This is a genomic window from Kitasatospora sp. NPDC028961 (assembly GCF_055564815.1).
Genome location: NZ_JBVHVO010000002.1, coordinates 243254 through 299120, shown reverse-complemented (window position 1 = coordinate 299120; position 55867 = coordinate 243254). Strand labels below are relative to the sequence as shown.

General features: G+C 76.2%; 52 protein-coding genes (2 of these 52 cut by a window edge). 23 read left to right on the top strand and 29 right to left on the bottom strand.

The window, feature by feature from the left end:
- A protein-coding gene (locus ACZ4UX_RS05470; RefSeq protein ID WP_465705685.1) for a hypothetical protein crosses the window boundary here: on the bottom strand, positions 1–34 show its 5' portion. The gene continues 614 nt to the left of window position 1, outside the view; the window shows 34 of its 648 coding nt (coding positions 1–34); it begins with the start codon at positions 32–34; its stop codon lies off the left edge, out of view.
- 266 nt (positions 35–300) lie between these two features.
- Here ACZ4UX_RS05470 and ACZ4UX_RS05465 point away from each other — a divergent pair, with 266 nt between their 5' ends.
- From ACZ4UX_RS05465 to ACZ4UX_RS05455, 3 genes are read left to right on the top strand one after another with little or no spacing between them, the layout of a single operon-like run.
- Entirely contained in the window at positions 301–495 is a 195-nt protein-coding gene (locus tag ACZ4UX_RS05465; protein ID WP_329486113.1) for a hypothetical protein, read from the top strand.
- Positions 492–2780, top strand: a complete 2289-nt coding sequence (locus ACZ4UX_RS05460) for a heavy metal translocating P-type ATPase (RefSeq protein WP_465705684.1) — start codon at positions 492–494, stop codon at positions 2778–2780. Before ACZ4UX_RS05465 ends, ACZ4UX_RS05460 begins: the two co-directional genes overlap by 4 nt.
- Complete coding sequence (locus ACZ4UX_RS05455) at positions 2777–3283, top strand: copper chaperone PCu(A)C (RefSeq protein ID WP_329486115.1); 507 nt, start codon at positions 2777–2779, stop codon at positions 3281–3283. Before ACZ4UX_RS05460 ends, ACZ4UX_RS05455 begins: the two co-directional genes overlap by 4 nt.
- A gap of 135 nt (positions 3284–3418) precedes the next feature.
- On the opposite strand, the gene ACZ4UX_RS05450 is transcribed toward ACZ4UX_RS05455, so the two are convergent.
- Positions 3419–4282, bottom strand: coding sequence for a universal stress protein (locus tag ACZ4UX_RS05450; protein WP_465705683.1), 864 nt, complete (start codon positions 4280–4282; stop codon positions 3419–3421).
- 356 nt (positions 4283–4638) lie between these two features.
- On the opposite strand from ACZ4UX_RS05450, the gene ACZ4UX_RS05445 reads away from it, so the two are divergent.
- Positions 4639–6336: a sensor histidine kinase gene (locus ACZ4UX_RS05445; protein ID WP_465705682.1), complete on the top strand. Its 1698-nt coding sequence runs from the start codon at positions 4639–4641 to the stop codon at positions 6334–6336.
- A 34-nt stretch (positions 6337–6370) separates the two neighbouring features.
- On the opposite strand, the gene ACZ4UX_RS05440 is transcribed toward ACZ4UX_RS05445, so the two are convergent.
- The 6 genes from ACZ4UX_RS05440 to ACZ4UX_RS05415 all read right to left on the bottom strand — a co-directional run bounded on the left by ACZ4UX_RS05440 (position 6371) and on the right by ACZ4UX_RS05415 (position 12027).
- The gene (locus ACZ4UX_RS05440) at positions 6371–6832 is read right to left on the bottom strand and encodes a pyridoxamine 5'-phosphate oxidase family protein (protein WP_465705681.1); all 462 of its coding nucleotides are present in this window, start codon (positions 6830–6832) and stop codon (positions 6371–6373) included.
- A 79-nt stretch (positions 6833–6911) separates the two neighbouring features.
- The gene (locus ACZ4UX_RS05435) at positions 6912–7637 is read right to left on the bottom strand and encodes a response regulator (protein ID WP_465705680.1); all 726 of its coding nucleotides are present in this window, start codon (positions 7635–7637) and stop codon (positions 6912–6914) included.
- Positions 7638–7824: 187 nt separating this feature from the next.
- Positions 7825–8358: a hypothetical protein gene (locus ACZ4UX_RS05430; protein ID WP_465705679.1), complete on the bottom strand. Its 534-nt coding sequence runs from the start codon at positions 8356–8358 to the stop codon at positions 7825–7827.
- A gap of 187 nt (positions 8359–8545) precedes the next feature.
- Positions 8546–10369, bottom strand: coding sequence for an aa3-type cytochrome oxidase subunit I (gene ctaD, locus ACZ4UX_RS05425; RefSeq protein ID WP_465705678.1), 1824 nt, complete (start codon positions 10367–10369; stop codon positions 8546–8548).
- A 288-nt stretch (positions 10370–10657) separates the two neighbouring features.
- Entirely contained in the window at positions 10658–11143 is a 486-nt protein-coding gene (locus ACZ4UX_RS05420) for a pyridoxamine 5'-phosphate oxidase family protein (protein WP_465705965.1), read from the bottom strand.
- Between the two features lie 32 nt (positions 11144–11175).
- Complete coding sequence (locus tag ACZ4UX_RS05415; protein WP_380385913.1) at positions 11176–12027, bottom strand: sigma 54 modulation/S30EA ribosomal C-terminal domain-containing protein; 852 nt, start codon at positions 12025–12027, stop codon at positions 11176–11178.
- A 356-nt stretch (positions 12028–12383) separates the two neighbouring features.
- On the opposite strand from ACZ4UX_RS05415, the gene ACZ4UX_RS05410 reads away from it, so the two are divergent.
- The 3 genes from ACZ4UX_RS05410 to ACZ4UX_RS05400 all read left to right on the top strand — a co-directional run bounded on the left by ACZ4UX_RS05410 (position 12384) and on the right by ACZ4UX_RS05400 (position 19149).
- Positions 12384–15497, top strand: a complete 3114-nt coding sequence (locus tag ACZ4UX_RS05410) for a type 2 lanthipeptide synthetase LanM family protein (RefSeq protein ID WP_465705677.1) — start codon at positions 12384–12386, stop codon at positions 15495–15497.
- A gap of 113 nt (positions 15498–15610) precedes the next feature.
- Entirely contained in the window at positions 15611–15802 is a 192-nt protein-coding gene (locus tag ACZ4UX_RS05405) for a hypothetical protein (RefSeq protein WP_465705676.1), read from the top strand.
- 311 nt (positions 15803–16113) lie between these two features.
- A complete protein-coding gene (locus ACZ4UX_RS05400; protein ID WP_465705675.1) occupies positions 16114–19149 on the top strand; it encodes a helix-turn-helix transcriptional regulator in 3036 nt (1011 codons plus the stop codon).
- Positions 19150–19243: 94 nt separating this feature from the next.
- On the opposite strand, the gene ACZ4UX_RS05395 is transcribed toward ACZ4UX_RS05400, so the two are convergent.
- Complete coding sequence (locus ACZ4UX_RS05395) at positions 19244–20128, bottom strand: Vgb family protein (protein ID WP_465705674.1); 885 nt, start codon at positions 20126–20128, stop codon at positions 19244–19246.
- 90 nt (positions 20129–20218) lie between these two features.
- Here ACZ4UX_RS05395 and ACZ4UX_RS05390 point away from each other — a divergent pair, with 90 nt between their 5' ends.
- On the top strand, positions 20219–20791 hold the full coding sequence (locus ACZ4UX_RS05390) for a hypothetical protein (RefSeq protein WP_359836948.1): 573 nt from the start codon (positions 20219–20221) through the stop codon (positions 20789–20791).
- Here the strand turns inward: ACZ4UX_RS05390 and ACZ4UX_RS05385 are convergent.
- From ACZ4UX_RS05385 to ACZ4UX_RS05360, 6 genes are all read right to left on the bottom strand, one after another.
- Entirely contained in the window at positions 20782–21963 is a 1182-nt protein-coding gene (locus ACZ4UX_RS05385; protein WP_465705673.1) for an AI-2E family transporter, read from the bottom strand. The two genes, ACZ4UX_RS05390 and ACZ4UX_RS05385, sit on opposite strands and share 10 nt — an antisense overlap.
- Positions 21964–22220: 257 nt before the next feature.
- On the bottom strand, positions 22221–23327 hold the full coding sequence (locus tag ACZ4UX_RS05380) for a winged helix DNA-binding domain-containing protein (RefSeq protein ID WP_465705672.1): 1107 nt from the start codon (positions 23325–23327) through the stop codon (positions 22221–22223).
- Entirely contained in the window at positions 23324–24049 is a 726-nt protein-coding gene (locus ACZ4UX_RS05375) for a glycerophosphodiester phosphodiesterase (RefSeq protein ID WP_465705671.1), read from the bottom strand. Before ACZ4UX_RS05375 ends, ACZ4UX_RS05380 begins: the two co-directional genes overlap by 4 nt.
- An 8-nt stretch (positions 24050–24057) precedes the next feature.
- Positions 24058–24504: a hypothetical protein gene (locus ACZ4UX_RS05370; protein ID WP_465705670.1), complete on the bottom strand. Its 447-nt coding sequence runs from the start codon at positions 24502–24504 to the stop codon at positions 24058–24060.
- 67 nt (positions 24505–24571) lie between these two features.
- Entirely contained in the window at positions 24572–24988 is a 417-nt protein-coding gene (locus tag ACZ4UX_RS05365; RefSeq protein WP_352292316.1) for a TOBE domain-containing protein, read from the bottom strand.
- A gap of 195 nt (positions 24989–25183) precedes the next feature.
- A complete protein-coding gene (locus ACZ4UX_RS05360) occupies positions 25184–26377 on the bottom strand; it encodes an ROK family transcriptional regulator (RefSeq protein ID WP_465705669.1) in 1194 nt (397 codons plus the stop codon).
- A 157-nt stretch (positions 26378–26534) separates the two neighbouring features.
- On the opposite strand from ACZ4UX_RS05360, the gene ACZ4UX_RS05355 reads away from it, so the two are divergent.
- The 10 genes from ACZ4UX_RS05355 to ACZ4UX_RS05310 all read left to right on the top strand — a co-directional run bounded on the left by ACZ4UX_RS05355 (position 26535) and on the right by ACZ4UX_RS05310 (position 35085).
- The gene (locus ACZ4UX_RS05355) at positions 26535–27809 is read left to right on the top strand and encodes an MFS transporter (RefSeq protein WP_465705668.1); all 1275 of its coding nucleotides are present in this window, start codon (positions 26535–26537) and stop codon (positions 27807–27809) included.
- Between the two features lie 125 nt (positions 27810–27934).
- Positions 27935–28705: a dienelactone hydrolase family protein gene (locus ACZ4UX_RS05350; protein ID WP_465705667.1), complete on the top strand. Its 771-nt coding sequence runs from the start codon at positions 27935–27937 to the stop codon at positions 28703–28705.
- Positions 28706–28745: 40 nt separating this feature from the next.
- The gene (locus tag ACZ4UX_RS05345) at positions 28746–29294 is read left to right on the top strand and encodes an RICIN domain-containing protein (protein ID WP_465705666.1); all 549 of its coding nucleotides are present in this window, start codon (positions 28746–28748) and stop codon (positions 29292–29294) included.
- Positions 29295–29379: 85 nt separating this feature from the next.
- Positions 29380–29922: an RICIN domain-containing protein gene (locus tag ACZ4UX_RS05340; RefSeq protein WP_465705665.1), complete on the top strand. Its 543-nt coding sequence runs from the start codon at positions 29380–29382 to the stop codon at positions 29920–29922.
- A gap of 51 nt (positions 29923–29973) precedes the next feature.
- The gene (locus tag ACZ4UX_RS05335) at positions 29974–30543 is read left to right on the top strand and encodes an RICIN domain-containing protein (protein WP_465705664.1); all 570 of its coding nucleotides are present in this window, start codon (positions 29974–29976) and stop codon (positions 30541–30543) included.
- Between the two features lie 116 nt (positions 30544–30659).
- Positions 30660–31394 (top strand): TVP38/TMEM64 family protein, encoded by a 735-nt coding sequence (locus ACZ4UX_RS05330; protein ID WP_465705663.1) that lies wholly within the window; start codon positions 30660–30662, stop codon positions 31392–31394.
- Positions 31395–31495: 101 nt separating this feature from the next.
- Positions 31496–32026 carry a DinB family protein gene (locus ACZ4UX_RS05325; protein ID WP_465705662.1) on the top strand — a complete coding sequence of 177 codons (531 nt, stop codon included), beginning with the start codon at positions 31496–31498 and terminating at the stop codon, positions 32024–32026.
- A 268-nt stretch (positions 32027–32294) separates the two neighbouring features.
- Entirely contained in the window at positions 32295–32687 is a 393-nt protein-coding gene (locus ACZ4UX_RS05320) for a cell division protein SepF (RefSeq protein ID WP_329486140.1), read from the top strand.
- Positions 32688–32891: 204 nt separating this feature from the next.
- The gene (locus ACZ4UX_RS05315; protein ID WP_352292334.1) at positions 32892–33446 is read left to right on the top strand and encodes a TetR/AcrR family transcriptional regulator; all 555 of its coding nucleotides are present in this window, start codon (positions 32892–32894) and stop codon (positions 33444–33446) included.
- Positions 33447–33513: 67 nt separating this feature from the next.
- Positions 33514–35085, top strand: coding sequence for an MFS transporter (locus ACZ4UX_RS05310; RefSeq protein WP_465705661.1), 1572 nt, complete (start codon positions 33514–33516; stop codon positions 35083–35085).
- Positions 35086–35305: 220 nt separating this feature from the next.
- Here ACZ4UX_RS05310 and ACZ4UX_RS05305 read toward each other — a convergent pair whose 3' ends face one another.
- The 7 genes from ACZ4UX_RS05305 to ACZ4UX_RS05275 form a co-directional block, all read right to left on the bottom strand.
- Positions 35306–35800 carry a SitI3 family protein gene (locus ACZ4UX_RS05305; protein ID WP_465705660.1) on the bottom strand — a complete coding sequence of 165 codons (495 nt, stop codon included), beginning with the start codon at positions 35798–35800 and terminating at the stop codon, positions 35306–35308.
- A 23-nt stretch (positions 35801–35823) separates the two neighbouring features.
- Entirely contained in the window at positions 35824–37164 is a 1341-nt protein-coding gene (locus ACZ4UX_RS05300; RefSeq protein ID WP_465705659.1) for a putative T7SS-secreted protein, read from the bottom strand.
- The gene (locus ACZ4UX_RS05295; protein WP_329489166.1) at positions 37164–37490 is read right to left on the bottom strand and encodes a hypothetical protein; all 327 of its coding nucleotides are present in this window, start codon (positions 37488–37490) and stop codon (positions 37164–37166) included. Before ACZ4UX_RS05295 ends, ACZ4UX_RS05300 begins: the two co-directional genes overlap by 1 nt.
- A gap of 174 nt (positions 37491–37664) precedes the next feature.
- Complete coding sequence (locus ACZ4UX_RS05290; RefSeq protein WP_465705658.1) at positions 37665–38645, bottom strand: ABC transporter substrate-binding protein; 981 nt, start codon at positions 38643–38645, stop codon at positions 37665–37667.
- Between the two features lie 80 nt (positions 38646–38725).
- Entirely contained in the window at positions 38726–39547 is an 822-nt protein-coding gene (locus ACZ4UX_RS05285; protein WP_329489168.1) for an ABC transporter ATP-binding protein, read from the bottom strand.
- Positions 39547–40599 (bottom strand): FecCD family ABC transporter permease, encoded by a 1053-nt coding sequence (locus ACZ4UX_RS05280; protein ID WP_465705657.1) that lies wholly within the window; start codon positions 40597–40599, stop codon positions 39547–39549. The genes ACZ4UX_RS05285 and ACZ4UX_RS05280 overlap by 1 nt, the downstream gene beginning before the upstream one ends.
- Positions 40596–41654 (bottom strand): FecCD family ABC transporter permease, encoded by a 1059-nt coding sequence (locus ACZ4UX_RS05275; protein ID WP_465705656.1) that lies wholly within the window; start codon positions 41652–41654, stop codon positions 40596–40598. Before ACZ4UX_RS05275 ends, ACZ4UX_RS05280 begins: the two co-directional genes overlap by 4 nt.
- 135 nt (positions 41655–41789) lie before the next feature.
- Here ACZ4UX_RS05275 and ACZ4UX_RS05270 point away from each other — a divergent pair, with 135 nt between their 5' ends.
- The gene (locus ACZ4UX_RS05270; protein WP_329489171.1) at positions 41790–42428 is read left to right on the top strand and encodes an HAD family hydrolase; all 639 of its coding nucleotides are present in this window, start codon (positions 41790–41792) and stop codon (positions 42426–42428) included.
- Between the two features lie 12 nt (positions 42429–42440).
- Here the strand turns inward: ACZ4UX_RS05270 and ACZ4UX_RS05265 are convergent, their stop codons facing one another.
- Entirely contained in the window at positions 42441–42677 is a 237-nt protein-coding gene (locus ACZ4UX_RS05265) for a hypothetical protein (RefSeq protein WP_329489172.1), read from the bottom strand.
- A gap of 453 nt (positions 42678–43130) precedes the next feature.
- Between ACZ4UX_RS05265 and ACZ4UX_RS05260 the strand changes: the two genes are divergently transcribed.
- Positions 43131–43514, top strand: a complete 384-nt coding sequence (locus ACZ4UX_RS05260; RefSeq protein ID WP_329489173.1) for a cold-shock protein — start codon at positions 43131–43133, stop codon at positions 43512–43514.
- Positions 43515–43530: 16 nt separating this feature from the next.
- On the opposite strand, the gene ACZ4UX_RS05255 is transcribed toward ACZ4UX_RS05260, so the two are convergent.
- The 4 genes from ACZ4UX_RS05255 to ACZ4UX_RS05240 all read right to left on the bottom strand — a co-directional run bounded on the left by ACZ4UX_RS05255 (position 43531) and on the right by ACZ4UX_RS05240 (position 47178).
- A complete protein-coding gene (locus ACZ4UX_RS05255) occupies positions 43531–44376 on the bottom strand; it encodes a 1,4-dihydroxy-6-naphthoate synthase (RefSeq protein ID WP_329489174.1) in 846 nt (281 codons plus the stop codon).
- Entirely contained in the window at positions 44369–45163 is a 795-nt protein-coding gene (locus ACZ4UX_RS05250; RefSeq protein WP_465705655.1) for a futalosine hydrolase, read from the bottom strand. Before ACZ4UX_RS05250 ends, ACZ4UX_RS05255 begins: the two co-directional genes overlap by 8 nt.
- A gap of 11 nt (positions 45164–45174) precedes the next feature.
- Positions 45175–45708, bottom strand: a complete 534-nt coding sequence (locus ACZ4UX_RS05245) for a hypothetical protein (protein ID WP_329489176.1) — start codon at positions 45706–45708, stop codon at positions 45175–45177.
- A 105-nt stretch (positions 45709–45813) separates the two neighbouring features.
- Positions 45814–47178: an MFS transporter gene (locus tag ACZ4UX_RS05240; protein ID WP_465705964.1), complete on the bottom strand. Its 1365-nt coding sequence runs from the start codon at positions 47176–47178 to the stop codon at positions 45814–45816.
- Positions 47179–47732: 554 nt separating this feature from the next.
- Between ACZ4UX_RS05240 and ACZ4UX_RS05235 the strand changes: the two genes are divergently transcribed.
- Positions 47733–48611, top strand: a complete 879-nt coding sequence (locus ACZ4UX_RS05235) for a DUF3027 domain-containing protein (protein ID WP_329492206.1) — start codon at positions 47733–47735, stop codon at positions 48609–48611.
- Between the two features lie 220 nt (positions 48612–48831).
- Positions 48832–52137: a sacsin N-terminal ATP-binding-like domain-containing protein gene (locus tag ACZ4UX_RS05230; RefSeq protein ID WP_465705654.1), complete on the top strand. Its 3306-nt coding sequence runs from the start codon at positions 48832–48834 to the stop codon at positions 52135–52137.
- Between the two features lie 364 nt (positions 52138–52501).
- Here the strand turns inward: ACZ4UX_RS05230 and ACZ4UX_RS05225 are convergent, their stop codons facing one another.
- Both ACZ4UX_RS05225 and ACZ4UX_RS05220 read right to left on the bottom strand, forming a co-directional pair.
- Entirely contained in the window at positions 52502–54994 is a 2493-nt protein-coding gene (locus tag ACZ4UX_RS05225) for an HAD-IC family P-type ATPase (RefSeq protein ID WP_465705653.1), read from the bottom strand.
- Positions 54995–55046: 52 nt separating this feature from the next.
- Positions 55047–55349: a DUF2530 domain-containing protein gene (locus ACZ4UX_RS05220; RefSeq protein ID WP_465705652.1), complete on the bottom strand. Its 303-nt coding sequence runs from the start codon at positions 55347–55349 to the stop codon at positions 55047–55049.
- 314 nt (positions 55350–55663) lie between these two features.
- Between ACZ4UX_RS05220 and ACZ4UX_RS05215 the strand changes: the two genes are divergently transcribed.
- Positions 55664–55867: the beginning of an NCS2 family permease gene (locus tag ACZ4UX_RS05215; protein ID WP_359803806.1), read on the top strand. Its footprint extends 1257 nt past the window's final position; 204 of the gene's 1461 nt are visible here — the first part of the coding sequence; its start codon is at positions 55664–55666; its stop codon lies off the right edge, out of view.

The window sequence follows — 55867 nt, the reverse complement described above, 5'->3', positions numbered from 1 at the left end:
CAGGACGGTTCGGGAAGCTATGGAGTTCACGCACCGGAGTTCCCTCTTCTGATCGGCGTCCAGCGGCCGACGACCGCTACGTCCCCATGCTTCGCAACGACCGCCCCCGCCGCGAAACCTGCTCCCCCGTTCGGGTACCCCCGGCCTCACCGACACCGGCCTGGGCTGCGGCCGGCGCTCCTGTTTCCGGCTCGACACCCCGCTGACGGACGGCGGCCCCGGCACGTCCCCGGGCGTGGTGTTCCGGGGTGATGTGCGGGTGGTGGGAACCGGTGGGGGTGGCGGGCCGACTGGTGGGGGGTGAGTGAGATGACGCCGGGTGGCCGGCCGTGGAGTGTGGTGGCGGGGTTCGCCCTGCTGTTGGTGGTGGTGTTCGTGGCGGCGTTCGCGCTGGGGCGCGGGGCCGGGCCGGTGTCGCCGGGGCTGACGCCCGGGAGCGGCGGGGGCGGCGGCGCGCCGGGGATGAGCGGGCACGACATGGGGGCGGGCCGGTGAGCGCCGTCGCGGACGCGCCGGCCGGGGCGCCGGTCAGCACCGACCTGACGGTCGGCGGGATGACCTGCGCGGCCTGCGTCGGCCGGGTGGAACGGACGCTGGCGCGGATCGACGGGGTCACGGCCGGCGTCAATCTCGCCACCGGGCGGGCGCGGGTGCTGCACCCGGCCGGGGTGGCCGTCGGGGACTTGGTCGCCGCGGTCGAGCGGGCCGGGTTCACGGCCGCGCCGGCCGGGGCCGGGCAGCCGCCGGTGGACCGCGCCGAGGAGCCCGCGGAACGGTGGCGCCTGCTGGTAACCGCGCTGGCGGCGGTGCCGGTGGTGGTGCTGTCGATGGTGCCGGCGCTGCAGTTCCCGGCCTGGCAGTGGGTGTGCTTCGCGCTGGCCGTCCCGGTGGTGACGTGGGGGTCGGCCGGCTTCCACCGGCGGGCCCGGCAGGGGCTGCGGCACGGCACGGCGACCATGGACACGCTCGTCAGCCTCGGCGTGGTGGCATCCTTCGGCTGGTCCGCGTACGCGCTGGTGTTCGGCGGGGCGGGCGGCCTCGGCATGCGGATGCCGTTCTCGCTGACCGCCGACGGCGGGGGCGGCGCGCACGTCTATCTGGAGGCGGCCGTCGGGGTGCCGCTGTTCGTGCTGGCGGGCCGGCTGCTGGAGGGCAGGGTGCGGCGGCGCACCGGTTCGGCGCTGCGGGCGCTGGCCGAGCTGGGGGCCAAGGAGGTGTGCGTCCGGGATCCGCGGTCCGGGCAGGAGCGGCTGATCCCGATCGAACAGCTGCTGCCCGGCGGGGAGTTCGTGGTCCGGCCGGGCGAGCGGGTGGCCACCGACGGGGTGGTGGTGGAGGGCGGCTCGGCGCTGGACCTCAGTCTGCTCACCGGCGAGAGCGCGCCGGTGGAGGTCGGCCCCGGCGATGCCGTGGCGGGTGCCACGGTGAACGTCGGCGGCGCGCTGGTGGTCCGGGCCACGGCCGTCGGCGCGGACACCCAACTGGCCCGGATCACCGCCCTGGTGGCGGACGCGCAGGCCGGCAAGGCGCGGGCGCAGCGGCTCGCGGACGCGGTGGCCGGGGTGTTCGTGCCCTGCGTCCTGGCGGTGGCGGTCGCGGTGCTCGGCTTCTGGCTGGGGGCGGGCGCCGATCCGCAGGCGGCGGTGACGGCCGCGGTCGCGGTCCTGGTGGTGGCCTGTCCGTGCGCGCTGGGCCTGGCCACGCCGACCGCACTGCTGGCCGCGACCGGCCGGGGCGCGGAGCTGGGCGTCCTGGTGCGCGGGCCGGAGGTGCTGGAGAGCCTGCGCCGGATCGACACCGTGGTCCTGGACAAGACCGGGACGCTCACGACCGGGCGCACCGAGCTCGGTGAGCTCACCGTCGTGCCCGGGGTGGAGGCGGACGAGGTGCTGCGGCTCGCGGGCGCGGTCGAGCAACGCTCCGAGCACCCCGTGGGCCGGGCCGTCCTGTCGGCGGCCCGGGCGCGCTGCGGGTCGCTCCCGGCGGTGGCGGCCTTCGCGGCCACCGCCGGGGTCGGTGTCACGGGCAACGTCGAGGGGCGGGCCGTCCGGGTGGTCCGGCCGGAGGACTCCTCGGCGGAGCTGCCCGCCGTCCTGGCCGGGGCGCGGGACCGGGCCGGGGCGGCCGGCCGGACACCGGTCCTGGTGGAACTGGACGGCCGGGCGGTAGCCCTGCTCGCGGTCGGGGACACCCTGCGCTCCGGCAGCTGGCGGGCGCTGCACCGGCTGCGCGCGCTGGGGCTGGAGACCGTCCTGCTGACCGGCGACGGCCCCGGGGCAGCCCGGGCGGTGGCCGCCGAGCTGGGCATCGAGCGGGTGCACTGCTCGGCCTCTCCGGCGCGCAAGGCCGAGGTGGTCGCCGAGTTGCGGGCCGCCGGGCGGACCACGGCGGTGGTCGGCGACGGGGTCAACGACGCCGTCGCGCTGGCCTCGGCGGACCTCGGGGTGGCGCTCGCCTCGGGCAGTGACGCCGCGATCGGGGCGGCCGGGCTCACCCTGGTGCGGGGCGACATCGAGGCGGTGGTGGACGCCGTCCGGCTGGCCCGGCGGACGCTGGCCACCATCCGGGTCAATCTGCTCTGGGCGTTCGGCTACAACCTGGTGCTGATCCCGCTGGCGGCGGTCGGGCTGCTGAACCCGATGCTGGCGGCGGTGGCGATGTCGCTGAGTTCGCTGCTCGTGGTGGGCAACAGCCTGCGGCTGCGGACGTGGCAGCCGGGGCGCGGCGCGGGCCGTCCGGGCGGCGAGCCGCGCCGGGGCGCCGCGGGGGTGGCCGGGTGAGCGCCCGGTCCGGCGGCCGGAGGGCCGCACGGCTGCGGGTGGTCGGGCCGCCGGTGGCCGCGGCCGCGGTGGCGCTGGCCCTGCTCGCCGGCTGGACGGCGGTCGGCGGGGCCGGGCGCCAGCGGCCGGTGGAGGCGGGCCCGGGCTGGGTGCTGCTGCCGGCGACCAGCGGGGCGAGCGCCACGGCGGCGTTCTTCACCGTCCGCAACCCGGGCGACATACCCGACGAACTCACCGGTGCGAGCTGGGAGTTCGGCGGCCGGATCACGCTGAAGCGGCATCGGCACGAGGGCGCGGCGGGCCGCTGGGAGCCGGCCGCCGTGCTGCCCGTGCCGGAGCGCGGCGAGCTGGCGATGGCGCCGGAGGACGCCGACCTGATGATCGTCGACCCGCCGGAGCTGCGGGCCGGGCAGTGGGTGGAGTTCACCCTCAGCTTCCGCCACAGTCCGGACCTGCGGGTGCGGGCCGAGGTCGTACCGCCCGGCGGGCGGCGCGCGGGCTGAGCCCGGGCGGCGGACCGGGGCCGGGCCGGGGCCGGGCGGCGGGCCGGGGCCGGGCGGCGGGCCGGGGCCGGGCGGCGGGCTGAGAGCAGGCGGCGAAACGGGGCCGGGCGGCGGGTGGGCCGCACGGCCGGGCCGTCACGGATGCGGCACCACCGCGACGGGGGCGTCCGCGTACGGGAGGACGGCGCTCGTGACCGGGCCGAGCCGCCGGCCGAGGTCGTACGGGCGGTGGCGCCGGCCGACCACCACGAGGTCGGCCGCCCCGGAGGCCGCCACCAGGGTGCGGGCGGCGCCGAGCCCGACCTGCTCGACGAGTTCCGTGCCCGGGCGGCGCTCACGCCACTCGGCGAGGGCGAGCGAGAGCTCCTTCGCCTCCAGTGCTTCGAGCTCCGCGAGTTCGGGCTGGGACGGGACGAGGCCCACGGTCGCGAACGCGGCCGGCAGCTCCCAGCCGTGGACGGCCCGCACCCGGGCGCCGCGCAGCTCCGCCGCGTCGAACGCGAAGGCCAGCAGGGCTTCGTCCACCGCCCGGGTGTCGACGCCGACGACGACCTCGGGCACCTCGGGCGGCCCGCCGTTCGCGGCCGGCGGCCGGACCACGACCACCGGTGACGCGCTGCGGGCGACGGTCGCCGTGCTCACCGAGCCGAGCAGCAGCCCGGCGAAGCCGCCGAGTCCGCGCGAGCCGAGGACCAGCAGGCCCGCATCGGCGCTCTCGGCGACCAAGCCGTCCACCGCGCCGTCGAGCACCACGTCGGCGTGCACGGCCAGGCCGCGGTGGCGGCGGCGGATCGCCTCGGCGGCGCCCTGCACCACCTGCTGGGCGGCGGCGGGCGGCGCCTCGGCGGTGGCGAACCCGGCCCGGCCGTCGGTCAGCCAGGGCCAGGCGTGCACCAGGCGCAGCGGGACGCCCCGGCGCAGCGCCTCCTCGGCGGCCCAGTGGGCGGCGGCGGTGCTCGCGGGCGAGCCGTCGACTCCGGCCAGAACGGGTGGCGTCATCGGTCTTCCTTCCGTTGCGGATCACGGGCCACTGCGGCCGGGGGCGGTGCGTCCTGACCCGCCGTCGACTCCCCCACCCTCGTCCCGGGAGCGGCCCGGTGCCAGGGACCGGCGGGCCCCGGCACGGGGGCCGGAAGTCCCGCCGGGTGCGTACACGACGGACCCCGGCGTCCCGGGCGGGTGTGCACGGGCACTACCGTGAAATCCGACCATCCTCCCGGTCGCTCGACCGGGGACGGAACAGCTGGAACGGGACCCTGAGGAGGACGCCGGTGGGCGGCGCGGACGGTACGCGGACAGGCACCGGCCCTTCGGCGGACAGGTCGCCCGGCGGCGGCGCCGGCGCGGGCGCGCGGATGCCGCAACTGCGCCTGGACGAGCTGCTGGAGGAGCTCCAGTGGCGGATCGACGCGGCGCGCGGCACCCGGGACCGGGTGCACAGTCTGCTGGAGGCGGTGCTGGCGGTCGGCCGCGAACTCGACCTCTCCCAGGCCCTGCACCGGATCGTGGCGGCCGCCGCCGACCTGGTCGACGCCCGGTACGCCGCGCTCGGCGTGATCGGCGCCGACGGCCACACCCTCTCGCAGTTCCTCACGGTCGGCCTGACGGAGCAGGAGATCGCGGCGATCGGCCCGCTGCCGGCCGGCCACGGGATCCTCGGCGAGCTGATCCGCCACCCGGAGCCGCTGCGCTGCCCGGTGCTCTCCGAACACCCGGCCTCGGTCGGCTTCCCCGCCCACCACCCGCCGATGCACACCTTCCTCGGGGTACCGGTGCGGGTGCGCGGCGAGGTGTTCGGCAACCTGTACCTCACCGACAAGCGCGGCGGCGTGGACTTCGACGCCGACGACGAGGCGGTCATCTCCACCCTGGCGGTGGCCGCCGGGGTGGCCATCGACAACGCCCGGCTGTACGAGGAGGCGCAGCGCCAGCAGCGCTGGCTGCGGGCGAGCGCCGAGATCACCAGGAGCCTGCTGTCGGGCGCGCCCCGGCTCGCCGTGGTGGAGCTGATCGCGCGCCGGGCCCGGGAGATCGCCGGCGCGGAGCTGGCGGACGTCTCGGTCGCGCCGGCCGAGCCCGGCGAGCGGGCCGACGAACTCACCGTCGAGGTGGCGCTGGGCCGCGAGCCGGGCGCCCGGCTCGGGGTGACGGTCCCCGTCGACGGCACGCTCTCCGGCGCCGCGTACGCCTCCGGCTCGCCGGTGACCAGCGAGGAGCTGGCGGTCGACGCCCGGTTCGCGGCCGGGCCGCCCGGGCGCTTCGACGGCCTCGGCCCGGCGGTGGCGGTGCCGCTGGGCACCGGGCCCGGGTACGGCCGGGGCGTGCTGTTGCTGGCCCGGGAGTGCGGGCGGCCGCCGTTCACCGCCGAGGAGACCGGCCCGCTGCTGGGCTTCGCCGACCAGGCGGCGCTCGCCCTGGAGCTGGCCGAACGCCGCCGGGACGCCGAGCAGTTGACGCTGCTGGAGGACCGTGACCGGATCGCCCGGGACCTGCACGACCTGGCCATCCAGCGGCTCTTCGCCACCGGGATGACGCTGCAGAGCGCGGGCCGGCTGATCGAGAGCCCGGGCGCGGCCGACCGGGTCGGCCGCGCGGTCGCGGACCTGGACGAGACGATCAAGATCATCCGCTCGACGATCTTCGGACTGCGCGCCCACGGGGAACCCGACCGGAGCCTGCGGGCCCGCGCGACCCGGGCCGTCGGCGACGCGCGGACCACCCTGGGCTTCGCGCCGCGGCTCAGCATGGAGGGCCTGCTGGACACCGACGTGCCGCAGGAGCTGGCCGAGCACGTGCTGGCCGTCCTCGGCGAGTCGCTCAGCAACGCGGCCCGGCACGCCCGGGCGAGCCGGGTGGAGGTCGCGCTGCGGGCGCTCGGCGGGCGGGTGACGCTCACCGTCACGGACGACGGGGTGGGCGTACCGGCGGGCGGGCGGCGCAGCGGCCTGCGGAACCTGGCCGAGCGGGCGGAACGGGCCGGTGGGAGCTTCGCCCTGCGGGAGGCGGAGGGCGGTGGCACCCAAGTGGTCTGGGAGGCCCCGCTGGGGGTCTGACAGGCCGGTCCGCACCCCGCCGGGCGGCGGGGCCTCAGCCCTCGGTGGTCAGCCGCCGGCCCACCACCAGCTCCGGGCCGACCCGGATCAGCACCCGCTCCCGATCCGTGTGCCGGTCCGGTGCGTCGCCCGGGGCCGTCGCCGGTGCCGGGGCCGGGCGCACCTCCGCACGGCCGAGGACGGTGACGCACCAGCCGGTGCCGTCGGTGCCGTCCCACTCGTCGGCCTCGAAGGCGACCACCGCGCCGTCCACCGCCCGGGCCAGCTCGGAGCCGGCCCACGCGGACAGCAGCACGCCGCCGGCCGCGTCCAGCCGGAAGGACACCGGGAGCACGGCGGGCAGCGCGCCGACGGTGTAGACCACCCGGCCGACCGCCGCCCCGGCCAGCAGCTCCAGCGCCCCGGTCCGGTCGAGCTCCGGCGGGCCGGGCGGCCGCCGACCCTCCGGTTCCACCTGCACGGACGGCGCGGACGGCGCTTGAGGATCGGGGTTCATGCCAGCGATGGTCACCCGCCGGACCGGGCCCGGGCGAGGGCCGATGGTCCCGCCGCGGGTCCCCGTCCCGAAGCGCGGGCTATCCCCGCCCGCCGCCGAGGGTGCGCGGGTAGGCCGGCTGGGCGGCGGCGGACTGGCGCAGCTCGGTGGCGATCAGCGCGGCCTGGACGCGCCGCTCCACGCCGAGCTTGGCCAGCAGCCGGGAGACGTGGTTCTTCACCGTCTTCTCGGCGAGGTAGAGGCGCTCGCCGATCTGCCGGTTGGTCAGGCCCTCGCCGATCAGCGCCAGCACCTCCTGCTCGCGCCCGGTCAGCTCCGGCCCGGTGGCGGCGGGCGGCGGCGGGGCCGCGTCGTTGCGCAGCCGGTTGAGCAGCCGGGTGGCGGCGCCCGGGTCGAGCATCGACCGGCCGGAGGCGACCGTACGGACGGCGGTGACCAGGTCGGTGCCGCTGATCTGCTTCAGCACGTAGCCGGCCGCGCCCGCCATCACGGCGTCGAGGAGCGCCTCCTCGTCGTCGAAGGAGGTGAGCATCAGGCAGGCCAGGTCGGGCATCCGGGAGCGCAGTTCGCGGCAGACGGACACCCCGTCACCGTCGCCGAGGCGGACGTCCAGGACGGCGACGTCGGGGCGCAGGGCGGGGACGCGGACGAGGGCCTGCGCGGCGGTGGCGGCCTCGCCGACCACCTCCAGGTCGGGTTCGCCGTCCAGCAGGTCGTGGACGCCGCGGCGCACCACCTCGTGGTCGTCCAGCAGGAACACCCTGACCGGTGCCGGGGTGTCGGTACCGGCCGTCTCGCTCGCCATCTCGCGGCTCCACCTTCCTCGCGCCCGGCACACTGCCGCGGGCCCACCGCATCATCGCCGACCGGAGGGTGCCGGCCCAGGGCCCAACGACCCCATTCGGGCCGGCTGCCCCGAAGCGGCCCACCGACGGCACGGCCCACCCGGCGCCTCCCGGCCGAGGCCGGTGCGGCCCCGGCGCGGCGCCCGGTCAGGGCCGGTGGCGGCGGGCGTTGGCGAAACCGATCAGCAGGAACGCCGTCGAGACCACCCCCGCGCCGGCTGCCGCTCCGCCGAGCCGGGAGGCGAACGGCCCGCCGGCGGTGAGCAGCAGGGACAGCGCGCCGAGCGCGGCGACGGCGAGCCCGACGAGCAGCCAGCCCGCCAGGATCCGGGCCGCCGGGTGCGGGCCGCGTGGCACGGGGCCGGCGTCGAGCATCGCCCAGCGCTGCCCGGACTCACGCTGCTCATCACGCCGTTGGCGGTACGCGCGGACCCGCAGGACCGCCCCGGCGACCAGGCCCGTCAGGGCGGACCCGGCGGCGGGCCGCCAGTCGGCGACGGCCGGCAGCACTCCCCCGGCGAGCGCGAGCCCCGCCCAGCAGACCACACAGGCCGCAGCGGCGGTGCGGACGGACCGGGGGCGGTCCTCGCCCGCCCGGAGGTCGGCGACGGCGGGCAGGTACCAGACGCAGCCGGCCGCGGTGAGCGCGGCGGTACCGAGGGCCAGGACGGGGTGGGACATACCGGGTGCTCCTCGACCGGGCGGGCCTCCCCCGGGTCGCCGGGGGCCGCTCCGAAGCGGGTGGAAGGGAAGGGGTGGGACCGGCCCCGCCCGCCCGGGGGCAGCGGAACGGGCGGGACCGGCGTTCGGGGCGGCGCGGGCCGCGGCGGGCGCGGGCCGTCAGCAGGCGCGGGCCGTCAGCAGGCCGTCACCGGTCCGGCGACCCGTCGCCGCGCCGCACCGCCCGGCGGGCCCGCGGGGCGGGGACGTCGTACCGGGCCGGGGTGACGCCGGCCAGGTGCTTGGCCGGTTCGCCGTTGTTCTCCACGAAGTCCAGCGCCGCGATCCCGGGGTGGTGCAGGTCGAACGCCGGGGACTCCGAGCGGATCCGGGGCAGGGTGGCGAAGTTGTGCCGCGGCGGCGGGCAGGAGGTGGCCCACTCCAGCGAGCGTCCGTAGCCCCACGGGTCGTCGGTGGTGACGCGCTCGCCGTACTTGGCGGTCTTCCAGACGTTGTAGAGGAACGGCAGGATCGACAGGCCGAGCAGGAACGAGCCGAGGGTGGACACGGTGTTGAGGAGGGTGAAGCCGTCCGAGGCCAGGTAGTCGGCGTAGCGGCGCGGCATGCCCTCGGCGCCCAGCCAGTGCTGCACCAGGAAGGTGCTGTGGAAGCCGATGGTGAGGGTCCAGAAGCTGATCCGCCCGAGCCGCTCGTCCAGCATCTTCCCCGTCATCTTCGGCCACCAGAAGTGGAAGCCGGCCATCATGGCGTAGACGACCGTGCCGAACAGCGTGTAGTGGAAGTGGGCGACCACGAAGTACGAGTCGGAGACGTGGAAGTCGATCGGCGGCGCCGCCAGCAGCACCCCGGTCAGACCGCCGAACAGGAAGGTGACCAGGAACCCGACCGTCCAGAGCATCGGCGTCTCGAAGCTCAGCGAGCCCTTCCACATGGTGCCGACCCAGTTGAAGAACTTCACCCCGGTCGGCACCGCGATCAGGAAGGTCATGAAGGAGAAGAACGGCAGCAGCACCTGGCCGGTGACGTACATGTGGTGCGCCCAGACCGTCACCGAGAGACCCGCGATCGCCACGGTGGCGGCGATCAGACCCGCGTAGCCGAACATCGGCTTGCGGGAGAAGACCGGGATGACCTCGGAGACGATCCCGAAGAACGGCAGCGCCAGGATGTAGACCTCGGGGTGGCCGAAGAACCAGAACAGGTGCTGCCAGAGCATCGCCCCGCCGTTGGCCGGGTCGAAGACGTGCGAGCCGAACTTGCGGTCGCACTCCAGCGCCAGCAGCGCGGCGGCCAGCACCGGGAAGACCATCAGCACCAGGACGGAGGTGAGCAGCACGTTCCAGCAGAAGATGGACATCCGGAACATGGTCAGGCCCGGGGCGCGCATGCAGATGATGGTGGTGATGAAGTTGACCGCGCCCAGGATGCTGCCGAAGCCGGACAGCGTGACGCCCATGATCCACATGTCGGCGCCGACGCCCGGCGAGTGGATCGCGTCCGAGAGCGGCGCGTAGAGGAACCAGCCGAAGTCGGCCGCGCCCTGCGGGGTCGCGAAGCCGGCGGCGGCGATCAGCGAGCCGAACATGAACAGCCAGTAGGCCAGCATGTTCAGCCGGGGGAAGGCGACGTCCGGCGCGCCGATCTGCAGCGGCATGATCCAGTTGGCGAAGCCGGTGAACAGCGGCATCGCGAACAGCAGCAGCATCACCGAACCGTGCATGGTGAAGGCCTGGTTGAACTGTTCGTTGGAGAGGATCTGCGTCCCCGGCCGGGCGAGTTCGGCCCGCATCACCAGCGCCAGGACGCCGCCGATCAGGAAGAACCCGAACGCCGACACCAGGTACATCGAGCCGATCGTCTTGTGGTCGGTGGTCGTCAGCAGCCTGACCAGGGCCGAGCCGGGCCGGCGGGCCCGTACTCCGGCCGGCCGGGCGGCCGACGGCGACGGCGGCGACGGCGACGGCGACGGCGACGGCGGCGCGCTGTCGCCCGGTGCCTCGATGGCGCTCAAGGACGCACTCCTTCGAAGTTCTGCGAATGGATGGTGATCCATGATCAGAACTCGACGGCCCGGCGCCCCAGGGCCGTTGGGCCCGGTGGCCCCGGGCCGGTGGGCCTCCGTCCCGGGCCGGGGCCAGGGACCTCCGGCGGGCGTCCGGCGCCCGCCGGATCCCGCCGGGGCCCGGACCAGGACACACCGAGGCGCCGGTGCGGGCCGGGAGCCGGACATGCCGAAGCCCGGTGCGCCGTCGCGGGGCCCCGGGGGCCGCCGCGACACCGCACCGGCGGCGGACCGGCGCTACCGGCCGGCGGCCCCGGCCGGGGTCAGCCGGTAGCCCGTCACCAGCTCCGGCCGGATGGCCACGATGTGGTCCGTCCCGGCGTCCACCCAGGGCGTCAACAACGCCCGGTACCGGGCCAACAGGACGGGGTCGGTGACCGGGCGGGCGTAGCCGGTGACGACCACGCTCCAGCCGAGCCTGGTCCGCGGGTCGATGGCGTCGGCCTCGTAGGCGACCACCACGCCCGCCGCGTCGGCCCCGAGCGTGGCCGCGCCCAGCGCCGCCGCGTCGTCCGTCCGGATCACCACGGTGTCGTCGACCAGCAGGTGGTTGACCGGGCGGACGGCGGGCAGCGCCCGCAGTGTGAAGACGATCCGCCCGAACGGCGCGCTGCCGAGCAGCCGCAGCGCCTCGGTCCGGTCGATCGGCACCAGCCGGCGCGGCGGGGCCCCGGTGTGCGGCGGCCGACCGCCGCCGGGCGGCTGCCCCGCGAGGCGGCGCAGCGTCCGCAGCCGGTGGCGGACGGACCCTTCTCTCACGAGGTGGCCGCGATCAGGCCGAGCAGGCCGTCGAAGCGCCGGTAGAGCACCCGGCCGCGCCGCGTCCCGGGCTGGGCGAAGAACAGGAACGGCAGGTCGGCGGCGCAGAGCCGGTCGACGGCTCCGGCCTCCGTCAGTTCGGGTGCGCCGACCGGGCTGAGGGTGAACGGGACGGCCGGGCGGGTGGGCGGCCCGGCGGCGCCGGTGCGCGCGAGCCGGTAGCCGGTGGGGCCGGTCCGGTAGACGACGGCGTCGGTCTCGGTGGCCGGGTCGGTGAACAGGTGGATGTCGAAGTCCATCGCGTCCATGGTCCGGGCCGCCGCGTCGGGCGAGCACCACACCAGGTGGGCCTCCTTGCGTCGCGCGATGTGGCGCGGGCCGGCCGAGGACGCCGCCAGGGCGGGCCGGACACCGGCGCGCGGCAACCCGGTGCACGGGTGCGCGGCGAACGGCGCCGCCCCGGCGGCCACCGGCGCACGGCCGGCGCGCGACGGGCCGCCCTGCGCGGGAACGGCGGAGAGCAGACCGGCCCCGGGCGCCCGGCGCGGCCACGGCAGCGGCGTCCAGCCGGTGGTGACGGCCGTGATCCGGGCGCGCAGCCCGTCGGCCAGCCGGTCCAGGGCGGTGGCCCGGTCGGCGGCGGCCTCCTGGACGCGGATCCGCCGGCCGTCCACCTCGGCGTTGACCTGCGCCAGCACCGCCCGCGCGCCGACCGGCCGGATCCGTACCCGGACCGCCTCGACCAACGCGTCCGCCCCGCCCACCACCGCGGCGATCCGGGCCCTGGCGTCGATCGCGACCCCTCGCGCGAGCCCCTCGTCCACCTGTATCGCGACCAACTCGCCCACCTCAGGCCTCTCCTGTCCCGTCACGAAGTCCGCCGTCCCGTCACGTCTGCCCACCGGTAGGCCCCGCACACCCGTCAGGCGCTCACGATCCCGCCAGCGGTCGGCGCCGGAAAGGGCCGAAGGGCCCGGGCGCGCGCGCCGGCCGGCCCGGGCCGCGCCCGCGCGGGCCCCGGGGGGCCCGGGTCGTGCGCACCCCACCCGGCGGGCGGGCCGCCCGGCCCGGATCATGCGGGCGGAGCGCCACAAAGATGGGGGGCCGTCCCCCATGCCCCGGCGGCCGGGGCAGGGCAAGGATCAGCACGAGGGCGGCGGCTTCGACGGCGACGCGGCCCTCTCGCGGCATCGGAGGTGCGGTGGTGGCAGAGGTGGACGCCGTGCGCAGAGCGCACCCCGACGGGGGCGGCGTACCGGTTCAGGGCCCGGTCGCACCGGCGTCCGCCAAGGCCGCCACGACGCCGCACCCTCCGATGCCCGGCGACCCGCCGGCCCGGCTCCACGCACCCGCCCCGGCCCCGCAGCACGCCCCGGCGCCCCGGGTCCGGCGCGCCCGGGCGGACCGGGCCGTCTGGTGGGAGCGGGCGCTGACCCCCGGTCTGCCCCGGCCGCTGGCCCGCCCCGACTGGGCGGCGTTCACCGAGGCCGCCGTCGCCGCCGCCCCCGTGCGGCCGATCGTGCCGCGCGCCGCCTACCCGGGGCTGACCGGCTTCGCCCTGGTCCTGGCGCCGTTCGCCGAGCGCGCCCTCGTCCGGCTGCCGGCCGTGCTCGACCCCGCCGCCCACCGCCCCGGCCGGCCCGGGCGGCTGGACGTCCCCGCCCTGCGGGCCGGCTTCACCGCCCGCCTCGCCCGGCGCCTCGCCCGGATCGCCGCCCGCACCCTGGTCCTCGAACTGCACACCGCGCGGACCGGCGGGCGGCTCGCGGGCGCCACCCCGCAGGAACGGTTCCGCTCCTTCCTCGCCCTGACCGCGCGCCGCGACGGTCTCGCCGGGCTGCTCCGCAGGTACCCCGTCCTGGCCCGGCTGCTCGCGCAGACCTGCCTGGACGCCGCCGACGCGCACGCCGAACTGCTCACCCGTTTCGCCGCCGACCGGCCGCTGCTGGTCGCCGGCCTGCTGCACGGCACCGACCCCGGGGCGCTGGTGGCCGTCGACTCCGAGGCCGGCGACCGCCACCGGCGCGGCCGCGCCGTCAGCGTGCTGCACTTCGCCAACGGCTCCGCCGTCGTCCACCGCCCCCGCCCGCCCGCCGCCCACCGGCACTTCAACGCCCTGCTCGGCTGGTTCAACGCGCAGCCCGGCGTGCCCCGGCTGCGCGCGCTCGGGCTGCTGGACCGGGGCGACTACGGCTGGACGGAGTACGCCGACGCCCACCCCTGCCGCACCGGCTACGAGGTCGAGCGGTTCTACCGGCGCCAGGGCGCGCTGCTGGCGCTGCTGCACGCCCTGGACGGCACCGACCTGCACTACGAGAACCTCGTCGCGGCCGGGGACCAGCCCGTCCTGGTGGACGTCGAGACACTGTTCCACCCGCCGGCCCGGGCCTGCCCGGCACCGGACCCGGCGGCCCGGGCCCTGGAGGAGTCGGTCCACCGGGTCGGCCTGCTGCCGCAGTTGCTGCTCGGCGACGAGGGCGCCGTGGACGTCTCGGGCATCGGCGGCGGCCGACGGTCCACCTCCCCGGTGGAGGGCGTGGACTGGACGGGCGCCGGCACCGACGAGATGCGGCTGGTCCGGCGCGCCCGCCCGCTCGCCGAGGCCCGCAACCGGCCCCGGCTGGACGGCGCGCCCGCCGACCCGGCCGAGTACACCGACGCCCTGGTGACCGGCTTCCGCGCCGGCTACACCGCCATCACCGGCGGTCGCCACCAACTCGTCGGCGCTCACGGCCTGCTGCGCTCCTTCGCCGAGGACGAAGTCCGGGTGGTGCCCCGCGCCACCCGGGTGTACGCACGGCTGCTGGACGAGTCGACCCACCCGGACGTGCTGCGCGACGCCGCCGCCCGGGGCGCCGTCCTGGAACTGCTGCGCACCGACGCCGTCGCCGACCCCGGCCGCCCGGAACTCGCCGACCACGAGCTCGCCGACCTCCGCTCCGGCGACGTCCCGCTGTTCACCACCCGCCCCGGCAGCCGCGACCTGTGGACCTCCACCGGCCGCCGGCTCCCCGGCGAACTCGCCGAGACCGGGCTGGCCCGCGTCGAGGCCAAGCTGGCGGCCCTCGGCGAGGTCGACCGCAAGGACCAGGAGTGGATCGTCCGGGCCGCGATGGCCGGCGCCGCCCCGACCCCCGCGCACCGGCCCGGCCGGCCGGCGCCGGAGAACGTCTGGGCCACCGCGCCCGAGCCCGAGCAGCTCCTCGCCGCCGCCCGGGGCGTGGGCGACCAGCTGGTCGCGGCCGCCTACCAGGGGCGGTCCCGCACCAACTGGCTCGGCCTGGAGCTACTCGCCGACCGCTACTGGCGGGTCCGCCCGCTCGGCGCCGACCTGGCCGGCGGGTACACCGGCACCGCGCTGTTCCTCGCCCAACTGGCCGCCCTCACCGGCTCCGACCGCTACGCCGAGGTGGCCCGCCGGACCCTCGCACCCGTTCCCGGCCTGCTCGACACCCTCGGCGCGCACCCCGACCGGCCGGCCGCCGTCGGCTCGGGCGCCTTCGCCGGGCTCGGCGGCATCGCCTACGCGCTCACCGAGATCGGCCGCACCCTGGACGACCCGCTGATCCGGCAGTGGACCGGCCCGGCGGTCGCGCTCACCGCGGCCGCCGCCGCCCGCGAGACCGACCCCGGCGTGCACAGCGGCACCGCCGGCGGCCTGGCCGCGCTGCTCGCCGTGCACACCGCCACCGGCCGGCCCGAGGCGCTGGCCGCCGCGACGGACTGCGCCGACCGGCTCGCCGCCCTGCCGGTGCCCGCCGCCGCCGGCTTCGCCCACGGCTCGGCGGGCACCGGCTGGGCGCTGCTGCGGTACGCGGACACCGTCGGCGAACCCGCCGACGGACCGCACCACCGGGCGGGCCTGGCGGCCCTGCACGCCGCCACGGCCGCGCGCGCCCGGGAGTCCTCCTGGTGCCGAGGCCGCCCCGGGATCGCCCTCGCGGTGGCCGACAGCCCGTCCGCCCGCGCGGACCGGCGGCTCGCCGACTGGGTCCAGCGCGCCGTCCGCAACACCGCGCGGGCCGCCCCGACGGCCGATCAGAGCCTGTGCCACGGCGAGTCGGGCGTACTGGAGCTGCTCGGCCGAGGCAGCCCGGCCACCGGGCGGACGCCGTGGGTGCGCCGGGCGGCCTCGCTGCTGGCCGGCGTCGACCAGGACGGCCCGCGCTGCGGCACCCCCGGGTCCGTACCGCACCCGGGCCTGCTCACCGGCCTGGCCGGGATCGGCCACGGGCTGCTCCGGCTGGGCTTCCCCGAGCGGGTGCCGCCCGCCCTGCTGCTGCGCCCCCGCACCCCGGCCGAAAGGCCGGCCCCCTGACCGCACGCCGTGTACCGTCCACGACGACCGAAGCGGCGCGGCGGGCGAGCACCGCTCGCCCGGGCCGAACCCGGCCCCACGAGCTCCACCGACGAACGGGAGTACCGCACCGCATGAACGACACCGACCTGGCACAGACCTGGAACCAGCCGGACGCCCGGCCCGAGGAGGCGGTGGACCATCCCGCCGGGGACATCCGGCTGCGGGCCGGCGGCGGGCTGGGCCTGCGCTCGCAGCTCCTGTCCGCCGCCGCCGGCTCCGTCTCCCCGGCCTTCGAGTTCCCCACCATGACCGTCCCGATCTGACCGTCCCGATCCGACCGGACCGATCCGAGCGACCGGGGGCACCGGGCACCGCCCGTGACACCCCGGCAGCGCGCGCCACGTCCCGGCCGTGAACGGCCCGGCGAACGGGCCGCACGCCACCGACGCCGGACCGTGCGCCCCTGAGGGCGCGGCCGGCCGCCACCGGGGACCGGGCAGCGCCCCGGTGGCGGACCGGAGCGGCGTCCCGCCGATGTGGCCGTACGGTGACCGGCCCGTGCCGGACAGGTGTTCGCTTCGTGGCCGATTCACCACTCTACAGATCGGAGAGGCCGTCAAGTAGCCTGCGGGCCATGCGGACCACTTCGTCGATCACCGTCGGCCGGGCAGCCGAGCTCGGCCGGCTCGGCAGCGCGCTCGCCGCCGCCCGGCAGCGGTCCGGACGGGCGGTCTTCCTGCTCGGCGAGGCCGGGATCGGCAAGTCGCGGCTGGCCGGCGAGTGCGCCTACCAGGCCTACGGGCTGGGCCTGCCGGTCCTGCGCGGGCGCGGCAGCTCCACCGGGACGGTCACCCCGTTCCGGCCGCTGATCGAGGCGCTCTCCTCCCGCTTCCGGGCCGCCGGCCCGCCCACCGACCCCGAACTCGACCCGTACCGGCCCGCCCTGGCCCGGCTGGTGCCCGAATGGCGCGGGGCGGCGGCCTCGGCGGCCGGGGCCGGCGCGTACCCCGAGACGGTGGTCGAGCTCGCCGAGGCACTGCTGCGCCTGCTCGCCGTGCTCGGCCGGGACGCGGGCTGCGTGCTGCTCCTGGAGGACCTGCACGACACCGACGCGGAGACGGTCGCCGTCCTGGAGTACCTGGTCGACAACCTGGCCGGCCTGCCCGTCCTGCTGGTCGGCACCCTGCGGGCCGAGCCGGGCCCGGCGCTGGACCTGGTCCGGGCCGCCGAACGCCGCCGTGCCGCCGCCGTCACCGAACTGCGCCCGCTGCCGCCCGCCGAGGTCCGGGCGATGGCCGCCGCCGTCCTGGAGAGCGACGCCGCCGACGTCCCGGCGGCCGTCCTGGAGACGCTGGCCGACCGCGCCGACGGCTCGCCCTACCTGATCGAGGAACTGCTCGCGGACATGCTGGCCGGCGGCGCGCTGCACCGGGCCGGCGGCCGCTGGGAGGTGGCCGGGGGCCTGCGCACCGGCGTGCCGAGCACCATCGTCCGCAGCTGGGGCCGGCGGATCGACCAGCTGGACCCGCCCGTGCGCGACCTGCTGCTCACCGCCGCCACCCTGGGCAGCCGGTTCTCGGTGGCCACCGTCCAGCTGATCACCGGGTACGACGACCGGACGCTCTTCAGCCACCTGCGGTCGGCCTCCGAGGCCAACGTCATCGTGCCCGACGGCGCCGCCCCGGACCGCTACGCCTTCCGCCACACCCTCACCGCCGCCGCCGTCACCGCCGCCCTGGCCCCGGCCGAGCGGGCCGCCGTGGCCCGCCGGGCGGCCCGGGCGATCCTCCGCGCCGATCCGGAACTCGCCGACGAACGACGCCAGTTGGTCGCCTCCCTACTGCTGGCCGGCGGGGACCGGACGGGCGCCACCGTGCACTTCGCCGAGGCCGGCCGACGCGTGCTGGAGGCCGGCGCCGCCGGCTCGGCGGTGGTGCTGCTGGAGCGGGCGCACGAACTCGCCGGGGACGCCGAACGGGCCGCCGTGACCGAGCAGTTGCTGCCGGCCCTGGCCGAGGCGGGCCAGCTGGACCGGGCCTTCGAGCTGGTCCGCACGCTGCCCCCGGTCCGGCCGGAGCCGGCGGCGGCCTGCGCCGCGGCGGTCCGCGGCCCGGCCACCGACCGCCGGGTCGACCTGCACACCCGGCTCGCCTGGGCGGCCGTGATGGCCGAACGGGCCGCCGAGGCCGCCGCCCAGGTCGCCGCCGCCCGCGCCCTCTCGGGTGCGCACCCGCGCCCCGAGCAGGACGCCGCACTCGTCGTGGTCGAGGGCCACCTGGCGCTCCTGCCCGACCACGCGCCCGCCCTGCCCACCGCGCCCACCGCGCCCGAGGGCGGCGCGACCGCCGCCGGGGCCCCGGGCGACGAGCACCCCGGCCGGGCCCGGCTGGCCCGCACCGAGGCCCTGGCCCGCCGGGCCGCCGAGGTGGCCGAGCGCTGCGGACTGCCGGTGGTCGCCTGCCAGGCCTGGCAGTTGCTCGCCCTGCTGGCCCGCGAACGCGGCTTCGACGACGCCGACGCCTGCCTGGAGCGGATGCTCGCGGTGGCCGAGGCCCACGCCCTGCCCGTCTGGCGGGTGGAGGCGCTGCTGCGGCTGGGCGCCAACGCCTTCATGCGCACCGGCGACGGCGCCCGCCTCGAACGCGCCCGGGAGGCCGCCGCCGGCCTCGGCGCGATCGTGCTCACCCAGACCCTGGACGGCCTGCTCGCCATGAACGCCGTCCTGCGCGGCGAATGGCGGACCGCCCGCGAGATCGTCGACCGCTGCCTGGACGCCACCGCCCGGCTGAACAACGTCCCCGCGCACCGCTACCTGCTGCTCGGCTCGGCGACCCTGGCCGCCCATCGCGGCCGGGGCCGGGAGATGGAGCGCGAACTGGTCCGGTTCCGCCAGGCCGGCGGCGAGGAGTCCTTCCTGATGCCCCTGCGGCACGGCCTCTGCCGCGCCATCGGCGCGCTGCTCGCCGAGGACCGCGCCGGGGCCCGGGCCGAACTGGCGGCCGGCCTCGCCTGGGAGCAGGAGCACCCCAACGTCTTCTACCTGGCCGGCCGGCACGGGCTGCACCCGCTGCTGGAGGTCGCCGAGGGCCACTGGCAGCGCCCCGACCTGACCCGGGCCATGGCCGCACCCGCCACCGAACTCGCCTGGAACCGCCAGTTCCTGGGCTTCGCCGAGGCCGTGCTGCTCGGCCGCGAGGGCCGGCCGCGGGACGCCGCCCGAGCGGTCGACGAGGCCCGCGCGGCGGCGGCGCCCTTCCCGCTCGCCCACCACCTGGCGCTGCGGCTGACCGCCGAAGCCGCCCTCGCCGACGGCTGGGGCGACCCGGTGGGCTGGCTGCGCACCGCCGAGGAGTACTTCCACGAGGCAGGCGTCCAGCCGGTGGCGGCCGCCTGCCGGGCCCTGCTGCGGCGGGCGGGCGCCAGCGTCGCCCAGCACCGCGGCGGCCGCGACGCCGTCCCCGCCGGGCTGCGCAGCTGCGGGGTGACGCTGCGCGAGTACGAGGTCCTCGCCCTGCTCACCGACCGCCCCGGCAACCAGCAGTTGGCCCGGACGCTCTCCATCTCCCCCCGCACGGTGGAGAAGCACGTGGCCAACCTGCTCGCCAAGACCGGCCGCCCGGACCGCGCGGCCCTCTGCGACCTCGCCGCGGAGCTCTGCGCCGGACCGTGACGGTCCGGCCGCCCCGCCGGTCCCGCCCCGCGGACCGCGCGGCTCTCCACGGCCTCGCCGCCGGACCGCGACGGCTCCGGGACCGGCCCCCGGCTCAGGGGGTGAGCCGGACGATCTCGCCGAGTTCCAGGGCCGCGTACACCGCGCCGTCCGGAGCCACCGCGATGCCGTGCGGTTCGGCGGCCGGCACCGGCAGCTCGTACCCGGCGTAGTGGCCGTCGGCGGTGAGCGAGCCGAGCCGGTTGCCGGCCCACTCGGTGAACCAGAGCCGGCCGTCGGGGGCGGCCGCGACGGCGTGCGGCCGGGCGGCCCGGTCGGGCAGCGGATGCTCCGTCACCCGGCCGTCCACCGTGATCCGGCCGACCTGGCCGGCGCCGATCTCGGCGAACCAGAGCGCACCGTCGCCACCGGCGGCGATGCCGACGGGCGCGGCCCCCTCGGTCGGCAGCGGGTGGACGGTGATCTCGCCGTCGACGGTGATCCGGCCGACGGCCCCGGCCTGGTTGAGGGTGAACCAGAGCGCGCCGTCCGCCCCGGCCGTGATCATCGACGGGAAGGCGCCGGTCACCGGCAGCGGGTACTCCGTCACCCGGCCGTCCACGGTGATCCGCCCGATCCGGTCCGCGTTCAGCTCGGTGAACCAGAGCGCGCCGTCCGGGCCGGTCGCGATCCCGTACGGCCCGGCGGCCTCGGTCGGCAGCCCGAACGACCGCTCCCGGCCGTCGGTGCCGATCCGTCCGATCCGGTGGTCCCGCATCCGCGCGTACCAGAGCGCGCCGTCCGGCCCGGTCGTGATCACCGACGGTCCGGACCCCGCGGAGCCCGTCCCGAACCGCCGCACCGACCCGTCCGCCGCCAGCCGCCCGATCTCCCCGGCGTGCACCAGCGTGAACCAGACACCGCCGTCCGGCCCCACCGTGATGCCGTAGGGACCGGCCTTCCCGTCCGCCACCCGGAACCGCTCGAACTCCCCGCGCATCCCCGCTCCTCGACTGTCGCGACGTGATCGTCCCCATGCTGTCACGCCGTCATCAGCCGTTGTCGGTGGCGTCGTCTACCGTCCTGGGCCATGGGGATCTACCTGGTGAGCGTGGCCGCCGACGACTGGCGCGACGAGGAGGTGCTCGGGCCGGTGGCCGGGGCGGTCGACGCCGAGCTGGGCCGGCGCGGCCTGGCGCCGTTCGTCTGTCCGGAGCCCGTCCGGGCCGGGCGGCGCCCCGGCACCCGGTTCGAGGAGAAGCTCCACCGGCCGATCGGCAGCTTCGACCGGCTCTGCCGGGCGCGGTCCGACGACACCCACGAGGCGCTGCTCGGCTGGGAGGTGCTGCTGCCGGTCGACCTCGCCGACTCCGTGGTCCTGCCGGCGCGGTCGGAGGACGACGACCCGACGACGGTCGGCGGCGCCCGGCGCGCGCTCGCCGCCGCCCGGCGCCTCGCCGACCGGCTCGCGCTGCCCGCCGGGATACCCGAGCACTGCGACGGCCTCGACCTGGGCCGCTGGTTCGACGGCCCGGCGGCCGTCGCGGCCGCCACCGCCCCCGGCCCCTGGAGCGAGGACCTGGACGCCGCCTACTACACCGCGGTCTACCTGCGGGCGGCCGAGCACGCGCTCCGGCGCGGCTGCCCGGTGGCCTACTCCTGACCCGGGCCCCCGCCGGCGTCCCCGTCCTCGCGGTCGCCCCCGCCCGCACCGGCCGGAGCCGCCCCGCGCAGGCCGCGGCCGACGGGGTCCGCGGTGCCGCGCAGGACGGAGACCACGCCCACCCCGGCGGCGCAGATCGGGACGGCCAGCAGCGCCCCCAGGATGCCCGCGATTCCGGCACCCGCCACCACGGCGACCATGATGGTGGCCGGGTGCAGCTCGACGGTGCGGCTCTGGATCACGGGCTGGAGGATGTTCCCCTCGACGACCTGGACGGCGAGGACGATGCCGAGCGCCCAGAGCGCCGTCCCCAGCCCTCCGTCGGCCAGCGCGACCAGGACGGCGACCGTCCCGGAGAGGAAGGCCCCGACGAACGGGATGTACGCGCCCATGAACACCAGCGCGCCGAGCCCGGGCGCCCCGGGGATGTCGAGCACGAGCAGGCCGACGGTGATGAAGAAGGCGTCGATCAGGGCGATCAGGGTGGTGCCCCGCATGAAGCCGGCCATCGCCTCGAACGCCCGGTCCGCGCAGGCGACGACCGTCTCGGCGCCGCCGCCCGGGAGGTGCGCGCGGAGCGCCTCCGGGGTGCGGTGACCGTCGCGGAGGAAGAAGAAGACCAGGGCGAGCGCCAGCACGGCGCCGGTGAGGATCTGGGTGGCCAGGCCGAGGCCGGAGAGCACGCCGTTGGTCACCGTGGAGATCAGCGAGCTGGTCTCGCCCGAGGCGTTGTCCAGCGCGTGGCGGATCTTCTCGCCGACCGGTCCGAGCCAGTCGGCGAGCCGGTCGCCGGCCTCCTGGAGCGACTCGGCGATCTGCGGGGCGCTGTGCACCAGCGAGTTGACCAGCAGGGCGATCACCCCGCCGACGGCGGCGACCAGGAGGGCGCAGGTCAGCCCGGCGGCGGCGCCGCGGCCGAGCCCGCGGCGGACCAGCCACGGCATCACGGGGTAGAGCAGCGAGGTGCCGAGCAGCGCCAGGATGACCGGCACGGTCGCCGCGCGCAGTTCGACCAGGGCGAAGACGACCAGCGAGGCGACGGTGATCAGGAGGATGACCGCGACCGACCAGGCGGCCGCCGCCCGGACCGGGGGCGGCAGCATCAGATAGGGCCTGCGGTGGTCCGCCCACCGCTCGCCGGGAGCCCTGTCGGGCGGAAGCTCCCCCACCATGTCCACCTCCGCCTGGCTCGACCGGTCCAATTTCCCCATCTCAGCAGATGATCTGACCGATCGCCCGTTATGTCCGGCCCCTGGCGTGCCCGGCGCGACCGCGCGGCGGGATCGGCTTCCGGACGTCCACGCCCGTCGCCGACCACCGGCAGAACCGATTCAACCGGCCCCGCCCCGGCCGGGCCCGGAGGAATCGCGGAGCCTCACCCCATCGGGAACGGCACCTCGCACCCCTGTGGCCCGGTCGAACGCCGGACCTACCCGGCCTCCTCGAAGCGGACCGCCCCGCCCCCGCCGGCGAAGGCCAGCACCCGCTCGGCCTCCGCCTCCGCCGCCCGCCGGTCACCCCGGCCGAGCGCCGCGAACGGACGGACCGCCACCGCCCGCTCACCGGCCGGGCCCTCGGTCAGCTGCCAGCTCCCGGCGACCAGGCCGTCGACCAGCACCGCCCCGAGCACGATGCCGTTCTGCGTCATCACCCGCGGCCGGTACTCCTCGGGCAGCACCCGGGTGCGGTCGGCGTGCGAGAGCAGCAGGTTGTCGAAGGGCGCCAGCAACCGGACGGGCGCCGGCACGGCCGGGTCGGGCCGGGGCGCCCCCGGCAGGTCGTACAGCAGCCGGCCGTGCTCGTCGCGGAAGGTGACCAGCTCCGGCGCGAGCCGCTTCAGCACCGCGCCCAGCCGGCTGAGCCCACACCACTTCTGCAGGTCGGCGACGGTCGCCGGTCCGAAGGCGGCCAGGTAGCGCAGGGCCAGCGCGTCCAGCGAGGGCGCCCGGTCCAAGGGCCGGCCCAGCCAGGACTCGGCGGTGGTGTGCGCCGCCGCCCCGCTCCGGCCCCAGAGGCCGCGCGGCGGCACCTGGACGAGCGGTAGCAGGCAGCGCGCGGCCTGGGCCAGGGCGGCGGGGTCGCGGTCGGGCCGGCCGGCGGCGAGCGCCCCGCCGAGCTGCTGGAAGGTCAGCGGCCGCTCCTCCAGCAGCACCCGCGCCTCGTCGGCGAGTGCGGTGAGGTCCAGCCCGGCGAGCCGCTTGCCGTAGGCGGAGCGCAGGCCCTGGTCGAGCACCGGCTGGACGAGCGGGCGCAGCGTCCGGCAGTCGTCCGCCGTCACCAGGTGGATGGTGCCGCGGTGGAGCGCGATCCGGACCACCTCGCGCCGCTGGAACAGGTCGTCGAGCAGGTCGGGCGTGAAGCCCTCCAGCCGGCTGAGCAGCCCCAGGTAGGGCGGCTGCGGCACGGCCTGGGCCTGCAGCCCGCCGAGGTGGCCGACCATCGCGGCCGGCGTCATGGCGCTGCGAGCGAGCAGGTGCTGACGGGCCAGCAGGGCGCGGCCGAGCGCGCGGGTCCCGAGGACGGGCGGTCCGGTCACCGGCGGCCGTCCAGCACGTCGCGCAGCACGCCGATCCGGTTGCTGGTGATCGAGTCCACCCCGGCGGCGCGCAGCCGGCGCATGGTGCGGCGCAGGTCCGCGGTCCAGGTGGAGACGGCGAGGCCGGCGCCGTGGGCGGCGGCGGTGAACTCGGCGGTGGCCAGGCCGAACGGCGGGTTGAGGTAGCGCGGGCGCAGGTCGTCCAGCAGGGCGCGGGCGGGCAGTCGCGGCTGCTTCCAGGTCAGCGCGATCTCGGCGTCGGGGGCGAGCGCGCGGACGGCGAGCATCGCGGTGGCGGGCCCGCAGAAGCCGACCCGGTGCTCGGCGCCGAGTCCGGTGACGGCCTCCCAGGCGGCGGCGACGGGGTGCGGGTCGTCCAGGTCGATCAGCAGCCGGGCGGCCGGGGAGGCGGCCGCGGCCTTGAGCGCCTCGGCGAGCGTGGGCACGGCGAGGTCGCCGTCGCGCAGCTCGTCGAGCTGGTCGAGGGTGACCCGGCGGAGGGCGCGGGGATCGCCCCAGAGCCGTTCGAGGGTCGCGTCGTGCAGCAGGACGGGCACGCCGTCGCGGGTGAGCCGGACGTCGACCTCCACCGCGTCGGCGCCGGCGGCCAGCGCGGACTCGACGGAGGGCAGGGTGTTCTCGCGGTACCGGTACGGGTCGCCCCGGTGGGCGACGGCGAGCACCGGGCGACGGGCGGCGTTCGAGCCGGCGGTGGGGTTCATCGGGGCCCTCATCGGATCAGCCCCGCGAGCCACGGGGACAGGTACTGGTGGGTGACGGACTCGCGGTAGCTCGGCTCGCCCGGCACGGTGACGATCAGCGTGCAGGACGGCGGGAAGGTCCGCTGCTTCACGTGGACCAGCCCGCTCCAGACCGCGTCGAGGAAGGCGGGCACGCTGTCGCGCGGTACGTCGAAGGCGATGTCCTCGACGGTGACGACCGCCTCGTCGTGGACGAAGAGCCGGACGGTGAGCCCGGGGCAGCCGGTGATCTCCAGCAGGGCCTCGTGCGGGATCGCGTCGAGTCCTTCGGCGCGGTCGTGGCCGCCGACCAGTCCGGCGAAGGTCTGGTCGCGCCCGATGTCGTGGGAGGCGCGCACCTCGCGGCCGTGCCGGGCGGCCATCGCCTCGACCGCGAACACGGCGCTCTGGGTGGACGGCAGCGGCGGGTGGGGCATCGAGTGGCGGTCCTCTCGTCGGCGGGGTTCGGTTGTGCGCTCGCCCGGCTCTCCCCGGGCGGGTGGGTCAGCGCAGTTCGACCATCACATTGGTCGACTTGATGACCGCCGTCGCGGGCGCTCCGGGAACCAGCCGGAGCTCCTCCGCCGACTCCCGGCTGATCAGCGAGACCACCCGGAACGGCCCGGCCTGGATCTCGACCTGCGCGGCCACGTCACCGAGCACCACATCGGTGACGATGCCGGGGAACCGGTTGCGGGCCGAGGACGGCCGCCCCTCGGCCTCGGCGTTCTCGGGCCGGGCGAGCTCCCGGGCGAAGGCGGCCAACTGGGCGCCGGGGATGATCCGGTGGCCGTGCTCGTCCCGCTCGGCGGCGACCCGGCCGGCGTCCACCCAGCGCCGCATGGTGTCCGAGCTCACGCCGAGCATCGCTGCGGCCTCGCCGATCCGGTACGGGTGGACCGGCGCGTCGGACTGGCCCATGTGCGACTCCTGACGGTGGTTCGGTAGCACGTCCGGTGGCACGTGCGGTGTCACGGGTGACACCCCGTCCGGCTTCCCGGCGGGGCGGCGGCGCGGTCCGGCCGCCCCCGCCATCCTGCCGTACCGGCCGCCCGCCCGGCCAAGCGGAGCACCGTACGCCCGCCGGGGCCGCCCCCCGCGCCCGGTCCGGTGCGCCTAGGGCTCGCCGAAGAGGTCGCGCCGGACGGCGTCGCCGGCGGTGAGGACGGCGCCGGAGAGCACCGCGCCGCCGCCCGCCGTACCGGCCCGGACCTCGGTGCGCAGCGGGGAGAGCCCGGCCAGGCGGCGTTCGACCCGGCCGGCGAGTTCGGCCCCGCCGGCCCGGCCGACCTCGCCGCCGAGGACGACACAGCCCGGGTCGAGGACGACGCAGACCGCCGAGGCGCCGACCGCGATCCGCTCGGCCAGCTCGTCCAGGAACGGCCCGCCCGGCTCGCCCTCGCCGCACGCGCCGAGCGCTGTCCCGACGGCGGCCTCGGCGGCCGCGGCGTCGTCGGCCGGGCCGGCGGGCAGACCGTGGGCGCGGGCGAGGCCGCAGACCGCCGCGCTGCCGACCAGGCCGTGGAACCCGCCCTCGCACCCGGCGGCGCTGGGCAGGCCCGCGGTGCCGGGGACGGGCAGGAAGCAGATCTCGCCGGTGCCGCCGGAGGCGCCGCGGCGCAGCCTCCCGTCGAGGATCACCGCGGCACCGACGCTGTGGCCGAGCCAGATCAGGACGAAGGTCTGCTGCCCCCGGGCGACGCCGATCCGGTACTCGGCGCGGCCGGCCAGGTTGACCTCGTTCTCCAGGATCACCTCGGTGCCGGGCAGCGCCTCCAGGGCGGTGAGCAGTTCGGCGTGCCAGCTCGGCAGCGCACCGGTGCTGTAGAGCCGGCCGGTGGCGGGGGCGACCAGTCCGGGGGCACCGACGGCGACGGTGTGCAGCCGGTCCACGCCGGCCCGGCCCGCGGTCTCGCGCAGGGTGCGGACGATCCGTTCCGCCGTACCGGCGTCGCCCCGGCCCTCGACCGCCAGCTCGGCGGAGGCCAGGGTGTGCCCGGTCAGGTCGGCGACGACCAGGCTGACCCCGCCCGCCCGGACGTCGATCGCGGCGAGGTGGGCGCGCGAGGCGACCAGCGCGTACAGCCGGGCGTTGGGGCCGCGCCGCTGCTCGCCGCGCTCGCCGACCACGGCGACCAGGCCGGTCCGCTGCAGTCGTTCCAGCAGGTCGGCGACGGTGGGCCGGGAGAGCCCGGTGAGGTCGCGGAGCTCGGTGGCGGTCAGTGGCCCCTGATCGAGCAGCAGGTTGAGCGCCAGCCGGTCGTTGATCGCCCGGGCGGTGCTCGGCGTGGCCGTACGCACGGTGGTCATGGGCGTCATCCTTCCAGAGTGTTTCTATCAGGGTCCCTTCCTGATAATTTATCGGACGACGACACCCGCGCACGAACCACGCGATGGCGGGCATCACTCAACAGGAACCACCCACAGGGCACCGTCGCGCCACGGCGCGGCCGGGAGGGAACACCGGATGACCGACAGCCTGACCACAGGACCACCCCACGGCCGGCCGGCCGCCGGGCCCCTGGCGCACCCGCGCCGCGCCAGGGCGAGCATCGCGCTGGTCTTCGCCGTGCACGGCGCGGTCGGCGGCACCTTCGTCACCCGCATCCCCTGGCTCCAGGACCGGCTGGACCTCTCCCCCGGCCAGCTCGGGCTCGCCCTGGTGATGCCGGCCATCGGCTCCTCCCTCGCGATGCCGCTGGCCGGCCGGTTCGTCCACCGCTACGGGGGCCGGGCCGCGGTGCGCGGACTGCTGTCGATCTGGTGCCTGGCGCTCACCCTCCCCGCCCTCGCCCCCTCGCTGCCGCTGCTCTGCCTGTTCCTGCTCGCCTACGGTGCGACGGCGGGCATGGCGGACGTGGCGATGAACGCCCAGGGCGTGGAGGTCGAACAGCGGCTGGGCCGCTCGATCATGTCCGGACTGCACGGGATGTGGAGCGCGGGCGGGCTGGTGGCCTCGGCCTTCGGCATCCTCGCCGCCCACCAGGACCTCGACGCCCGGCTCCAGCTGGCCGTCACCGCCGTGGTGCTCCTCTGCCTGGCCCAGCCGGTCTGCCGGGGCCTGCCCGACCTGCGGGCGGCCGAGGACGACGAGGCCCCGCCGCGCTTCGCCCTGCCGCCGCGCAGCTCGCTCGTGATCGGCCTGGTGGGCTTCTGCGCGGTGTTCGCCGAGGGCGCCTCGATGGACTGGAGCGGCGTCTACCTCAAGGACGTCACCGGCGCCTCGGCCACCGTCGCGGCCGCCTCGTACACCGCGTTCGCGCTCACCATGGCCGTCAGCCGACTGGCGGGCGACGCGGCGATCCGCCGCCTGGGCGCCGTGCGGGCGACCAGGATCAGCGGCGCGGTCGCCACCACGGGCGGCGTCCTGGTGGTCCTCGCCGACAGCCCGGCCCCGGCCATCGCGGGGTTCGCGCTGATCGGCATCGGCATCGCCGTCGTCGTCCCGCTCGCCTTCGCGGCCGCCGGCCGGATCGGCACCAACCCGAGCCAGGCCATCGCCGGCGTCGCGACGGTCACCTACACCTCGGGCCTGGTGGCGCCGGCCATCATCGGGGCGCTCGCCCAGGCCACCTCGCTCACCGTCTCCTTCGGCGTGGTCGCGGCGCTCGCCTTCGCCCTGCTGCTGAGCGCCGGCGCCCTGCGCCGGGCCGAGCCGGGCGCCGGGGCAGCGGCCACCGACCACCCGCCGACCACCGGGAAGCGGGCCACCGAAAACGTGATCGCACCGTCCTCGAAATAGCCTTACCAAGGTAATCCCCGGGCGATGTACTGGCCCCGCACGAATTGAATTCGTCGCTAATATCGCCGACTGCCGGATGCATGGAGCATCCGGCAGTCGGCGACCAGTGGCGGAATTCTCCCCGTGTGCTACGACGCCGACTCGGCGCCCCCGCCTTCACCCCCGCCGACAGCGCCCTGGCCGAATCCGCCGATCTCACCCTCGTCTCGGGCGACGGCACGGAATTCGCCGCCTTCCTGGCCCGGCCGGTCCGGCCGACCGGCCGCGGCGTACTCGTCCTGCCGGACAACCGGGGCCTTTCCGATTTCTCCCGGGCGACCACCGTCCGGCTCGCCGAACAGGGCCACCCGGCACTCGCCGTCGATTACTACGGGCGCACCGCCGGCGCCGCGCCGCGGGAGCGCGGGCCGGAATTCGGCGCGCTCCCGCACCTGCTCGCCCTCACCCCGGACGGCCTCGACGCCGACCTCACCGCGGGCATCGGCCGGCTGCGCGCGACCGGCGTCACCGAGGTCGTCGCCCTGGGCTTCTGCTTCGGCGGCCGCCAGGCGTTCCGGGCCGCCGCCCCCCGGTTCGGCCTCGCCGGTGTGGTCGGCTCCTACGGCTACCCCGACGCCGTCAACGGCGCTCCCGGCCCCACCCAGCTCGCCCCCGGCCTGACCGCCCCCGTGCTCGCCTTCCGGGGCGGCGCCGACGCGCACATCCCCGCCGGGACGGTCGCCGCCTTCGACGCGGCCCTCACGGCAGCCGGCTGTTCACACGAGTTCATGACTTTTCCTCAGGCGCCGCACAACTTTTTCGAACTGGGCGCCGTCGAACACACCGACGCGGCCAGGGAGTCCTGGCTGCGCCTGCCGGCCTTCGCCGCCGCCCCGGGCCCGTCCGGAGCGGCCTGACCCGGCCGGCGACCGTCACGTCCACAGCACAGGGGGACTCATGACCGGCCGAACCAGCAGCAAGCGACGCGTCGGTTCCGCCGCCGCCGTCGTCACTCTCACCCTCGGCGGCGCCCTGGCGGCCGCCGCGCCCGCCTCGGCGGCGGGCATGAACTACAAGCCGATCAGCACCGCCACCGACGTCGAGGTCCGGGTGCAGTCGAGCGGCAAGTGCCTGGAGGTCGCCGACTGGCGCACCGACGACGGCGCCCCGGTCCGCCAGTGGACCTGCACCGGCGGCGACAACCAGAAGTGGCGGTTCACCGACGGCTACGCCGTCAACGTCCACAGCGGCAAGTGCCTGGAGATCCCCGGCTACTCCACCGCCCCGGCCGCCCGGGCCGACCAGTGGACCTGCGACAAGGGCGCCAACCAGCGCTGGGGGGTCGTCAACGACAGCCAGGGCTCGCTGGCCCTCGTCAACTTCCACAGCGACCTCGTGCTCGACGTCAACAACGGGACCGCCGCCGACGGTGCCCCGGTGATCCAGTGGTACCCGACCGGCGTGTCCAACCAGCGCTGGTACTTCAACCCGTCCGTGGTGCTGTAGAGCCGGCCCCGCCCCGGCGGGGAGCACCGCCACCCCGCCGGGCACCCCGGCAGACCCGAGCACCGCACCGAACCAGGGGGACCAGATGACCGACCGCTCCACCACGGGGCGACGCCTCGTCCCGACCGTCACCGCCCTCGCCCTCGCCACCGGCCTGGCCGTCGCCGCACCGGCCGGCCCGGCCCGGGCGGCGACCTCCGCCCCCTTCCAGATCGGGAACCTCGCCAGCTACAAGTGCCTGGAGGCGGCCGACTGGCGCACCGACGACGGCGCCCCGGTCCGCCAGTGGACCTGCACCGGCGGCGACAACCAGAAGTGGGTCTGGACCGACGCCGACCAGCTCGTCAACGTCCACAGCGGCAAGTGCCTGGAGATCCCGGGGTACAGCGGCGACCCCGGCACCGCGGTCGGCCAGTGGACCTGCAACGGCGGCGCGAACCAGGGCTGGAGCGACGCGAGCCGGCTGCACAGCGGGCTCCGCCACCTCGTCAACGCCCACAGCGGCCGTTACCTCGACGTGGCCGGTGGCAGCACCGCCGACGGCGCGCCGGTGATCCAGTGGGACCTCAACGGGGCGGACAACCAGGTCTGGTACTACTCGCCGTTCCCGCCCGGCCCGCACCACTGACCATGCCGAAGCCTGCCCGACCACCCGACCACCCGACACCAGGGGGATCCGATGACCGCGCTACGCACCGCTCAGCTCCGCACCTCTCCGTTCCAGCGCCTCGGCACGGCCACCGCGGCGCTCGCCGCGGCCGGCGTGCTCACCGCCGCCGTCCCGACCACGGCGCAGGCCTCCGTGCCGGTCGTCGTGACCAGCCCGACCGAGGTCCGCAACGCCATCACCAACAAGTGCCTGGAAGTCACCGACTGGCGCACCGACGACGGCGCCCCGATCCGCCAGTGGACCTGCACCGGCGGCGACAACCAGAAGTGGGCCTGGACCGACGCGAACCAGCTCGTCAACGTCCACAGCGGCAAGTGCCTGGAGATCCCCGGCTTCAGCACCGCCTGGGGCGTCCAGGCCGACCAGTGGGACTGCAACGGGGGGCTCAACCAGATCTGGTCGGAGACCGTCGTCCACCACAGCGGCATCCGCTCGCTGACCAACCGCAGCAGCGGCCTCGTGCTGGACCTCCCCGGGACCAACCCCGCCGACGGCACCCCGATCATCCAGTGGGAGCGCAACTACGGCTTCAACCAGGCCTGGATCTACTCCCCCGCCCAGCACGGCACGCACAGCTGACCGGCGGCCGCGTCACGGCCGCAGCCTCCGGGCCGCCCGGTGACCGGCCGGTCGCCGGGCGGTCACGGGGTGAACCCACCGCCCGGAGCACCGGGCCGCCCGGTTAGGCTCGGGCGGTGCCCGCACCCGCACCCGCACCCGCATTGCCCGCGCCCCCGCCGACGCCCGACCCGACGCCGCCCCGGCCCGCGTCGCGGCTGCGCGCGCCCTGGCCCCGGTTCGCCCTGCTGGTGGTGATCCTCGCCGCGGCGGCCGGCTCGCTGCTGCTCTGGAGCCCGTCGGCGCTGCTCTCCGACGGGCTCCCGGCCGGGGTGCCGGGGTACTGGCTGGCACCCGCGTTCACCGCGGTCTACGCGGTCGGCACGCTGGCCTTCGTGCCCCGCCCGGCGCTCAACGCGGCGGCGGGACTGCTGCTCGGCATCCAGCAGGGCATCCTGCTCGCCGTGCTCGGCACCACCCTGGGCGCGGCGGCGGCCTTCGCCCTGGGCCGGCTGCTCGGCCGCGACGCCCTCCGCCCCTATCTGCGCGGACGCCTGCTGACCGCGCTGGACCGCCGGTTCACCGAGCAGGGGTTCCGCAGCGTGCTGCTGCTGCGCCTGCTGCCCGGGCTGCCGTTCCAAGCCGGCAACTACGGCGCCGCGTTCTCCGGCGTGCGGTTCCTGCCGTTCCTGACCGCCACCGCGATCGGCGTGGTACCGACCACGGCGGTGTACGTCACGGCCGCGGCCAGCGCCGGGGAGCCGGGTTCGGCCGCCTTCCTGCTGTCGGCCGGCGCGATCGCCGTCCTGGCCGTCGGCAGCCTGGTGTCGGTGTGGCGGGCCGCCGCCCGCCGCCGCGTCCCGCAGGCCTGAGCCGGACAGCCCGGCCGACGGCCCGGACCGCCCGACGCGCCCGGCGCGCCCGCCGACTATTCGGTCGCCCCGGCCCCACCGGGTGCGCCAGGATGGCCGCCATGACCAACGACCCGATCCCCGCCGTCGACCGGCCCGAGCCCCCGTTCGCGGCGGACGAGACGGCGATGCTCACCGCGTGGCTGGAGTTCCACCGCGCCACCCTCGCCCGCAAGTGCGAGGGGCTGGACGCCGACCAACTGCGGCTGCGCGCCGTCCCGCCGTCCTCGCTCTCGCTGCTCGGCCTGGTCCGGCACATGGCGGAGGTCGAGCGCTACTGGTTCCGGATCATCCTGCTCGGCGAGGAGCCCGGCACCGCGGGCCTCTACTGGACCGAGCAGCACCCGGACGGCGACTTCGACTTCGTCGACTCCGCCGACGCCGCGGAGGACTTCGCCACCTGGCAGGGGCAGATCACGGCCGCCCGGGCCGCCTGCGAGGGCCTGCCGCCGGAGACGGTCGGCAAGCGGCCGCGCCAGGGACGGGAGGTGACGCTCCGCTGGATCCTGGTCCACATGATCGAGGAGTACGCCCGGCACAACGGTCACGCGGATCTGCTGCGCGAATTGGTCGACGGCGTCACCGGCGAGTGAAATCGTTCCCACATCGTTGACAGAAGGTCAATTCGGCGGTGACCACGACCGATATGGTCTACGCGCGCAACCGTCCGCCGTTCCGCTGCGTCGCAACTGTTGCCCGGGTTCGCCCGGGTTTCCGGCGCGGCACGACTGGTACGGGGGTCGCGAGCGGGCACGGGACCGGTGATCAGTGCGATACTCGGACAGTTCCGACGAGTGGATGACGTGTCAAAAGGACACGCGCACCGGGGGACCTGTACGGAACGAGGCAGGGAGGCGCGGCATGGGAGCACTTCGCGACGAGCACCACAACGGGTGGCTGATGCCCTCCGGGAACTACCCGGCCGCGGTGTACGACGACGAGTGGATCGAGCAGGAGACGGTACCGTCCTCCCCGGCTCCCACGAAGATCGTCTCCCTGCGGCCGACGGGCTTCGAGGCCGCGCGAACGGTCGGCGAGCACATCCGGGCGAGCATCCCGGTGGTCATGGACCTCACCGAGATGGACGAGGCCGAGGCCAAGCGCATGGTCGACTTCGCCTCCGGGCTGATCTTCGGCACCTGCGGCGGGATCGAGCGGATCGCCCGCCGGGTCTTCCTGCTCACGCCGGCGGACGTCGAGGTGATGGTCATCGACCGACCGCTGGACGAGACCGGGTTCTACAACCAGAGCTGACCGGCAGCGATCGCCGGCACCAGACCCGCGACCGGGGACGGCCACCGCCGTCCCCGGTTTTGCATGCCCGGACGCCACCGGGCCCGGCCCCGTGGACCCCCGGCGCCACCGGCCCCAAAGACCCCGCCACGACACCGGGGCCTCGACTGAGGCATCCAAGAAAAGATTGAGACACGGACGTCTCATTTGGCGTAGACTCGCCCCATGGCCACCGACCGCGACTCCGTCCTCGAAGCCGCTGTGGGCGTGCTCTCCCGCCGCCCGACCGCCCATCTGGACGAGATCGCCCGGGCCGCGGGCATCAGCCGCGCCACCCTGCACCGGCTCTTCCCCGGCCGCGAGGCGCTGATCCGCGAGGTCGGCCTGCTCGGCCTGCGCACCTTCGGCGCCGCCCTGGACGCGGCCGCCGTCGAGGACGGCGACGCGCACGCCGCGCTGCGCCGCCTCGTCGACCGGATCGTGCCGGACGCCGCGCTCTGCGCCTTCCTGGCGGGCGAGAACCAGCTGTACGACGACGAGGACATCAACGAGCTCTGGGACGCCCAGATCAGCCGGCTGCAGGCGCTCTTCCTGCGCGGCCAGCAGCAGGGCGTGTTCCGCGTCGAGCTCTCCGCCGGCTGGCTCAGCGAGGCCTTCTTCGACCTGGTGGCCGGCGTCGGCTGGGCCGTCCAGGACGGCCGGCTCGCCCCCCGGGACGGCGCCTTCTCGCTCGCCGAGCTCTTCCTCGGCGGCGCGCTGCGACCGCCGCGGCCGCACTGAGCCCTCCACACCCCACCCACAGCACCTCGGACCACAGGCCCGCACCAGCGGCCGGAAACCGATACCCATGAGCAGCACCGTCCTCACCCGCCCCCGCCAGCGCTGGATCGGCCTCGCCGTCCTCGTCCTGGCCGTGACCCTGGTCGCCGTCGACGCGACCGTCCTGTCCCTCGCGATACCGTCGATCAGCGAGACGCTGCGCCCCAGCGGCACGCAGCTGCTCTGGATCGGCGACGCCTACTCCTTCGTGCTGGCCGGCCTGCTGGTCAGCATGGGTTCGCTGAGCGACCGGATCGGCCGCAAGAAGCTGCTGCTGGCCGGCTCCACCGCGTTCGGCGCCGCCTCGCTGCTAGCCGCCTACGCGCCCAGCGCCGGCTGGCTGATCCTGGCCCGCGCGCTGCTCGGCGTGGCCGGGGCGACCATCATGCCGTCCACCCTGTCGCTGATCCGCAGCCTCTTCCCGGACGACCGCGAGCGGGCCACCGCGATCGGCATCTGGGGCGCGGCCGCCACCGCCGGCGCCGCGCTCGGACCGGTGGTCGGCGGGGTGCTGCTGGAGCACTTCTGGTGGGGCTCGGTGTTCCTGCTGAACATCCCCGTCCTGCTGCTGCTGCTGGTCTTCGGGGCCTGGCTGCTGCCGGAGTCCAAGGACCCGAAACCGGGCCGCTGGGACGTGCTGTCCGTGGTGCTCTCGCTGACCGGGGTGATCGCCGCGGTCTACGCGATCAAGGAGGCCGCCGCCCACGGCGTGGCGCGCTGGGACGTCCCGGTCGCGGCCGTGCTGGGCGCCGCCGCACTGACCGTCTTCGTCCGCCGCCAGCTGCGCCTGACCACCCCGCTGCTGGACGTCCGGCTCTTCTCGGACCGGCGCTTCACCGCGGCGGTGCTGGCCTCGCTCACCGCGCTGGTCGGGCTCTCCGGCGTGGTCTTCGTGACCTCGCAGTACCTGCAGCTGGTGCGCGGCTACGAGCCGCTCAAGGCCGGTCTGGCCGAGCTGCCGGCCTTCGCCGGAGCCGTGGTCGGCGGTCTGCTGACCGCCCGGCTGGCGCGGCGGGCGGGAGCCCGGGCCACCCTGACGCTGGGCCTGCTGGCCATGGGCACCGGCATCGGCCTGCTCGGCTGGGTGCAGCAGGACTCCACCTACCTGGTGCTCGCCGCGGCCTTCCTGATCGTCGGCACCGCCGAGGGCGTGGTCTACACGCTCGGCGCCGACCTGGTGCTGGGCGCCGCGCCGGCCGACAAGTCCGGCGCCGCCTCGGCGGTCTCCGAGACGGCCTACGAGCTGGGGACGGCGCTCGGCATCGCCCTGGTGGGCTCGGTGGTCGGCTCGCTCTACGCGAGCGGGCTGACCGTGCCGGCCGGGGCGGGCCAGGCCGCCGCCACCCAGGCCGGCGAGTCGCTCGGCGGCGCGGTCGAGGTGGCGCACGGTCTGCCGCAGACGCTGGCCGGTCCGCTGCTGGACAGCGCCCGCGACTCCTTCGTACACGGCATGAACATCGCCGCGATCCTGGCCGGCGGGCTGCTGCTGGCCGCCTCGGCGCTCGCCTGGCGCCTGCTGCGGGGCCTGCCGAAGGCGGCCGACCAGGACCGGGCCGAGGCGGCGGCGCGGCAGCCCGACCGCGAGAAGGCGGCGCTCTGACCCCGGGCCTGCCCCCGGGCCGCGGGGGGGGGGGGGGGGGGGGGGGGGGGGGGGGGGGGGGGGGGGGGGGGGGGGGGGGGGGGGGGGGGGGGGGGGGGGGGGGGGGGGGGGGGGAGGGGGGGGGGGGGGGGGGGGGGGGGGGGGGGGGGGGGGGGGGGGGGGGGGGGGGGGGTGGCCCCCCCCCCCCCCCCCCCCCCCGCTCCCGGCACAGACCCGGAGGTCAGTCGTCCTCGGGGAAGAAGAAGTCCTGGGTCTGCCGCCGGTAGGGCGCCGGCACGGCGGCCAGGCGGTGCGCCGGCCAGAGGTCGGAGCGCTCGCTCAGGGTCAGTTCGCCGCCCTGGCGGACCAGCCAGACGTCCTCGTAGTCGAGGTGCAGCGCGGCGTCGCCGGGGACCCGGCCGAGCAGGGCGAGCGTCAGCCGGACGGTGTCGTCCTGCTGGTCGGAGACGTCGGCCGCCTTGTCGAGGCGGAAGGCCACCGAGACGGTCGCGCCGAAGGGGCGGCCGCCGATCAGCGGGTCCCCCCACGGGATCGCCTTGGTCGCCACCACCCGGACCCAGGTGCCGCGGGCGGTGACGGCGCCGTCGGCGACCAGCGTGCCGGCGTCCTCCCCGGCGCCGAACAGCGCCTGCGGACGGGCGATTTCGTCGAGCTTCTCTGCGACCTCGGCCGCGGTGAGCGGGGTCACCAGGTCGAGGCTGTAGGCAATAGCCATGCTGGGCGTCTCTCTCGGTTCGTCTAGGGGTAGAAGTGGACCACGTTGCCGGACGAGTCGATGACCTTGATCTCCTTGAGACCCTCGATCGGCCAGTCCTGCAGCTGCTTGCGCATGGCGGCCGCGTCGACACCGCTGTCGGAGAGGTTCAGCACGATGCGGTCGGCCTGGCCCGAGTCCACCTTCTTCTGGATGCCGGTGGAGATGGAGCGCGGGTTCGAGGCGGTCGGCGCGTAGCAGTCGAACACCTCGCCCTCGATGCGGTAGTCGGGGTTCTTGGTCGTCCCGGTGACGTTCGGGTTCTGCTCGACCTTGTAGCCGTTGCGCGCCATGATCTCGGCGGACTCGTTCTCCCGCTCGAACGCCCGGCGGGTCGTCGCGTCGGCGTTCCTCGGGATGTTGGTGGTGTGCCCCTCCGGGGTGGCGGCCGGGTCGGCCCCCTTCGACGGCTGGGTGTGCAGCTCGCCGGACCCGCCGCCGCCACCGCCCTCGCCCTCCATGTGGACCCGGCTGGAGCCCATGGCGTCCTGGGCGATCTCACCCGCGCCGATGCCGGCCATCCCGAGACCGGTGGCGATGACGCCGGCCGAGAGCACGTTGACCGGTACGCCCACCACCGCGCCGACGCCGGTGAGGTCCAGGCCGACGCCGAGGACCTCGCCGCCCGCGCCGACCGTGGCGAGGGCGAGCCCGCCCGCGACCTCCAGCGCGGCGCCCGGGTTCTGCAGCATGGCGTTGCCGACCGAGGCGAGGTCCTCCACGACGACCTGGCCGACGTCCCCCAGGAAGTCCCCCGCGTCGGAGAAGAAGTCACCCACGTCGTCCCAGAAGCCGGGCTCCTCGGGGGCCTTGTCGCGCGCGGTGGCGACGGTCTTCGCCGCGGTGTCGCCGGCCGACTTGAGCTGGCCGCGGGCGTTGGCCAGGGTCTGCCGCGCGCCGTCCCGGGTGCTCTCGCCGGGGTCGGTGAACGGCAGTTCGTGGCCGGCGTTGCGCTCCGCCTCCTGGTGGTCGCCCTTCGCCCGGCTGCTGGCGCTCTGGCCCGCGTCCCACTGCCGGATCGCCTCGGCCGCCTGCCCCTGCGCCCAGGTCAGGGTCGACTGGTAGGCGGTGAGCGCGGTGGCGGCGGTGTGGAAGCAGTCGCCGGCCTCCAGCCACTTGCCCGGCTCGCCCTCGAAGGCCTTCCGGAAGGCGTCGCCGGCCTTGCCCGACCACCCCTCGACGGTGTCGATCCGCTTGAGGCCCTCGCCGGTCGAGTGCAGGGTGTCCCCGTAGCTCTTGAGCCAGGCACAGGTGGAGGCGATCGCCTCCGGGTCGCCCGGGACGAGCTCCTTCGGGTCGGACGTGCCGCCCAGTTCCTTCGCCATCACTTCGCTCCCGGGTCCTCGCCGCTGTCGCGGCTCAGGGTGCCGTTCAGATGGCCGACGACGTGTCCGTCGACCTCGCGGTAGGCCTTCACGCTCGCGTTCAGCCGGGCCGTGACGGCCTGCGCGTCCTTGGCCAGGTTCTCCACGCCCAGCTGCCAGCGGGTGCAGAACTTCTCGACGACGTCGGCCAGGTGGCCGTGCCCGAAGTCCTCCTTCTTCGGGTCGAGGTCGCTGACCTTCTTGAACTGCATCTTCGCCAGGGTGTTGGTGATCCCCGAAGCCGCGTCGTCCAAGGCACCCAGATCGACCTTGAATCCGTCTGCCATGAGCCCTCCCGTCTGTGCCGAGCAGGCGTCCTGCGGGCGCCCGGGAACAGTGACGCGGGGCCGTGCGGTCCGGTTCCGGTGCGGCGCGGTGACCGGTCGGGGCCCCGGTCGCACCGGTCACGCGCCGTCAGGCCCCGGCGCGGGGCGCGGTCCGGGCCCCGGGCCGGTCCCGGCTCAGGCCCCCAGGAAGCGCTGGAGCTGGGCGAGCACGTAGTTCGCCCCGGTGTACCCGATGCCCTGGAACCAGAGCCGGTCGTCCACCTCGAAGGCCCGGTGGGCGCGTACGGCGCCGAGGCCCTGCCAGGCCGGGGAGGCCAGTACGGCCCTGGTGCCGGCCCGTTCCGGGTCGCCGTAGGTGGCGTACAGCAGCAGGTCGCCGTCGGCCCGGGCGATCTGGTCCGCCGGGATCTCGACGTCGAACTGGTCGACGTTCTGCGCGTCCGGCCGGCCGAGCTGGACGTCCGCCAGCACCGTGCCGGGGAAGTTCTGCCGACCGTACAGTCTGATGCCCGCGCCCTCGACGAACCGCACCAGGCCGACCCGGCGCCCGGAGGCCCTGGCGTTCGACAGCGCCTGGACGACCTGGGAGACGTGCCGCTGGTAGGAGCCGACGAAGGCCTCGGCGGCGTCCTGGCGGCCCAGCGCCTGCGCGTGCAGCTGGACGTTCGCCTTCCACGGGTAGCCGGTGGTCTGGGTCAGCACGGTCGGGGCGATCTCGCGCAGCTGGTCGTAGCGGCCGCCGTCGCGGGCCTGGTTGGAGAGGATCAGATCGGGCCGCAGGGCGCGGATCGCGGCGAGGTCCGGGGCACCGACGTCGCCGACCCGGGCGAGCCCGGCGACCCGCGAGGCGGGCCAGTAGTCGGGGAAGCCGGTGTCCAGCGGCGCCAGGGCCGCGCCGACGGGGGTGATGCCCAGGGTCAGCGCGGAGTCCAGCTCGGCGGTGTCCAGGGTGACCACGCGCATCGGCGCGCCCGGCACCGCGACCGGGCCCGTCGCGGCGCCGACGGTGGCGTCGGGCACCGGGGTCGGGGTCGGCGTGACGCTCGCGGCGGCGGCGGCGCCGTCGGCGGGCGGGGCGGGGTGCCGGGTGCTGCACCCGGCGAGGGCGGCGGCGCCGAGCCCCGCGAGCAGGGTGCGGCGGGTGAGCGGGGGCATCGGCGGTCCTCGGGCGGGCGGACGGGGAACGGGCGCGCCCGCGGTGGCCGCGGGCGCGTCGATTATGTCCGAATTGCCCGCTAGGCGTCGGCCTTCACCGCCCACGGCGCGCCCGGGACCACCAGCGGGGTACCGGTCACCGGGTCCGGCACGACCACCGAGTCCAGGCCGAACACCTCGCGCACCAGCTCCGCCGTCACCACCTCGGCCGGCGGACCCTGGGCGACGATCCGGCCGGCGCGCATCGCCACCAGGTGGTCGGCGTAGCGGGCGGCCTGGTTGAGGTCGTGCAGCACGGCCACCACCGTCCGCCCGCGCTCGACGTTGAGCCGCCGGACCAGGTCCAGCACCTCGACCTGGTGCGCGATGTCCAGGAACGTCGTCGGCTCGTCCAGCAGCAGGATGTCGGTGCCCTGGGCGAGCGCCATCGCGATCCAGGCCCGCTGGCGCTGGCCGCCGGACAGCTCGTCCACGCTGCGCTCGGCCAGTTCGGCGGTGGAGGTGCGCTCCAGCGCCTCGGCGACCGCCCGCTCGTCCTCGGCCGACCACTGCTGCCACCAGCTCTGGTGCGGCTGGCGGCCGCGGGAGACCAGGTCGGCCACCGAGATGCCCTCGGGCGCGGTCGGGGACTGCGGGAGCAGCCCGATCCGCTGGGCGATCCGCTTGGTCGGGACGCGCGCCAGCTCGGCGCCGTCCAGCAGCACCGCGCCCCGCACCGGCTTCAGCAGCCGGCCGAGCGCGCGCAGCAGCGTCGACTTGCCGCAGGCGTTCGGGCCGACGATCACCGTCACCCGGCCGTCCGGGACGGTCAGGTCCAGCCCCTCCACGACCGTGCGCGCCTCGTAGGCGAGGGTCAGGCCCCGGGCTTCGAGACGGTGGGCCGGCGTCGGACGGGCGGACATCAGGAACCTCCACGGCGGGATCGGACGAGCAGCCACATCAGGTACGGCGCGCCGACCAGGCCGGTCACCACGCCGACCGGCAGCTCGGTGGGCGAGAGCAGCCGCCGGGCCAGCAGGTCGGCCAGGACGACCACCAGCGCACCGGTCAGGGCCGAGCAGAACAGCGGGACCTGCGCCGAGCGGGCCAGCCGCAGCGCGATCTGCGGGGCCATCAGCGCGACGAAGTCCACCGGTCCGGCCGCGCCCGCCGCACAGGAGGCCAGCACGACGCCGAGCAGCCCCATGCCGAGCCGGATCCGGTCCAGCCGCAGGCCGAGCCCGACGGCGGTGGCGTCGTCGAAGGAGATCGAACGCTGTGCCCGCCCCGCCCAGAGCGCCACCGGTACGGCGGCCAGCAGCACCCAGGCCAGCCAGCCGGCCTGGTCGTACCCGGAGCCGTTCAGGCTGCCGGTCATCCAGACCTTCGCGGCCTGCGCCTGGAAGCCGTCGCCCTTGGTCAGGAAGACCGAGGTGAGCGAGGAGAGCGCGACGCTGATGCCGATGCCGATCAGCACGAACCGCTGGGCGTGCAGACCGCGCCGCCAGGCCAGCGCGTACACCAGCACCCCGGCCACCAGGCCGCCGGCGACCGCCGCCCACGGCACCTGGCCGGCGGAGCCGACCACGCCGTACGCCATCAGCCCGACCACGGTGGCGGTGGCGCCCCAGGAGACGCCGACCACGTCGGGGCTGGCCAGCGGGTTGCGGGCGACGGTCTGCACCAGCGCGCCGGCCAGGCCGAGCGCGGTGCCGACCAGCAGTCCGACCACCACCCGGGGCAGCCGGAACTCGCCGACCACCAGCTCGTGCGGGCTGGGCCGCCCCAGCACCACCTTCACCACCTCGGCCGGGGACACGGTGGACTCGCCCAGGCAGAGCGAGGCGACGACGGTGGCGGCCAGCGCCAGCAGCAGGCCGAGCACCGCGACGGCGGAGCGGCGGTGCAGCAGGAAGGAGGCGCGCCCGGCGCGCAGCACGGTGTAGCCCCGCAGCGGGACGACGGAGGCGCTCACGCGGCCACCACCTTGCGGCGCCGGACCAGCGCGACCAGCACCGGCACCCCGACCAGGGCGGTCATCACCCCGGCGGGCACCTCGGACGGCGGGAAGAGCACCCGGCCGAAGGCGTCGGCGAGCAGCAGCAGCGCCGGACCGAGCACGGCGGAGAAGGCGAGCACCCAGCGGTGGTCCGCCCCGGCCACCGCCCGGGCGGCGTGCGGCACGGCGAGTCCGACGAAGGCGATCGGACCGGCGGCGGCGACCGCCGAGCCGGTCAGCACGGTGGCCCCGAGCGCGCCGACCGCCCGCACCAGGCCGGTCCTGGCACCGAGCCCCTTGGCGGTGTCGTCGCCGAGCGCCAGCGCGTCCAGCCCCCGCGCCACCGCGAACACCAGGACGGTGCCGACGAGCAGGAAGGGCAGCAGCTGCCAGGCCACGTCGGCGGTGCGTCCGGAGAGCGACCCGACGTGCCAGAACCGGAACTGGTCCATCGCGGCGGCGTCGGTGGTGAGCACCATGGTGTTGAGCGAGGCGATGAACGCCGACATCGCCGAGCCGGCCAGCGCCAGCTTGATCGGGGTCGCCCCGCCCCGGCCCCGGCCGGCCAGGCCGTACACCAGCACGGTGGCGATCACCGCCCCGGCGAAGCCGAACCAGACGTACCCGGTGAGGGTGGAGACGCCGAACGCGGAGATCGCCAGCACCACGCCGGCCGCCGCGCCCTGGCTGACGCCGAGGATGCCCGGGTCGGCGATCGGGTTGCGGGTGATGCCCTGCATGACGGCGCCGGCGAGGCCGAGCGCCGCGCCCACCGCGAGGCCGACCACCGTGCGCGGCACCCGCAGCTCGCGGACCACCACGGCGTTGGTGGTGTCCCCGCCGTGCCACAGGGCGTCGAGGGTGTCCCCGAGCGGGATGGTGCGGCTGCCGACGGCCAGGCTGAGCAGGACGGCGGCGGCCAGCAGGGCCAGTGCGGCGGCGAGCCACAGTATTCGGCGGCGCGGCAGCGGGCGCGTGCCGGGCGCGGGTGCGGACCGGGGTGCGGCCGTCGGCGCGGTGGTGTCGGTCATGGCTCTCTCTCGCAGATAGCTCAGGCAAACCTAAGTTCCACGGAGAAGCCGGGGCAAATCGCTCCGGACCCCGGCCGGGAGCCGGACCGGGACGGAGCCGGCCGTTCCGGCGGCGGGGTTGGATAGCCTGGCGGCATGCCTGCGACCCCGGACGTCCCGCTCACCGTCGGCTTCGACCTCGACATGACCCTGCTGGACACCCGGCCCGGTATCCGGGCCACCTATCTGGCGCTCGCGGCGGAGACCGGCGCGCACATCGACGCCGACCTCGTGGTCACCCGGCTCGGCCCGCCGCTGCTGGACGAACTGCGCAACTGGTTCCCGGCCGAGCGGGTGCAGGCGGTCGCCGACCGCTACCGCGTGCTGTACCGGGACCTCGCCTTCGCCCCGACCGTCGCCCTGCCCGGCGCGCACGCCGCGATCGACGCGGTGCGCGCGCACGGCGGCCGGGTCGTGGTGATCACCGGCAAGTACGAGCCGAACGCCCGGCTGCACCTGGAGCACGCCGGGCTGCACGCGGACGCGCTGGTGGGGGACCTCTGGGCGGAGACCAAGGGCGTCGCGCTGCGCGAGCACGGCGCCTCGGTGTACGTCGGCGACCACCTCGGCGACATCCGGGGGGCCAAGCACGCGGACGCCGTGGCGGTCGGCGTGGCGACCGGGCCGTACGGCGCCGAGGACCTGCTGGCGGCGGGCGCGGACGTGGTGCTGGCCGACCTCACCGGCTTCCCCGAGTGGCTGGCCGGCCACCTGGCCGCGCGGCCGGTCGGCTAGGGCACGGGCCGGTCAGGCCCCGGCGTGCACCCGGCGGCGCTGGGCGCGGGCGGAGAGCAGCAGGCCGGTCAGGGCGAGCAGGAAGCCCAGCGGCATCAGCATGCTCAACCAGTACGCGGCCGTCGGCAGCGGCGTCAGGTGCAGGAACAGCGGGACGAAGGTGACCAGGGTGGCGAGCGCGCCGAACCCGAAGACGATCGCTCCGGCCTTGACGTAGGCGTCGCCGCGGTCGGCGCTCTGGCTGCTCACTGGGGTGCTCCTCTGCGGTCGGTCGGCCGTCCCAGTCTGGCAGAGGACGCCGCCCGCGCCGGCGGCGGACCGTTTCGGGGGCGACCCGTCCGGTCACGTTGCGCAGTTTCCCGGAAGCTGGGAGTTTTGATCCCTGCTGGGCGGGGGTATGCACGCTGTGCCGAGGGGTGCGACAGGTGCGCCCCGTCTCCTCAGACCGGGGGTGTGAGCCAGTGGAAAGCGCGAAGCCGCGTCCCGGCCGTGCCAGTACCTGGTCGCCGGTGGCCACCAGAGCCCGGTACGGATCCGCCGCGGATCGCGGATGAGGCAGTGACTGACCGTTAGTCTGCTCTCCACAGCGTGCTGACCATGAGCGCCCCACGGGCGCGGAGCCGAGGTCGGCCCGCCCTCCACCACCCAGTGATCCCCGGCCAGGGCCGGGATCCCTCACACCCACATCGAGGACTGTTCGAGATGCCCACCGGCCAGGTGAAGTGGTTCAACGAGACGAAGGGCTTCGGCTTCCTTTCGCGCGACGACGGCGGCGACGTCTTCGTCCACACCAAGGCGCTGCCCGCCGGTGTCACCGTGCTGAAGCCCGGCCAGCGGGTGGAGTTCGGCGTGGTCGCCGGCCATCGCGGCGACCAGGCGATGGCCGTGCAGCTGCTGGACGCGCTGCCGTCGGTCGCCGCCGCCACCCGCAAGAGCGCGGACGACATGGCGGCGCTGGTGCAGGACCTGATCACCATGATGGACGCGGTGCTGCCCGGGCTCCAGCACGGCCGTTACCCGGCCAAGCCGACCGGCCAGAAGCTGGCCGGGGTGCTGCGCGCGGTGGCCGACCAGTTCGACGTGTAGGCCGGTCCGGCCGTCCTCAGGCGTCCAGCGCACCCGGGTCGAGCGGGGGTACCAGCCCCTCGGCGGCGGCCCGGGTGAGCAGCGCCCGCACCGCGGCGTAGCCGTCCTCGCCGAGGTCGGCGGTGAACTCGTTGACGTACAGGCCGATGTGCTGGTCGGCGACGGCCGGGTCCATCTCCTGGGCGTGCGCGAGCACGTACTCCCGGCTGGCCGACGGGTCGGCCCAGGCCTGCCGGACGGAGGCGCGGATCGCCTCGGTGACCGCGCGCAGCCGTTCGGCGCCGAGCGAGCGCCTGGCGATGATCGCGCCGAGCGGGATCGGCAGGCCGGTCTCGCGCTCCCAGGCCTCGCCCATGTCGGCCAGGCTGCGCAGGCCGTACTGCCGGTAGGTGAAGCGGGCCTCGTGGATCACCAGGCCGGCGTCCACCCGGCCGTCCCGGACGGCGGGCATGATCTCGTGGAACGGCAGGACGACGATCTTCCCCAGGCCGCCGGGCACCGCCTTGGCCGCCCAGAGCCGGAACAGCAGGTAGGCGGTGGACCGCTCGGAGGGGACGGCGACCGTCCGGCCGCTCAGGTCGTCGCCGGTCTCCGGGCGGGTGAGCACCAGCGGGCCGCAGCCGCGGCCGAGCGCGCCGCCGCAGGGCAGCAGCGCGTACTCGTCCAGCACCCAGGGCAGCGCGGCGTAGCTGACCTTGAGGAGGTCCAGTTCGCCGCGCTCGGCCAGGCCGTTGGTGACGTCGATGTCCGCGAAGGTGACCTCGGGGGCGTCCGCGCCGGGCACCAGGCCGTGCGTCCAGGCGTGGAACACGAAGGTGTCGTTCGGGCAGGGCGAGTGGGCGATGGTCAGCCGTTCAGCCACGGCGGGCCTCCTCGGAGGTGGTCAGGAGCTCCGGGTAGGGGAGCGCGGTGAAGGCCCGCTCCAGCGCGGCGAGGGCCTCGCCGATCCGCCAGGCGGCCCGGTCGCGGGGGCCCACCGGGTTGGAGACGGTGCGCAGCTCGAAGACCGGCACCCCGTGCCGGGCGGCGGCCTCGGCCACCCCGAAGCCCTCCATCGCCTCGGCCACCGCGTCGGGGTGGCGGGCGGTCAGGGCGGCGGCGCGGGCGGCGCTGCCGGTCACCGTCGAGACGGTGAGCACGGTGCCGGTGACCACCGGGGAGTCGCCGGCCGCGGTGCCCAGCGCCTCGGCGGCGCGGGCCACGGCGGCCCGGGCGGGGGTGTGCCGGACCGTCCCGAAGCCCAGTTCGGTGACGTCGGCGAAGCCCTCCGGGGTCTCCGCGCCCAGGTCGGCGGCGACGATCGCCTCGGCGAGCACGGTCGCGCCGACCGGCGCGGCCGGGGCGAACCCGCCGCCGATGCCGGCCGAGAGCACCAGGTCGTACTGGCCGACGGCGAGCGCGGCGGACGCGGCCGAGGCGGCGGCGGCCGGGCCGACCCCGCCCGCCAGCACGTCCACCGTGACCCCCGAGGGGTGCTCGGCGCGGTGCAGCCCGCCGCCGGGCACCGGCACCGGGGCGGGCTCCGCGCCGTCCTCGCGGCGGCCCAGGCCCCGCAGCACGGCGGCGGCCTCGGCCGGCACCGCGACGACGACGAGCAGTCGGCCCCGCCGGGGGGCCGACTGCTCGTCGTCGTGGAGTCGCACGGTCATCGGACGGCCGGTCAGGCGTCCTGGGTGTTCAGCTGGAAGTACCAGACGCCGTAGATCGCGTCCGGCTGCTTCGGGTCCGACTCGACCACGGTGACCAGGGTCTTGCCGGAGGCGTTGAGGGCCTTGGAGGCCGACACCGAGCCGGAGTAGGTCGAGCCCTTGGCGGCCGAGGCGAGGATGAAGCGGCCGCCCTGGGCCTGCTGGCCGCCGTTGGTGTTGGCCCACCAGCCGCGGTCGGCCACGTCCGGGGTCACGCCGAGGCCGAGCTGGTCGCTGGCGACCACGTCGGAGGAGGGCAGCTTGCCCTCGTCCAGCGCCTTGCTCGCCCGGTTCTGGCACTCCTCCTGCTGCTCGTCGGTCAGCGGCTTGCCGTCGTTGAAGCAGAACGGCCCGACCTCCATGGAGGACCGGCCGACCGTGAGGGTGACACGGTGGCTGGAGGGTTCTTCCTGGCCCGTCGCGTAGGCGATGGACCCGCCGACCGTGCCGGCGCCGATCACGACGACGGCGCCGACGGCGGCGATGACACGGGTGCTGAGGCTCATGCGTCAGAGGCTACCGGGCTTTGCCGATCACGCTACGCGGGGGTCGGCAACCGCGTGTTGCGGCCCGGGGGCGGCGCGGGGGGCGGCGCGGGGGGCGGCGCGGGGCTAGGCCACCCGCGGGGCGGTCGCGCGGCGCCGGGCGCCCACCTTGAACAGCGCGCGAACCGTCCAGAGCAGCACCACGCCGACCACGCCGGCCGCCACCGAGAGCCCCAGCGCGCCGTCCAGCGGCAGCAGGATGCCGACCGCGCCGCCGGCCACCCAGGACAGCTGCAGCAGCGTCTCCGAGCGGGCGAAGGCCGACGTCCGCACCGACTCCGGGACGTCCCGCTGGATCAGCGCGTCCAGCGCCAGCTTGCCCAGCGAGGCCGCCACCCCGGACGCGGCGGCGACCACCACCACCGTCACCACGCCGTACCAGAGCGCGGCGGCGGCCGTCGCGCAGGTGGCCAGCAGCAGCATCGCGGTGACCGTCGCCTCCGAGCCGCGGGTCCGCAGCCAGGAGCCGAGCACCGAGCCGAGCGCGTTGCCGGTGCCGGCGGCCAGCGCCACCAGGCCGAGCGCCAGGGTCGGCTGCAGCCCGCCGACCGGATCCTCGCGCAGCAGGAACGCCAGGAACATCACCAGGAAGCCGACCAGCCAGCGCAGGGCCGACATCGCCCGCAGGGCCAGGATCACCGACGGGCCGACGGTGCGCAGGGACGCCTTCGGGGTGCCGGCGCTCCTCGCCTCCTCGGCGCCCGGCACGGCGGCGGGCTCGCCGTGCGCCTCGGCGTGCAGGACGGCCCGCTGCTCGCCCTTGGCGGAGTCCACCTCGTGCGGCAGGTGGAAGGCCATCAGGGTGCCGACCACGAAGACCAGGAAGGCGCCGCGCAGCGGCCAGCCCGGCCCGATCAGGTGCAGCACCCCGCCGACCCCGGCCGCCACCATGGTGGCCAGCAGCCCGGCCAGGGTGACCCGGGAGTTCGCCTTCACGAGTGACAGCCGGCTCGGCAGCAGTCGTGGCACCACCACGCTGCGCACCACCCCGTACGCCTTGGACGCCACCAGGACGCCCAGCGCCTCCGGGTAGAGCGCCAGCCCGCCGCCGGACACCGTGCCGGCCATCGTCCACGCCAGCACCGCGCGGGCCAGCATCGACATCGCCATCGCGGCCCGCCGGCCGTGCGGCAGGCGGTCCAGCAGCGGGCCGATCACCGGCGCCAGCAGCGCGAACGGCGCCATGGTGATCAGCAGGTAGAGGGCGACCCGGCCGCGCGCCTCGCCGGTGGGGACGGAGAAGAAGATGGTGGAGGCCAGCGCCACGGTGATCAGCATGTCGCCGAAGGAGTTCAGCGCGTGCAGCTCGATCAGCTTGGCCAGGCCGGACTCCCCGGCGCCCTCGGCGGAGGTCGCCCGGCGGATCCGCCGGCCGGTGCCGTGTACGACCTTTCCGGTTCGGGCGCCGGCGGCGGAGGCGGTGCGGACCAGGAAGTTTCGGCGGGCCTCGGGCGCGCCGTCGAGTTCTCCGGCGGCGTCGGACGCTTCGTCGGCCGGCCGGTCCGGGCGCTTCACGAGATCCACCGGCGGCCCGTCGCCGTCCCGTCCGGGCACCGTCGAGGCGCCCACCTGGTGCGGTTCGCCCGCACCGGGGGCCGGAGCCTGCTGTCGCGGCACGGCGTTCGCCTCGTCGGGGCTGCCGGCCTGCGAGGCGCGCAGTGCGTGCTGCGACGGTTTTTCGTCCGCCACAAGCCCATCCTGCCCCAGAATCGGTACTGCGACGCGGGATTCCGCTCCGCTCGGCGCGGCCCTTCCGGAGCCGGCGGGCGCCCCGGACTGTGCCGGGTGGCCGACCGGCGGGTAGCCTGCCCAGGGTCCGCCCGAACGCGCGCCGGACTCCGGAGGACCGGACGGGCGGCGCGGCCGGTATCCGTGGCGGCCCGTGGTCGCGCAGAATGGTCGAGGGAAACCGAGCCGCGACGGAACAGGCAACACGCCGTGGGCAACAGAAGAACTGGGAGAGAATCGACGCCGTGAGTGCTGCGATGCGAAGCCGTACCCCCGATCGGCTCTGTGCCGAGGCCGTCGAACTCGCCCGGCAGGCAGCGGACGAGGCCGTCGGAGCAGAGACCGTAGGGGCGCACCTCGGCGTCCAGGCGGATGCCGACCGCGTCGTCACCCACACCTTCGAGTGCCTGGACGCGGCATACCGTGGCTGGCACTGGGCGGTCACCGTGGCCCGCGCCCCCCGCGCCAAGAACGTGACCCTGGACGAGGTCGTGCTGCTGCCGGGCGACGACGCCGTGCTGGCCCCGCAGTGGGTGCCGTGGAGCGAGCGGCTGCGCCCCGGCGACATGGGCCCCGGGGACCTGCTGCCCACCGACGCCGACGACCTGCGCCTGGAGCCGGGCTGGACCGGCGAGGACGAGCCGGCCCCGAACTCCGTGGTGGCGCTGGCCGAGGAGGACGTGGTCGTCTCCGACCCGTCGGTCCAGCCGGCCCCGGCCCGCGCCCAGATCGGCGCCCTCGCCGAGGAGCTCGGCCTGGGCCGCAGCCGGGTGCTCTCCCGGCTCGGGCTGCACCTGGCCGCCGACCGCTGGGAGAAGGCGCACGGCCCGCAGACCCCGATGGCACAGGCCGCGCCGGCCTCCTGCGCGAGCTGCGGCTTCCTCGTCCCGATCGGCGGCTCGCTCGGTCAGGCCTTCGGCGTCTGCGGCAACGAGTTCGGCCCGGCCGACGGTCAGATCGTCTCCTTCGCGTACGGCTGCGGCGGACACTCCGAGGCGGCCGTCATCCCGGCCCCGCCGGCGCCGTCCGAGCTGATCCTGGACGAGCTGGTGGTCGAGCCGCTCCAGCTGCACCCCGACCGCACCTCCGGTTCGGTGGAGCCCGACGCCCCGGCCGAGGAGCTCGGCCACTCCTGAGCACGGTGGCTCCTGAGTCCGGCCACTCCTGAGTCCGGTGGCTCCTGAGCCGGGCCGCGTTCCCGAGCCCGGCTGTTCCCGGGCCGGGCCCGGCAGCGGCCCGGAACCGCCCCCACCGGGCGGAACGGCGCCGCGGCCCGGGCCCGGTCCGCAGGGGGTGCCCGGGCGGGGGAGAATGCCCCCCGTACGAAGTACAGGGCGGCGGAGGGTGGCAGTTCCAGTGGAACCTCGGATCATCGGCAGCGGCACGGACGAGCACCACGCGGACCCCTTCGGCAGCGCCGTCCTGCGCCGCCGGGTGCTGGACGCCTGGGCCGCCTCCCCGGCCCGGTTCCGGGAGGACGCCAACGCCGAGGAGGAGCTCGCCCTCGGCGGCTACCGTGACCGGCTGGTCGTCGAGTTGGCGCAGAACGCGGCCGACGCGGCGGCCCGCGCGGGCGGTGCCCCGGGCCGGCTGCGGCTGACCCTGGCGGACGGCGTGCTGGCCGCCGCCAACACCGGTGCGCCACTGGACGCGGCCGCCGTCGAGTCGCTCTCCACCCTGCGCGCCTCCTCCAAGCGCGCCGACGAGCAGCCCACCGTCGGCCGGTTCGGCGTCGGCTTCGCCGCCGTCCTCGCCGTCACCGACGAGCCCGCCGTGCTGGGTGCCGCCGGCGGCGTGCGCTGGTCGCTCGGCGAGGCCCGCGCGCTGGCCGAGGCGCAGCCGGCGCTCGGCGAGGAGCTGCGCCGCCGCGACGGCCACGTGCCGCTGCTGCGGCTGCCGTTCTCGGCCGAGGGCCCGGCCCCGGCCGGGTACGATACGGTGGTCGTGCTGCCGCTGCGCGACGCCGCCGCCGAGGACCTCACCCGCCGGCTGCTGGCCGGGATCGACGACGCCCTGCTGCTCACCCTGCCCGGGCTCGCCGAGATCGTGGTGGAGACCGAGGAGGGCACCCGCACCCTCACCCGCGGCGCCGCCGAGGCGCGCCCCGACCGCGTGGCCGAGGTGACCATCACCGACGACGCCGGCGGCCGGCTGCGGCAGACCGTCTGGCAGACCGCCGGCGCCTCCGGCACCCTGGACGCCGCGCTGCTCGCCGACCGCCCCACCGAGGAGCGCGCCCGTCCGTACTGGACGGTGACCTGGGCCGTCCCGGTCGCCGCCGACGGCAGCCCGCAGCCGACCGGGATCGCCCCGGTGCTGCACGCGCCCACCCCCAGCGACGAACCGCTCGGCCTGCCCGCGCTGCTGATCGCCTCCTACCCGCTGGACTCCACCCGCCGGCACGTCGCCCCCGGCCCGCTCGCCGACTTCGTCACCGAGCGCGCCGCCGACAGCTACGCCGACCTGCTGCGCGCCCGCGGCGGCGACCTCGGCTCGCTCGGGCTCGTACCCGGCCCGCTCGGCCAGGGCGCGCTGGACAACGCGCTGCGGGCCGGCATCCTCGCCCGGCTGCCCGGCACGCCGTTCCTGCCGCACACCGCACCGGTCGAGGAGGGCACGCCCGCGCTGCGGCCCCGGGACGCCACGGTGCTGGAGGGCGCGGACCACTCGGTCGTCGAGGCGCTGGCCCCGATCTTCCCCGGCCTGCTGCCGGCCGGCCTGGAGCGCCGCACCGAGCTGCGGGTGCTGAACGTGCGCCGGGTGCCGCTGGCCGACGTGGTCGACCAGCTCGGCGGCCTGGACCGCGAGCCCGCCTGGTGGCGCAACCTCTACGCGGCGCTCGGCGCGGCCGACCCGGAGGCGCTCGGCGCGCTGCCGGTGCCGCTCGCCGACGGCCGGACGGTCACCGGTCCGCGCCGGGTCCTGCTGCCCTCGGAGGACGCCGACTGGGCGGCCTTCCCCGGCTACCCCGAGGCGCTGGCCGGCGCGCTGGCCCTGCTCGACCTGCGGCTGGCCCACCCGGAGGCGGCGCACCCGCTGCTGGCCAAGCTCGGCGCCGGCACCGCCACCCCGGCCGGGGTGCTGGACACTCCCGAGGTGCGGGCCGCCGTGGCCCGCTCCTACGAGCTGGCCGAGGACGACCTGGACGCCGCCACCGACGTCGCCGAGTCCGTGCTCGCCCTGGTCAAGGCGGCCGCTCCGGCGGTCGGCGAGCACCCGTGGCTGGCCCGGCTGGCGCTGCTGGACGACGAGGGCGAGCCGGCCCGCGCGGGTGAGCTGATCCTGCCGGACAGCCCGTTCGCCGCACTGGCCCGGGAGGAGGACGCCGGCTGGATCGACGACGAGCTGCTGGACCGCTGGGGCCCCGAAGTCCTGGCCGCCGTCGGGGTGTTGGCCGACTTCGTGCTGGTCCGCGCCGAGGACGTGGTACTCGACCCGGACGACCTGGAGCGGCTCGACCCGACCGCCCCCGCCGACCGCGCGGCCGGCGGCCACCCCACCGGGCTGCTGGACGAGGCGCCCGACGGCCTCGCCGAGTGGGCCGAGGACGCCCTGGAGGCACTGCACGCCGACGACGCCGACCCGGTCGGTGTCCCGCCGGTCGCGGCCGAACTGCTGGTCGTCCGCGACCTCGACCTGGTGGACGACGACGCGTGGCCGCAGGCGCTCGCCGCCCTCGCCCGCCCGCCGTACCGGGAGGCCGTGGTCAACCCCGTCCGCACCCTGCTGCCCGACGGCTCGTACGCGGACCTGCCGCCGTACACCGCGTGGTGGCTGCGCGACCACCCGGTGCTGGACGGCCGCGAGCCGGCCGGGCTGCGGGCGGCAGGTGCCGACCCGCTGCTGCGCGGCCTCTTCGAGGAGGCCCGGACGACGCTGGACGAGCAGTTCCTGCACGCGCTCGGGGTGCGCACCACGCTGACCGCGTTGCTGGCCGAACCGCACGGGCCGGACGAGCTGCTGGACCGGCTCACCGACCCGGCCTCCGTCGTCGGTCACCGTCAACTGCACGGCATCCACAGCGCGTTGGCACGGGTGGCGGTGGATCGGATCGAGCCGCTGGACGTCGTGCGGGCGCTGCCGCCGCTGGACCGGGAGACCGGCCGCCGGCCCGCGCACACGGTGCTGGTGGACGCCACCGAGGCGGTCGTCGCCGACGCCCCGGACCTCGTCCAGCTGCTCCACCCGTACCCGCTGCTGCCGGTCGCCCCGGCGCTGGCCGCCGACCTCGCCGAGCGCCTGCACGTCTCGCTGGCCAGCGAGGTGGCCGGCGGCCGGGTGCTCTCCGAGGGGCAGCTGCACCGGGTGCCCGCCGTGGTCCGCGAGCTGCTGCCCGGCTGCCCGGTGGCCTACGAGGAGCACGAGGAGCTGCTGGTGGTCGGCCCGGACGGCGAGGAGGCCGCCGTGGACTGGCGGTGGGACACCGCGGCGGACGCCCCGGAGGCGCCCTACGACCCGGACGCCGCCGAAGCCGCGGACGAGGACGACGAGTTCGAGCTGCCGCCGGTGCCGGGACTGCTGCACGCCGCGACCCCGGAGGGTCTGGCGGCCGGTCTCGCCTGGTCGGTCGGGCAGTGGCACCGCCGGTTCGAGGTGCTGGCCGCGCTCACCGAGCCGGACCGCGCCTACGAGCTCTCGGCCGCCCGGGACTTCGAGGGCTGACCGGGCTGGCGGGCCCGCGGCCGGGGCGGCGGGCCGGCGCCCGGTCGGCTCCGGCCGGGCGCGGGTGGCCCGCCCGGTGCCCGTCCCGGCCGGCGGGGCGGGCACCGGGCCCGGGCGCCCGTGCCCCGGTCCAGCCGGCCCGGGCGGCCGCGCCCAGCCACCGGTAGAGGCCGACCGTGACGGTCAGCCAGAGCACCGCGACCACCACCGGCGCGGCCTTGCGCAGCCACGGCCCCGGTTCGATCAGCGCATCGGCGCCGACCAGGGCGAGCCCGGCCGCCCCGGCCGCCAGCATTCCCCCCAGGAAGGCGGTGAACGCCTCCAAGTCCCCACCCCTGCGCGCCATTCAGGACCCCCTTCGGGGTCAATCATCCGCCTTCCGCCGCATGATCCGCCAGGAGACCTCCAGCAGGAGTCCGGCCACCAGGGCGATGCCGACACCGATCCACGGGTCCCGGGTGCCGGAGAGCGAGAGCTGGAAGAAGTCGGACAGCCACGGCACCGTCAGCACCAGCGTGAACGCCCCGCCCATCGTCGCGATCAGCAGCAGCCGCCACCAGTTGTACGGCCGGGCCACGATCGCCAGCACCCACAACGCCACCAGGAACAGCGTCAGCGTCGCCACGCTGGTGTCGGACTTCAGGTCCGTGGCGTGGTCGGCCCGGGCCAGCGCGTACGCGGTGAAGGTGGCCGTGCCGGCGATGATCCCGCCCGGCACGGCCATCCGCAGCACCCGGCGGACGAAGCCGGTCCTGGCCCGTTCGTTGTTGGGCGCCAGCGCCAGGAAGAAGGCCGGGATCCCGATGGTGAGGGTGGAGAGCACCGTCGAGTGCCGGGGCAGGAACGGGTACGGCGAGTGGGTGAAGATCACCAGGAGGGCGAGCAGGACCGAGTAGACCGTCTTCACCAGGAAGAGCCCGGCCACCCGCTCGATGTTGCCGATCACCCGGCGGCCCTCGGCGACCACCGACGGCAGGGTGGCGAAGGAGTCGTTCAGCAGCACGATCTGCGCGACCGCCCGGGTGGCGTCGCTGCCGGTGCCCATCGCCACGCCGATGTCGGCGTCCTTGAGCGCCAGCACGTCGTTGACGCCGTCGCCGGTCATCGCCACGGTGTGCCCGCGCGACTGCAGCGCGCCGACCAGGTCGCGCTTCTGCTGCGGGGTCACCCGGCCGAAGACGCTGGTCCGGTCGGCGGTGTCGGCGAGCTCCTGCGGATCGGTCGGCAGGGTGCGGGCGTCCAGCGGGTGGTCGGCGCCGGGCAGGCCCAGGTGCGAGGCGACCGCGCCGACCGAGACGGCGGCGTCGCCGGAGATCACCTTGGCCCGGACGCGCTGCCCCTCGAAGTAGCGCAGGGTGTCGGCGGCGTCCTCGCGCAGCCGCTGCTGGAGCACCACCAGGGCGAGCGGCTGGAGGTCGGCGGCCGGGTCCGGGGAGTCCAGCGGGACGGGCGTGCGGCCGAGCAGCAGCACCCGCAGCCCCTTGGTGCCCAGTTCGTCGACCTCGGTGAGGGCCGGGTGGCCGGTGGGCAGCAGCACGTCCGGGGCGCCCAGCAGCCAGCTGGCCTCGCCGCCCTGCGGTTCCAGCAGCTGCACCCCGCTCCACTTGCGGGCGGAGGAGAAGGGCATCGCCTCGATCACCCGCCAGCCGTCGCCGTTGCCGTGCTCCGTGTCGCCCCTGCCGTACGCGTCGATGACGGCCTGCATGGAGGGATTGGGGCGGGTGTCGGCGCCGGCCATCACCCCGAGCGCCTGCTTGACGACCTCCGGGTCGGAGAGGACCGGCCGGCCCGGCGGCGCGTCCGCCCTCGGCCGGCCGTCGGCCTCCGGCCCCGGCGGCAGGGTGCGCAGCTCGACGACGTCCATGCCGCCCTCGGTGAGGGTGCCGGTCTTGTCCAGGCAGACGGTGTCCACCCGGGCCAGGCCCTCGATCGCGGGCAGCTCCTGCACCAGGCACTGCTTGCGGCCCAGCCGGACCACCCCGATCGCGAAGGCGACCGAGGTCAGCAGCACCAGGCCCTCGGGGACCATCGGCACGATGCCGGCGATCATCCGCCGGACGGCCTCCCTCCAGTCCCTTCCCTCCACCGCGAGCTGGCTGATGATCAGACCGATCGCGGTGGGGATCAGCAGCCAGGTGATGAACCGCAGGATGCTGTCGATGCCGCTGCGCAGCTCCGACTTGACCAGGGAGAACCGGCTGGCCTCCTCGGCCAGCTGTGCCGCGTAGGCCTCCCGGCCGACCTTGGTGGCGGTGAACGCGCCCGCGCCGGCCACCACGAAGCTGCCGGACATCACCTGGTCGCCAGGCTGCTTCAGGACCGAGTCGGGCTCACCGGTGAGCAGCGATTCGTCGATCTCCAGACCGTCCGCCTCGGTGACCTCGCCGTCGACGATCACCTTGTCGCCGGTGCCGAGCAGCACGGTGTCGTCCAGCACGATCTCGCCGGTGGCGATCTGCTGGACGGCGCCGTCCCGGCGGACCTGCGGTCTGGCCTCGCCGATCAGCGCGAGGCTGTCCAGGGTCTTCTTGGCGCGCATCTCCTGGATGATGCCGATCGCCGTGTTGGCCACGATGACCAGGCCGAACAGTCCGTCCTGGATCGGTCCGACGACCAGGATGATGCCGAACATCACGCCGATGATCGCGTTGAACCGGGTGAAGACATTGGCCCGGACGATCTCCCGGGTGGAGCGGCTGGACCGCACCGGCACGTCGTTGACGTCGCCGCGGGCGACCCGTTCGGCGACCTCCGCGGTGCTCAGCCCGCCGCGCCGGCCGGGCAGCAGGCCGAGCGGGTGGGCGCCGTCGTGCCGGTCCCCGGGCGTCTCTTCGGCAGGCTGCGCAGGGTGCGTCATGGCACCGACTCTACGGGCGCCTTATGTCCGATGCGTGCTACTAAAGGACTATTCAGTCCGACTGGGTGGCCGGGTCGCCGCCCTCACCGGCGGCGGCCTGCGACGCGGCCGCGGCGGCCCGGTCGCGGGCGATGGCGTCCCGGCGGGCGCGGCAGTACCAGAGGCCGATCAGGCCGAGGCCGGCTCCGGACAGGCAGATCCACGGCCAGCTGCCGTGGCCGTGGTCGGAGAGGGTGCCCTGGAAGGGGAGCAGGACCAGGAAGGCGACGAACCACAGCACCGTGCCACCGCCGACGATGGCGACGTCGTTGGCCTCCAAGGGCGGGGGCGAGGGGTGCAGCGGGCTCTTCGGCATGAGGCCTAGCGTACGGGGCGGGGTGCGGTTGTCCGCCATCACGCGGGCCCGTCCCGGACACCTTTGGCGGGTGGTCCCGGCATCGCCGCGGCGGTCGGGGCGCGCCCGGGCCGGCGGCCACCCCGCAGTTCCTCGGGTGTGATCGTTCTACGCGCGAAGATAGCGCGTGTGCGATTGGGGAACTCATACTTGTGATTCCGGTTGGCCGCGCCATGCCCAGGACGCCTGTGTTCGTGCCCGTCCCACCGGGCCCGCCCGGCCACCACCGTCGCTCCGGGTGTCCCCCTCCTCAGCCCCCACCAGAGGACGCACGCATGCCTGTGGCCCAGCCGACCACCGAGTCGCCCGAGCCCGCCTCCAACGCGCCGAAGCCCCCCGCCGGCGCGCTGGACCGCTACTTCCGGATCTCCGAGCGCGGCTCCACCCTGCCGCGCGAGATCCGCGGTGGCATCGCCACCTTCTTCACCATGGCGTACATCCTGGTGCTCAACCCGATCATCCTGGCCAGTGCCACGGAC

Coding starts and splice junctions, on each gene's coding strand:
- ACZ4UX_RS05450 (WP_465705683.1), bottom strand. CDS start 4,282: ATGACGCCACCCGTTCTGGCCGGAGTCGACGGCTCGCCCGCGAGCACC.
- ACZ4UX_RS05445 (WP_465705682.1), top strand. CDS start 4,639: ATGCCGCAACTGCGCCTGGACGAGCTGCTGGAGGAGCTCCAGTGGCGG.
- ACZ4UX_RS05440 (WP_465705681.1), bottom strand. CDS start 6,832: ATGAACCCCGATCCTCAAGCGCCGTCCGCGCCGTCCGTGCAGGTGGAA.
- ACZ4UX_RS05435 (WP_465705680.1), bottom strand. CDS start 7,637: ATGGCGAGCGAGACGGCCGGTACCGACACCCCGGCACCGGTCAGGGTG.
- ACZ4UX_RS05430 (WP_465705679.1), bottom strand. CDS start 8,358: ATGTCCCACCCCGTCCTGGCCCTCGGTACCGCCGCGCTCACCGCGGCC.
- ACZ4UX_RS05405 (WP_465705676.1), top strand. CDS start 15,611: ATGAACGACACCGACCTGGCACAGACCTGGAACCAGCCGGACGCCCGG.
- ACZ4UX_RS05400 (WP_465705675.1), top strand. CDS start 16,114: ATGCGGACCACTTCGTCGATCACCGTCGGCCGGGCAGCCGAGCTCGGC.
- ACZ4UX_RS05395 (WP_465705674.1), bottom strand. CDS start 20,128: ATGCGCGGGGAGTTCGAGCGGTTCCGGGTGGCGGACGGGAAGGCCGGT.
- ACZ4UX_RS05390 (WP_359836948.1), top strand. CDS start 20,219: ATGGGGATCTACCTGGTGAGCGTGGCCGCCGACGACTGGCGCGACGAG.
- ACZ4UX_RS05385 (WP_465705673.1), bottom strand. CDS start 21,963: ATGGTGGGGGAGCTTCCGCCCGACAGGGCTCCCGGCGAGCGGTGGGCG.
- ACZ4UX_RS05375 (WP_465705671.1), bottom strand. CDS start 24,049: ATGAACCCCACCGCCGGCTCGAACGCCGCCCGTCGCCCGGTGCTCGCC.
- ACZ4UX_RS05370 (WP_465705670.1), bottom strand. CDS start 24,504: ATGCCCCACCCGCCGCTGCCGTCCACCCAGAGCGCCGTGTTCGCGGTC.
- ACZ4UX_RS05365 (WP_352292316.1), bottom strand. CDS start 24,988: ATGGGCCAGTCCGACGCGCCGGTCCACCCGTACCGGATCGGCGAGGCC.
- ACZ4UX_RS05360 (WP_465705669.1), bottom strand. CDS start 26,377: ATGACCACCGTGCGTACGGCCACGCCGAGCACCGCCCGGGCGATCAAC.
- ACZ4UX_RS05355 (WP_465705668.1), top strand. CDS start 26,535: ATGACCGACAGCCTGACCACAGGACCACCCCACGGCCGGCCGGCCGCC.
- ACZ4UX_RS05345 (WP_465705666.1), top strand. CDS start 28,746: ATGACCGGCCGAACCAGCAGCAAGCGACGCGTCGGTTCCGCCGCCGCC.
- ACZ4UX_RS05340 (WP_465705665.1), top strand. CDS start 29,380: ATGACCGACCGCTCCACCACGGGGCGACGCCTCGTCCCGACCGTCACC.
- ACZ4UX_RS05335 (WP_465705664.1), top strand. CDS start 29,974: ATGACCGCGCTACGCACCGCTCAGCTCCGCACCTCTCCGTTCCAGCGC.
- ACZ4UX_RS05325 (WP_465705662.1), top strand. CDS start 31,496: ATGACCAACGACCCGATCCCCGCCGTCGACCGGCCCGAGCCCCCGTTC.
- ACZ4UX_RS05320 (WP_329486140.1), top strand. CDS start 32,295: ATGGGAGCACTTCGCGACGAGCACCACAACGGGTGGCTGATGCCCTCC.
- ACZ4UX_RS05315 (WP_352292334.1), top strand. CDS start 32,892: ATGGCCACCGACCGCGACTCCGTCCTCGAAGCCGCTGTGGGCGTGCTC.
- ACZ4UX_RS05310 (WP_465705661.1), top strand. CDS start 33,514: ATGAGCAGCACCGTCCTCACCCGCCCCCGCCAGCGCTGGATCGGCCTC.
- ACZ4UX_RS05305 (WP_465705660.1), bottom strand. CDS start 35,800: ATGGCTATTGCCTACAGCCTCGACCTGGTGACCCCGCTCACCGCGGCC.
- ACZ4UX_RS05300 (WP_465705659.1), bottom strand. CDS start 37,164: ATGGCGAAGGAACTGGGCGGCACGTCCGACCCGAAGGAGCTCGTCCCG.
- ACZ4UX_RS05295 (WP_329489166.1), bottom strand. CDS start 37,490: ATGGCAGACGGATTCAAGGTCGATCTGGGTGCCTTGGACGACGCGGCT.
- ACZ4UX_RS05290 (WP_465705658.1), bottom strand. CDS start 38,645: ATGCCCCCGCTCACCCGCCGCACCCTGCTCGCGGGGCTCGGCGCCGCC.
- ACZ4UX_RS05285 (WP_329489168.1), bottom strand. CDS start 39,547: ATGTCCGCCCGTCCGACGCCGGCCCACCGTCTCGAAGCCCGGGGCCTG.
- ACZ4UX_RS05275 (WP_465705656.1), bottom strand. CDS start 41,654: ATGACCGACACCACCGCGCCGACGGCCGCACCCCGGTCCGCACCCGCG.
- ACZ4UX_RS05270 (WP_329489171.1), top strand. CDS start 41,790: ATGCCTGCGACCCCGGACGTCCCGCTCACCGTCGGCTTCGACCTCGAC.
- ACZ4UX_RS05260 (WP_329489173.1), top strand. CDS start 43,131: ATGCCCACCGGCCAGGTGAAGTGGTTCAACGAGACGAAGGGCTTCGGC.
- ACZ4UX_RS05250 (WP_465705655.1), bottom strand. CDS start 45,163: ATGACCGTGCGACTCCACGACGACGAGCAGTCGGCCCCCCGGCGGGGC.
- ACZ4UX_RS05245 (WP_329489176.1), bottom strand. CDS start 45,708: ATGAGCCTCAGCACCCGTGTCATCGCCGCCGTCGGCGCCGTCGTCGTG.
- ACZ4UX_RS05235 (WP_329492206.1), top strand. CDS start 47,733: ATGCGAAGCCGTACCCCCGATCGGCTCTGTGCCGAGGCCGTCGAACTC.
- ACZ4UX_RS05225 (WP_465705653.1), bottom strand. CDS start 54,994: ATGACGCACCCTGCGCAGCCTGCCGAAGAGACGCCCGGGGACCGGCAC.
- ACZ4UX_RS05220 (WP_465705652.1), bottom strand. CDS start 55,349: ATGCCGAAGAGCCCGCTGCACCCCTCGCCCCCGCCCTTGGAGGCCAAC.